The organism is Pseudomonas sp. EMN2 (genome assembly GCF_009650555.1).
Taxonomy (GTDB): domain Bacteria; phylum Pseudomonadota; class Gammaproteobacteria; order Pseudomonadales; family Pseudomonadaceae; genus Aquipseudomonas; species Aquipseudomonas sichuanensis.
Window position 1 is genome coordinate 55417 of record NZ_VZZR01000024.1, and the last position, 54475, is coordinate 109891.

59 protein-coding genes and 1 pseudogene (2 of these 60 running past the window's edge) are annotated in these 54475 nt (G+C 64.0%); 29 read left to right on the forward strand and 31 right to left on the reverse strand.

Going from position 1 to position 54475, the window contains the following annotated elements; translation table 11 throughout:
• The 13 genes and pseudogenes from F6X61_RS08615 to F6X61_RS08675 all read right to left on the reverse strand — a co-directional run.
• Positions 1-433, reverse strand: partial view of a flavohemoglobin expression-modulating QEGLA motif protein gene (locus F6X61_RS08615; RefSeq protein WP_125857653.1) — the start only. 845 nt of this gene lie to the left of the window's left edge; the window shows 433 of its 1278 coding nt (coding positions 1-433); the start codon lies at positions 431-433; the stop codon falls past the left edge of the window.
• Between the two features lie 75 nt (positions 434-508).
• Positions 509-1057 carry a hypothetical protein gene (locus F6X61_RS08620; protein WP_153786250.1) on the reverse strand — a complete coding sequence of 183 codons (549 nt, stop codon included), beginning with the start codon at positions 1055-1057 and terminating at the stop codon, positions 509-511.
• Positions 1058-1086: 29 nt separating this feature from the next.
• A complete protein-coding gene (locus F6X61_RS08625; protein ID WP_153786251.1) occupies positions 1087-1791 on the reverse strand; it encodes a TetR/AcrR family transcriptional regulator in 705 nt (234 codons plus the stop codon).
• A gap of 203 nt (positions 1792-1994) precedes the next feature.
• Positions 1995-3497: a lysine--tRNA ligase gene (gene lysS / locus F6X61_RS08630; RefSeq protein ID WP_153786252.1), complete on the reverse strand. Its 1503-nt coding sequence runs from the start codon at positions 3495-3497 to the stop codon at positions 1995-1997.
• Between the two features lie 93 nt (positions 3498-3590).
• Positions 3591-4686, reverse strand: a protein-coding gene (gene prfB, locus F6X61_RS08635) for a peptide chain release factor 2 (protein ID WP_153786253.1) whose coding sequence is annotated in 2 segments (ribosomal slippage) — positions 3591-4613 and positions 4615-4686 — 1095 coding nt in all. Because the reading frame shifts where the segments join, the coding sequence is not laid out codon by codon here.
• A gap of 254 nt (positions 4687-4940) precedes the next feature.
• The gene (locus F6X61_RS08640; RefSeq protein ID WP_153786254.1) at positions 4941-5945 is read right to left on the reverse strand and encodes a PleD family two-component system response regulator; all 1005 of its coding nucleotides are present in this window, start codon (positions 5943-5945) and stop codon (positions 4941-4943) included.
• 51 nt (positions 5946-5996) lie between these two features.
• Positions 5997-7018: pseudogene (locus F6X61_RS08645) on the reverse strand (chemotaxis response regulator protein-glutamate methylesterase).
• Positions 7015-9309, reverse strand: a complete 2295-nt coding sequence (locus F6X61_RS08650) for a hybrid sensor histidine kinase/response regulator (protein ID WP_153786255.1) — start codon at positions 9307-9309, stop codon at positions 7015-7017. The pseudogene F6X61_RS08645 and the gene F6X61_RS08650 overlap by 4 nt, the downstream one beginning before the upstream one ends.
• Positions 9306-9974 carry a chemotaxis protein CheW gene (locus tag F6X61_RS08655; RefSeq protein WP_153786256.1) on the reverse strand — a complete coding sequence of 223 codons (669 nt, stop codon included), beginning with the start codon at positions 9972-9974 and terminating at the stop codon, positions 9306-9308. Before F6X61_RS08655 ends, F6X61_RS08650 begins: the two co-directional genes overlap by 4 nt.
• The gene (locus tag F6X61_RS08660) at positions 9971-11218 is read right to left on the reverse strand and encodes a protein-glutamate O-methyltransferase CheR (RefSeq protein WP_153786257.1); all 1248 of its coding nucleotides are present in this window, start codon (positions 11216-11218) and stop codon (positions 9971-9973) included. The genes F6X61_RS08655 and F6X61_RS08660 overlap by 4 nt, the downstream gene beginning before the upstream one ends.
• Positions 11215-11736, reverse strand: coding sequence for a chemotaxis protein CheW (locus F6X61_RS08665; protein WP_153786258.1), 522 nt, complete (start codon positions 11734-11736; stop codon positions 11215-11217). The genes F6X61_RS08660 and F6X61_RS08665 overlap by 4 nt, the downstream gene beginning before the upstream one ends.
• Positions 11737-11741: 5 nt before the next feature.
• Positions 11742-13364, reverse strand: coding sequence for a methyl-accepting chemotaxis protein (locus tag F6X61_RS08670; protein ID WP_153786303.1), 1623 nt, complete (start codon positions 13362-13364; stop codon positions 11742-11744).
• Between the two features lie 129 nt (positions 13365-13493).
• Entirely contained in the window at positions 13494-14183 is a 690-nt protein-coding gene (locus tag F6X61_RS08675; RefSeq protein WP_153786259.1) for a tellurite resistance TerB family protein, read from the reverse strand.
• A 214-nt stretch (positions 14184-14397) separates the two neighbouring features.
• Between F6X61_RS08675 and ydcS the strand changes: the two genes are divergently transcribed.
• The 7 genes from ydcS to F6X61_RS08710 all read left to right on the forward strand — a co-directional run bounded on the left by ydcS (position 14398) and on the right by F6X61_RS08710 (position 20555).
• A complete protein-coding gene (gene ydcS / locus F6X61_RS08680) occupies positions 14398-15537 on the forward strand; it encodes a putative ABC transporter substrate-binding protein YdcS (protein WP_153786260.1) in 1140 nt (379 codons plus the stop codon).
• Positions 15538-15626: 89 nt separating this feature from the next.
• A complete protein-coding gene (locus F6X61_RS08685; RefSeq protein ID WP_153786261.1) occupies positions 15627-16652 on the forward strand; it encodes an ABC transporter ATP-binding protein in 1026 nt (341 codons plus the stop codon).
• A gap of 26 nt (positions 16653-16678) precedes the next feature.
• A complete protein-coding gene (locus tag F6X61_RS08690) occupies positions 16679-17590 on the forward strand; it encodes an ABC transporter permease (protein ID WP_153786304.1) in 912 nt (303 codons plus the stop codon).
• Complete coding sequence (locus tag F6X61_RS08695) at positions 17580-18386, forward strand: ABC transporter permease (RefSeq protein ID WP_153786262.1); 807 nt, start codon at positions 17580-17582, stop codon at positions 18384-18386. Before F6X61_RS08690 ends, F6X61_RS08695 begins: the two co-directional genes overlap by 11 nt.
• Before the next feature lie 17 nt (positions 18387-18403).
• Complete coding sequence (locus F6X61_RS08700; protein ID WP_153786263.1) at positions 18404-19828, forward strand: gamma-aminobutyraldehyde dehydrogenase; 1425 nt, start codon at positions 18404-18406, stop codon at positions 19826-19828.
• 143 nt (positions 19829-19971) lie between these two features.
• A complete protein-coding gene (locus F6X61_RS08705) occupies positions 19972-20226 on the forward strand; it encodes a type II toxin-antitoxin system HicA family toxin (RefSeq protein ID WP_153786264.1) in 255 nt (84 codons plus the stop codon).
• A complete protein-coding gene (locus tag F6X61_RS08710) occupies positions 20223-20555 on the forward strand; it encodes a type II toxin-antitoxin system HicB family antitoxin (RefSeq protein ID WP_110995515.1) in 333 nt (110 codons plus the stop codon). The genes F6X61_RS08705 and F6X61_RS08710 overlap by 4 nt, the downstream gene beginning before the upstream one ends.
• Position 20556: 1 nt before the next feature.
• Here F6X61_RS08710 and F6X61_RS08715 read toward each other — a convergent pair whose 3' ends face one another.
• From F6X61_RS08715 to F6X61_RS08735, 5 genes are all read right to left on the reverse strand, one after another.
• Positions 20557-21663, reverse strand: coding sequence for an NADH:flavin oxidoreductase/NADH oxidase (locus F6X61_RS08715; RefSeq protein ID WP_153786265.1), 1107 nt, complete (start codon positions 21661-21663; stop codon positions 20557-20559).
• A gap of 176 nt (positions 21664-21839) precedes the next feature.
• Positions 21840-22598: a collagen-like protein gene (locus F6X61_RS08720; RefSeq protein WP_153786266.1), complete on the reverse strand. Its 759-nt coding sequence runs from the start codon at positions 22596-22598 to the stop codon at positions 21840-21842.
• Between the two features lie 4 nt (positions 22599-22602).
• Positions 22603-22866, reverse strand: a complete 264-nt coding sequence (locus F6X61_RS08725; protein WP_153786267.1) for a DUF1145 domain-containing protein — start codon at positions 22864-22866, stop codon at positions 22603-22605.
• 96 nt (positions 22867-22962) lie between these two features.
• Positions 22963-23682: an OmpA family protein gene (locus tag F6X61_RS08730; RefSeq protein ID WP_153786268.1), complete on the reverse strand. Its 720-nt coding sequence runs from the start codon at positions 23680-23682 to the stop codon at positions 22963-22965.
• Positions 23683-23771: 89 nt separating this feature from the next.
• Positions 23772-24461 (reverse strand): OmpA family protein, encoded by a 690-nt coding sequence (locus F6X61_RS08735; RefSeq protein ID WP_153786269.1) that lies wholly within the window; start codon positions 24459-24461, stop codon positions 23772-23774.
• A gap of 160 nt (positions 24462-24621) precedes the next feature.
• Here F6X61_RS08735 and F6X61_RS08740 point away from each other — a divergent pair, with 160 nt between their 5' ends.
• From F6X61_RS08740 to F6X61_RS08760, 5 genes are all read left to right on the forward strand, one after another.
• Positions 24622-25116: a DUF6231 family protein gene (locus F6X61_RS08740; protein WP_153786270.1), complete on the forward strand. Its 495-nt coding sequence runs from the start codon at positions 24622-24624 to the stop codon at positions 25114-25116.
• 4 nt (positions 25117-25120) lie between these two features.
• Positions 25121-25597, forward strand: a complete 477-nt coding sequence (locus F6X61_RS08745) for a YchJ family protein (RefSeq protein WP_153786271.1) — start codon at positions 25121-25123, stop codon at positions 25595-25597.
• A gap of 2 nt (positions 25598-25599) precedes the next feature.
• Complete coding sequence (locus F6X61_RS08750; RefSeq protein ID WP_153786272.1) at positions 25600-26076, forward strand: LEA type 2 family protein; 477 nt, start codon at positions 25600-25602, stop codon at positions 26074-26076.
• A gap of 7 nt (positions 26077-26083) precedes the next feature.
• Positions 26084-26287 (forward strand): SEC-C metal-binding domain-containing protein, encoded by a 204-nt coding sequence (locus F6X61_RS08755; protein WP_012313055.1) that lies wholly within the window; start codon positions 26084-26086, stop codon positions 26285-26287.
• 188 nt (positions 26288-26475) lie between these two features.
• Entirely contained in the window at positions 26476-28911 is a 2436-nt protein-coding gene (locus F6X61_RS08760; RefSeq protein WP_153786273.1) for a penicillin acylase family protein, read from the forward strand.
• Between the two features lie 54 nt (positions 28912-28965).
• Here F6X61_RS08760 and F6X61_RS08765 read toward each other — a convergent pair whose 3' ends face one another.
• Entirely contained in the window at positions 28966-29391 is a 426-nt protein-coding gene (locus F6X61_RS08765; protein WP_153786274.1) for a type II toxin-antitoxin system HicB family antitoxin, read from the reverse strand.
• 20 nt (positions 29392-29411) lie between these two features.
• On the reverse strand, positions 29412-29594 hold the full coding sequence (locus F6X61_RS08770; RefSeq protein WP_125857637.1) for a type II toxin-antitoxin system HicA family toxin: 183 nt from the start codon (positions 29592-29594) through the stop codon (positions 29412-29414).
• Positions 29595-29826: 232 nt separating this feature from the next.
• Between F6X61_RS08770 and F6X61_RS08775 the strand changes: the two genes are divergently transcribed.
• Positions 29827-30942: a succinylglutamate desuccinylase/aspartoacylase family protein gene (locus F6X61_RS08775; protein ID WP_153786275.1), complete on the forward strand. Its 1116-nt coding sequence runs from the start codon at positions 29827-29829 to the stop codon at positions 30940-30942.
• 31 nt (positions 30943-30973) lie between these two features.
• On the opposite strand, the gene F6X61_RS08780 is transcribed toward F6X61_RS08775, so the two are convergent.
• Both F6X61_RS08780 and dcd read right to left on the reverse strand, forming a co-directional pair.
• A complete protein-coding gene (locus F6X61_RS08780; RefSeq protein ID WP_110995504.1) occupies positions 30974-31204 on the reverse strand; it encodes a hypothetical protein in 231 nt (76 codons plus the stop codon).
• 98 nt (positions 31205-31302) lie between these two features.
• On the reverse strand, positions 31303-31869 hold the full coding sequence (gene dcd / locus F6X61_RS08785) for a dCTP deaminase (RefSeq protein WP_003258001.1): 567 nt from the start codon (positions 31867-31869) through the stop codon (positions 31303-31305).
• Positions 31870-32208: 339 nt separating this feature from the next.
• Here dcd and F6X61_RS08790 point away from each other — a divergent pair, with 339 nt between their 5' ends.
• A complete protein-coding gene (locus tag F6X61_RS08790; RefSeq protein WP_016488765.1) occupies positions 32209-32418 on the forward strand; it encodes a cold-shock protein in 210 nt (69 codons plus the stop codon).
• A 208-nt stretch (positions 32419-32626) separates the two neighbouring features.
• Here F6X61_RS08790 and apbC read toward each other — a convergent pair whose 3' ends face one another.
• Positions 32627-33721 (reverse strand): iron-sulfur cluster carrier protein ApbC, encoded by a 1095-nt coding sequence (gene apbC, locus F6X61_RS08795; RefSeq protein ID WP_153786276.1) that lies wholly within the window; start codon positions 33719-33721, stop codon positions 32627-32629.
• A 158-nt stretch (positions 33722-33879) separates the two neighbouring features.
• Between apbC and metG the strand changes: the two genes are divergently transcribed.
• The 7 genes from metG (at position 33880) to F6X61_RS26960 (ending at position 39592) form a co-directional block, all read left to right on the forward strand.
• Positions 33880-35919: a methionine--tRNA ligase gene (gene metG / locus F6X61_RS08800; protein ID WP_153786277.1), complete on the forward strand. Its 2040-nt coding sequence runs from the start codon at positions 33880-33882 to the stop codon at positions 35917-35919.
• A gap of 88 nt (positions 35920-36007) precedes the next feature.
• A complete protein-coding gene (locus tag F6X61_RS08805) occupies positions 36008-36556 on the forward strand; it encodes an Rnf-Nqr domain containing protein (protein WP_153786278.1) in 549 nt (182 codons plus the stop codon).
• 12 nt (positions 36557-36568) lie between these two features.
• Positions 36569-37540 (forward strand): RnfABCDGE type electron transport complex subunit D, encoded by a 972-nt coding sequence (locus F6X61_RS08810; RefSeq protein ID WP_153786279.1) that lies wholly within the window; start codon positions 36569-36571, stop codon positions 37538-37540.
• Entirely contained in the window at positions 37537-38151 is a 615-nt protein-coding gene (locus F6X61_RS08815; RefSeq protein WP_153786280.1) for an RnfABCDGE type electron transport complex subunit G, read from the forward strand. Before F6X61_RS08810 ends, F6X61_RS08815 begins: the two co-directional genes overlap by 4 nt.
• Complete coding sequence (locus F6X61_RS08820) at positions 38144-38668, forward strand: Rnf-Nqr domain containing protein (RefSeq protein ID WP_153786281.1); 525 nt, start codon at positions 38144-38146, stop codon at positions 38666-38668. The genes F6X61_RS08815 and F6X61_RS08820 overlap by 8 nt, the downstream gene beginning before the upstream one ends.
• A gap of 4 nt (positions 38669-38672) precedes the next feature.
• Positions 38673-39311: an endonuclease III gene (nth, locus tag F6X61_RS08825; RefSeq protein WP_125857630.1), complete on the forward strand. Its 639-nt coding sequence runs from the start codon at positions 38673-38675 to the stop codon at positions 39309-39311.
• 104 nt (positions 39312-39415) lie between these two features.
• Positions 39416-39592: a PA3496 family putative envelope integrity protein gene (locus F6X61_RS26960; protein ID WP_167409855.1), complete on the forward strand. Its 177-nt coding sequence runs from the start codon at positions 39416-39418 to the stop codon at positions 39590-39592.
• A gap of 41 nt (positions 39593-39633) precedes the next feature.
• Here F6X61_RS26960 and F6X61_RS08830 read toward each other — a convergent pair whose 3' ends face one another.
• On the reverse strand, positions 39634-40260 hold the full coding sequence (locus F6X61_RS08830) for a response regulator transcription factor (RefSeq protein WP_153786282.1): 627 nt from the start codon (positions 40258-40260) through the stop codon (positions 39634-39636).
• 375 nt (positions 40261-40635) lie between these two features.
• Between F6X61_RS08830 and F6X61_RS08835 the strand changes: the two genes are divergently transcribed.
• A complete protein-coding gene (locus F6X61_RS08835) occupies positions 40636-41175 on the forward strand; it encodes a hypothetical protein (RefSeq protein ID WP_153786283.1) in 540 nt (179 codons plus the stop codon).
• A gap of 47 nt (positions 41176-41222) precedes the next feature.
• Here the strand turns inward: F6X61_RS08835 and F6X61_RS08840 are convergent, their stop codons facing one another.
• On the reverse strand, positions 41223-42440 hold the full coding sequence (locus F6X61_RS08840; protein ID WP_110995148.1) for an argininosuccinate synthase: 1218 nt from the start codon (positions 42438-42440) through the stop codon (positions 41223-41225).
• A 128-nt stretch (positions 42441-42568) separates the two neighbouring features.
• Positions 42569-43546 (reverse strand): OmpA family protein, encoded by a 978-nt coding sequence (locus tag F6X61_RS08845; RefSeq protein WP_153786284.1) that lies wholly within the window; start codon positions 43544-43546, stop codon positions 42569-42571.
• Positions 43547-43676: 130 nt separating this feature from the next.
• Between F6X61_RS08845 and pyrC the strand changes: the two genes are divergently transcribed.
• Together pyrC and rnt are read left to right on the forward strand one after the other, a co-directional pair.
• Complete coding sequence (pyrC, locus tag F6X61_RS08850; RefSeq protein ID WP_153786285.1) at positions 43677-44723, forward strand: dihydroorotase; 1047 nt, start codon at positions 43677-43679, stop codon at positions 44721-44723.
• On the forward strand, positions 44720-45394 hold the full coding sequence (rnt, locus tag F6X61_RS08855; RefSeq protein WP_153786286.1) for a ribonuclease T: 675 nt from the start codon (positions 44720-44722) through the stop codon (positions 45392-45394). The genes pyrC and rnt overlap by 4 nt, the downstream gene beginning before the upstream one ends.
• A 127-nt stretch (positions 45395-45521) precedes the next feature.
• Here the strand turns inward: rnt and F6X61_RS08860 are convergent, their stop codons facing one another.
• Entirely contained in the window at positions 45522-46124 is a 603-nt protein-coding gene (locus F6X61_RS08860; RefSeq protein WP_153786287.1) for a peroxiredoxin, read from the reverse strand.
• A 214-nt stretch (positions 46125-46338) separates the two neighbouring features.
• Here F6X61_RS08860 and F6X61_RS08865 point away from each other — a divergent pair, with 214 nt between their 5' ends.
• A complete protein-coding gene (locus tag F6X61_RS08865) occupies positions 46339-46560 on the forward strand; it encodes a bacterioferritin-associated ferredoxin (protein WP_110995144.1) in 222 nt (73 codons plus the stop codon).
• A 200-nt stretch (positions 46561-46760) separates the two neighbouring features.
• Positions 46761-47234, forward strand: coding sequence for a bacterioferritin (bfr, locus tag F6X61_RS08870; RefSeq protein WP_110995143.1), 474 nt, complete (start codon positions 46761-46763; stop codon positions 47232-47234).
• 315 nt (positions 47235-47549) lie between these two features.
• Here bfr and grxD read toward each other — a convergent pair whose 3' ends face one another.
• Positions 47550-47885 (reverse strand): Grx4 family monothiol glutaredoxin, encoded by a 336-nt coding sequence (gene grxD / locus F6X61_RS08875; protein WP_110995142.1) that lies wholly within the window; start codon positions 47883-47885, stop codon positions 47550-47552.
• 91 nt (positions 47886-47976) lie between these two features.
• The gene (locus F6X61_RS08880) at positions 47977-50085 is read right to left on the reverse strand and encodes a molybdopterin oxidoreductase family protein (protein ID WP_153786288.1); all 2109 of its coding nucleotides are present in this window, start codon (positions 50083-50085) and stop codon (positions 47977-47979) included.
• A gap of 364 nt (positions 50086-50449) precedes the next feature.
• Here F6X61_RS08880 and argF point away from each other — a divergent pair, with 364 nt between their 5' ends.
• Together argF and F6X61_RS08890 are read left to right on the forward strand one after the other, a co-directional pair.
• Complete coding sequence (gene argF, locus F6X61_RS08885) at positions 50450-51370, forward strand: ornithine carbamoyltransferase (protein ID WP_153786289.1); 921 nt, start codon at positions 50450-50452, stop codon at positions 51368-51370.
• Entirely contained in the window at positions 51367-52476 is a 1110-nt protein-coding gene (locus F6X61_RS08890; RefSeq protein WP_153786290.1) for an ABC transporter ATP-binding protein, read from the forward strand. Before argF ends, F6X61_RS08890 begins: the two co-directional genes overlap by 4 nt.
• 69 nt (positions 52477-52545) lie before the next feature.
• Here F6X61_RS08890 and F6X61_RS08895 read toward each other — a convergent pair whose 3' ends face one another.
• Together F6X61_RS08895 and ybaK are read right to left on the reverse strand one after the other, a co-directional pair.
• Positions 52546-53325, reverse strand: a complete 780-nt coding sequence (locus F6X61_RS08895; RefSeq protein WP_153786291.1) for a PhzF family phenazine biosynthesis protein — start codon at positions 53323-53325, stop codon at positions 52546-52548.
• 99 nt (positions 53326-53424) lie between these two features.
• On the reverse strand, positions 53425-53895 hold the full coding sequence (gene ybaK, locus F6X61_RS08900) for a Cys-tRNA(Pro) deacylase (protein ID WP_110995137.1): 471 nt from the start codon (positions 53893-53895) through the stop codon (positions 53425-53427).
• Positions 53896-54200: 305 nt separating this feature from the next.
• On the opposite strand from ybaK, the gene F6X61_RS08905 reads away from it, so the two are divergent.
• On the forward strand, positions 54201-54475 hold the beginning of the coding sequence (locus F6X61_RS08905) for an MIP/aquaporin family protein (protein ID WP_125462848.1). Its footprint extends 577 nt past the window's final position; 275 of the gene's 852 nt are visible here — the first part of the coding sequence; the start codon lies at positions 54201-54203; the stop codon falls past the right edge of the window.

Genomic DNA, 54475 nt, shown 5'->3' on the forward strand with positions numbered 1-54475 from the left:
AATCCGAGAGCATCAGCCCCAGGTCGGCGAGGGTCGGGTCACCGGCATGGAAAGCGTCGGAGGCCGCGCCGTACAGCTCCTGGGAAATCAGCCCGAAGTCCTCGGTGCCGCGCGCTTCGAGCATGCGCACCACCATGCGGTATTCCTTGCACATGCGTCGCATGATCTGCCCGACCGGGTTGAACTGGCCAAGCTGGCGGGTGATGTCACGCTCGATGTTCTGGAACTCGGCCTTTACCGCGCTGGAATCGAACGACAAGGGCCGGCTCTGGTAGTAGGCACGGTCCACCGCGGGTGGTTCCTTGCCCTTGGCCTTGAGGAAACCCTGGCGGATGCCGTCGTCCCATTTCACCGCATCGAGCACGCGAATGGGGGTTTGCGCGGCCACGATGCGGTCGGACAACGTACGTATGGTCTGCTGGTACTCGTCCACCTGAGGACTCCTTTGTCGAGCCTATCGCGGGGCAAGCCCGCTCCCACGGGTTCGCGACAGGCCGGTACGGTAGCTCTATTTGCCGGAGCGCTGAAAGCGCGCCACCTCGACGAACAGGTCGGAGTTGGCCGGATCGTCCAGGTACGCCAGCACACGCGCCGACGGGCTGTCGATCAACACACCCTCGCCATTCTCTTCGGGGACTTCGATGCTTCGCCCACTCAGTTCCTTCTTGTCGACGGCCTGCTGCACCTGCTCGACATCGAGGTTGTAGACCACCAGTTCCTTGCCTTCGACGATATCGAATCCGCCAATCAGGAAGTTGCCCCCCAGCCGCTTGGGCACACCGGCCGACATGTACCAGCGGTTGCCATGGCGCGACACCGTGAACACGTACTCTTCAGGGGCCTTGCCCTTGGCGGTCGCCACCGCCTTGTAGGCATCGCCGCCGCTGCGGCTGATCGTGAGTTTCAGTGACTCACCCCAGGCGTCCTTGCTGCTCCACTTGCCGAGCAGGGCCTTGGGCGCTGCCTGATTGCTCGGCAGCGGTTCATGGAAGGCCACCAGACAACCGCCCAGCAAGAGGAATGACAAGGTCAACAACACCACACGCCAGGCTTTCATCGGGTTCTCCTTGAGAATTCGTGCGCAGCTCAAGCCGAAGCCAGCACCATCTGCAGGTATCGGACAAGGATAGCGAGCATCTGCTCATCGGCCTGCGCATTCGCGTCCTTGAGCAGGCCCTGATATTCCATCTGCTCGATTATCGCCGTCAACATCTGCGCATCCTGCTCAGGCTGGCGCGAGCCGACCACCTGGAGCATCTGCCGCGCGCCGTGCAGCAGGATCTGCTCATGGGCGCACACCAGTTCGGCCAGGCGCGGGCACAGCAGCGCTTCCTGGCGGAAGGCCTGCTCGGCCATGAGGAAGTCGCGACGGTTGTGCAGTTGGCGGGTCACGTAGTCGGCGGTCATGCGCGCCACCTCGTCGGCCAGGCGCGCCCGCGCCTGCGGGCTGCCATCGCCCTGGGCGAGCAACTGGCGCAGCACGCCTTCGGTGTTGGCCCAGAGCTTGGCCATATAGGCGGCGCTGCGCTCGACGTACTGGGCGAAGGTATCGGCCAGCAGGTCCTGGATGTCCTTGAAGTAGTAAGTGGTGGCCGACAGCGGCACGCCGGCCTCGGCGGCCACGGCACGGTGACGCACACCGCGCACACCGTCGCGCACGACGATGCGCATGGCGGCGTCGAGGATCTGCTGGCGGCGCTGCTCGCTGCCCTGGCGGGCGGTCTTGCGCCCTTGGTACTGCACGCTTTCGGCGACGGCGGTGGCGATGCCGGCGGCGCCTTGTGGGGCCATTGCGGGAGTCACTCTGGTTTACCTCATGAACAATGGGTTGCCTGTACCGGCCTCATCGCGGGGCAAGCTCGCTCCCACGTTACACCACTGGGCCTGAGGGTTGTGGTGGTGGGAGCGGGCTTGCCCCGCGAAGAGGCCGGCACTGACGACATAAAGCTTCAGGCATGAAAAAGCCGCCTCGAAAGGCGGCTTGTTCAGGACACTCAGGCCTGCGGACGCATGTGCGGGAACAGGATCACGTCGCGGATCGACGGCGAGTTGGTCAGCAGCATGACCAGGCGGTCGATACCGATGCCTTCACCAGCGGTCGGCGGCATGCCGTACTCCAGGGCGCGAACGAAGTCTGCATCGTAGTGCATGGCTTCGTCGTCACCGGCGTCTTTCTCGGCCACCTGGGCCAGGAAGCGCTCGGCCTGGTCTTCGGCGTCGTTGAGCTCGGAGTAGGCGTTGGCGATCTCGCGGCCACCGATGAACAGCTCGAAGCGGTCGGTCACGGATGGGTTGTCGTCGTTGCGACGGGCCAGTGGCGACACTTCGAACGGGTACTCGGTGATGAAGTGCGGCTGCTCCAGCTTGTGCTCCACCAGCTCTTCGAAAATCATCACCTGCAGCTTGCCCAGGCCCTCGTGGCCCAGCACCTTGGCACCGGCCTTCTTGGCGATGTCGCGGGCGCGGTCGACATCCTGCAGGTCGGCAGCGGTCAGCTCAGGGTTGTACTTGAGGATCGAGTCGAACACCGACAGGCGCACGAACGGCTCGCCGAAGTGGAACACCTTGTCGCCGTAAGGCACGTCGGTAGTGCCCAGCACCAGCTGCGCCAGCTCGCGGAACAGCTCTTCGGTGAGGTCCATGTTGTCGTTGTAGTCGGCGTAGGCCTGGTAGAACTCGAGCATGGTGAACTCGGGGTTGTGCCGGGTCGAAACGCCTTCGTTACGGAAGTTGCGGTTGATCTCGAAGACTTTCTCGAAACCACCGACCACCAGGCGCTTGAGGTACAGCTCCGGGGCGATACGCAGGAACATGGCCATGTCCAGCGCGTTGTGGTGGGTTTCGAACGGCTTGGCCGCGGCGCCGCCGGGGATGGTCTGCAGCATCGGCGTTTCGACTTCGAGGAAGTCACGCTCGATGAGGAACTTGCGGATGTGCGAGATCACCTGCGAGCGCACACGGAAGGTGTGGCGGGTTTCCTCGTTGACCATCAGGTCGACGTAGCGCTGGCGATAGCGCTGCTCGGTGTCGGTCAGGCCGTGGTGCTTGTCCGGCAGCGGGCGCAGCGACTTGGTCAGCAGGCGCACGTTGGTCATTTCGACGTACAGGTCGCCCTTGCCGGAACGGGCCAAGGTGCCTTCGGCGCTGATGATGTCGCCCAGGTCCCAGGTCTTGACCGCGGCCAGGGTGTCTTCGGACAGGGTCTTGCGGTTGACGTAGACCTGGATGCGACCGGTCATGTCCTGGATAACCATGAACGAGCCACGGTTGAGCATGATGCGGCCAGCCACCTTGACCGGGATCGCGGCTGCTTCCAGCTCTTCCTTGGTCTTGTCCGCGTACTGTTTCTGCAGGTCGTTGCAGTAGCTGTCGCGACGGAAGTCGTTGGGGAAGGCGTTGCCCTTGGCGCGCTCGGCGGCAAGCTTTTCCTTGCGCAGCGCGATCAGGGCGTTTTCTTCCTGTTGCAGGTCTTGCGATTCGGTCTTGAGGTCGCTCATGTCGTCATTCTTTCCATCAGGTATTCGTTGCCTCACGCGGGTGAGGGATCGCGGGGCAAGCCCGCTCCCACGGGTTTGCCGCCGCTTGGATGCTTACAGCCCCTGCTTGAGGCTCGCTTCCAGGTACTCGTCGAGGTCGCCGTCGAGCACCTTCTGGCAGTCGCTGCGCTCTACGCCGGTACGCAGGTCCTTGATACGCGAGTCATCGAGTACATAGGAGCGGATCTGGTGACCCCAGCCGATGTCCGACTTGCTGTCTTCCAGGGCCTGCGAGGCGGCGTTGCGTTTCTGCATTTCCAGCTCGTACAACTTGGCCCGCAGCATTTTCATGGCGGTGTCCTTGTTGGCGTGCTGGGAACGTTCGTTCTGGCAGGCCACCACGGTGTTGGTCGGCACGTGGGTGATACGCACCGCCGAGTCGGTGGTGTTGACGTGCTGGCCACCGGCGCCGGAGGAGCGGTAGGTATCGATGCGCAGGTCGGACGGGTTGATCTCGATCTCGACCTTGTCGTCGATCTCGGGCGAGACGAATACCGCCGAGAACGAGGTGTGGCGACGGGCGCCGGAGTCGAACGGGCTCTTGCGCACCAGGCGGTGCACGCCGATCTCGGTGCGCAGCCAGCCGAAGGCATACTCGCCCTTGATGTGCACGGTGGCGCCCTTGATGCCGGCGACTTCACCTTCGGACAGCTCGATGATGGTGGCATCGAAACCGCGCTTGTCGGCCCAGCGCAGGTACATGCGCAGCAGGATGTTGGCCCAGTCCTGGGCCTCGGTACCGCCGGAACCGGCCTGGATGTCCAGGTAGGCGTTGTTCGGGTCCATCTCACCGCTGAACATGCGACGGAACTCGAGCAGGGCGAGGGATTCCTCCAGCCCTTGCAGCTCGGTCACGACATCGCTGACGGCGCCTTCGTCACCTTCCTCGACGGCCATGTCGAGCAGGTCCTTGCAGTCGCCCAGGCCGTTGGACAGTTTGTCCAGGGTCTCGACGACCTGCGCCAGCATGGCGCGCTCGCGGCCCAGTGCCTGCGCGTACTCGGGCTTGTTCCAGACGGAGGCGTCTTCCAGCTCGCGGTTTACTTCGACCAGACGATCATGCTTGTGATCGTAGTCAAAGATACCCCCGAATAGACTGGGAACGCTCGGTGAGGTCCTTGATGGTGTTCAGGATCGGTTGGATTTCCATGGGCGGGCAGCTCTCGTGCGAATTCGGTGAAAAGCCCGCGAGTATAACCGAGTCCGCGCCATGACGGCAGACCCGCCGGGCAGGCGCCGCAATCGGCCATGCATGGCCCTGTAGGAGCGGCCTTGTGTCGCGAAAGGGCTGCAAAGCAGCCCCGGCGATCTCTGTGTGATCGGCAAAAATCGGGGGCCGCTACGCGGCCCATCGCGACACAAGGCCGCTCCTACAAGGGATGGCGTCAGCGTGAAGTGTCGCGTTCAGGCAATGCCCACCTGGTTACGGCCGTTGTTCTTGGCCTGGTACAGCCCCTTGTCCGCCGCCGATATCAGCTGCCGGCAATGGCTGCCAACGGCCGGCGTCTGGGTGGCCAGGCCGATGCTTACGGTCAAGTGCGAGCCGTGCTCGGGCACCGTGTGGGCAATGTTCAAGCCCATGATGGTCTGTCGCAACTTCTCGGCAATCAACCGCGCCCCGCCTGGAGAGGTATTGGGCAGCACCAGGGCGAACTCTTCGCCACCGTAACGCGCCGGCAGGTCACTGGGCCTCGAGCAGCAACCACGAATGGCTTCCGCCACCTGGCGCAAGGCCTCATCACCGGCCAGGTGGCCGAAACTGTCGTTGAACGCCTTGAAGTAGTCGACATCGATCATCAGCAGCGACAGTTGCTGCTGCTCACGAATGGCCCGGCGCCACTCCAGCTCCAGGTACTCGTCGAAGTGGCGGCGGTTGGACAGCCCGGTCAGGCCGTCGGAATTCATCAGCCGCTGCAGCATCAGGTTGGTGTCAAGCAACTGCTGCTGGCTCACGCGCAGGGCGCGGTAGGCCTCGTCGCGCTGCAGCAACGTCAGGTACGAGCGCGAGTGGTAGCGGATACGTGCCACCAGCTCGATGGTGTCGGGCAGCTTCACCAGGTAGTCGTTGGCCCCGGCAGCGAAGGCCGCGCTCTTGACCAGCGGGTCTTCCTTGGTCGACAGGACGATGATCGGGATGTCCTGGGTGGCCGGGTTGTTGCGGTACTCGCGCACCAGGGTCAGGCCGTCGAGGCCCGGCATGATCAGGTCCTGGAGGATTACCGTGGGCTTGATCCGCATGGCCTGGGCCACCGCCTGGTGCGGGTCGGCGCAGAAATGGAAGTCGATGTTCTCTTCATGGGCCAGGCCACGGCGCACCGCTTCGCCGATCATTGCCTGATCGTCCACCAGCAGGACCATCGCCGCGCCTTCGTTGATGGTCGTGAAACCTTCGATCGGTAGATCATTCATTGCTGGTCACCCGGTCACGGCCCGCCAGGCGGCGCGCCTCAATACTTGTCGTCATTTCGAAAAGAGTTCCGTCAGTCGCCCGGCGATGCGTTCCAGCGGGCGGATTTCCACTGCGGCGTCGATGGCCGCAGCGGCCTTGGGCATGCCGTATACCGCACTGCTCTGCTGGTCTTGGGCAATGGTCAGAAAACCCTGCTGACGCATCAGCTTCAGGCCCTGGGCGCCATCGCGTCCCATGCCGGTGAGCAGCACGCCCACCGCGTCGCCCGACCAGTAGCGCGCCACGCTTTCGAAGAACACGTCGATCGAAGGCCGGTAGATTTCATTGACCGGCTCGGCAGTGTAGGCCAACTGGCCGTTGTGCAGCAGGCGGATATGGTGGTTGGTGCCGGCCAGAAGGACCTGCCCCGGCTGCGGTGGCTCGCCTTCGCGGGCCAGGCGGACCGCCTGGCCGCTCGCCGTGCTGAGCCATTCGGCCATGCCGCCGGCGAATACCTGGTCGACGTGCTGGACCAGCACGATGGCCGCCGGGAAGGCCTTCGGCAGCCCCTTGAGCAACACTTCCAGTGCCGCCGGCCCGCCAGCCGACGAGCCGACGAGCCGATGGCCACCAGGCCACGGCGCTGGGACGCCTCCCGCAAGGGGGTACGCACCGGCTGCGGGGCGCTGGGCCGCTGCTGGCCGATCAGCCAACCGATATTGAGGATCTTGCGCAACAGCGGCGCCGCCGCCTCACGGGCATCGCCCGCGCCCAGTGCCGGCGTGTCGACCACGTCCAGGGCCCCATGGCCCATGGCTTCGAATACCCGGTGCACGTTCTGCTTGCGGTCGACCGTGACGATGACGATGGCGCACGGGGTCTCGGCCATGATCCGCCGGGTCGCCTCGACACCGTCCATCACCGGCATGATCAGGTCCATCAGGATCAGGTCCGGGAGCTGTTCGGTACAGCGTTGCACCGCCTCGGCGCCGTTGCCGGCGACCCACACCACCTCATGCGCCGGCTCGAAGGCCAGCGCCCGGCGCAGGGCCTCCACAGCCATGGGCATGTCATTGACGATGGCGATCTTCATCCCTGGGCACCTCCGATCAGCTCCTCTACGGCGTCCAGCAACGCATCGTCATGGAAGCTGGCCTTGGCCAGATAATAGTCGGCGCCGGCATCAAGTCCACGACGCCGGTCTTCTTCCCGGTCCTTGTACGACACCACCATGACCGGCAGCGATTGCAGGCGCTGGTCGCGACGCACCAGGGTGACCAGCTCGATACCGTCCATGCGCGGCATGTCGATGTCGGTGATCAACAGGTCGAAGTCATCGCTGCGCAGGGCGTTCCACCCATCCATGCCATCCACCGCCACGGCCACTTCGTAGCCACGGTTGCCGAGCAGCTTGCGTTGCAGTTCGCGCACGGTGAGCGAGTCATCGACCACCAGCACACGCCGGCGCGCAATGCCCCGGCCGTGCTGGCCGCCACGTTCGATGCGCTCCAGGCGGCCGGTGCTGAGCAGCTTGTCCACCGAGCGCAGCAGGTCCTCGACATCGATGATCAGCACCACCGAGCCATCGTCCAGCAGGGCGCCGGCCGAAATGTCCTGGACCTTGCCCAGGCGCGGGTCGAGGGGCATCACCACCAGCACCCGCTCGCCGATCAGGCGCTCGACGGCCACGCCGTAAAGCTGGTCGCGCTCGCGAATCACCACCACCCGCAGGTTCTGGCCCGCGTCCTGTGCCGCCGGCCGGTTGAGCAACTGGCTGGCGGCGACCAGGCCGATATGCCGACCCTCGTGCCAGAAATGCTGGCGCCCTTCGATCTGCACGATGCTTTCGGCCGGCACATCGAGGGTGCGCTCGATATGCGCCAGCGGGAAGGCATAGGCCTCGCCGCCCACCTCGACCACCAGGCTGCGCACCACCGACAGGGTCAGCGGCACCTCCAGGTGGAAGCAGCACCCCTGCCCCGCCACCTGGGTCAGCTCGATCGAACCGCGCAGCTCGCGGACCATGTGCTGCACCGCATCCAGGCCAACCCCGCGCCCGGACACTTCGGTGACCGTATCGCGCAGGCTGAAGCCGGGCAGGAAGAGGAAGGTGAGCAGCTCGGCTTCGCTCATCTGCGCCACGGTTTCGGCCGGCGACAGCGCGCGCTCGACGATGCTGCGGCGCAAGCGCTCAAGGTCGATGCCAGCGCCATCATCGGTCAGTTCCAGAATCAGCAGCCCGGCCTGGTGCGAGGCGCGCAGGCGCACCGTGCCTTCGTCGGGCTTGCCGGCCAGCAGGCGCCTTTCGGGCAGCTCGATGCCATGGTCGACGGCGTTGCGCAGCAGATGGGTCAGCGGCGCTTCGAGCTTTTCCAGCACGTCGCGATCGACCTGGGTCTTCTCGCCTTCGACCAGCAGCCGCACCGGTTTACCCAAGGAGCGCCCCAGGTCGCGCACCATGCGGCTCTGACCGGTCAGCACATCGGCGAACGGGCGCATGCGGCAGGCCAGCGCGGTGTCGTACAGCAACTGGGCGCGCTGGCTGGCCTGCCAGCCGAATTCGTCGAGGTCGGCAGCCTGCTGCAGCAGGATCTGCTGGGTTTCGGCCAGCAGTTGCTGGGTCTGGGCCAGGGCGTCGAGCACTTCCGGACCCTGGCCGCTGTCTTCGAGCTGCGCCTTCAGCCCGTCCAGAGCGCGCATGCCCTGGCCGTGCATGCGCTTGAGGCGCTGCAAGGTGGCGAGATAAGGCTTAAGGCGCTGGGTTTCGACCAACGACTTGCTCGACAGGTCGAGCAAACTGTTGAGCCGATCGGCCGTGACCCGCAGCACGCGCTCGCCACCCTCGCCACCACGCTTGCCGGCCCTCGGCCGGACAACCGGCTCGGCTTCGGCCTCGACGATCGGTTCTGGCTCAGGCTCCATGGCCGGCGGCGGCGCGACCATGGCTGGCGGCGTTGCAGCCGGCAACGGCGGCGCCACCTGGGTGGCCAACGGCGGCGAATCCAGCAGCCCGGCCATCTGGGCGAGGAACACCGGCACCAGGCCTTCGCCTGCCGGGTCGCCCGGCGTGGCGATGCGCATCAGCAGGTCAGTACCTTGCAGCAGCGCGTCGATATGCTCCGGGCGCAGCAGCAGGCGGCCCTCCTGGGCGGCCACCAGGCAGTCTTCCATCACGTGGGCGACGCTGACGCCGGCATCGATGCCGACGATCCGCGCCGCGCCCTTGAGCGAGTGGGCCGCACGCATGCAGGCCTCGAGCTGGTCAGGCTGGCCGGGGTTGCGCTCCAGTGCCATCAGGCCGGCACTGAGCACCTGGGTCTGGGCTTCGGCTTCCAGGCTGAACAGCTCCAGCAAGGAAGCGTCGCGCATTTGCTCCGGGGTCATGACAGGCTCCGCTTCACGGCTTGCAGAAGGTGTTGTTCATCCAGGACCCGCACGCTGCGGCCCCGCCACTGCAGCACCGCAGCAGTGAAGTGGGCGGTATCGCTGCCCTCCTGCAGGTGCCCAGGGTCCAGCCGGTGGATGCCATCGATCTCCGCCACCGGCACCACCACCGGGCCGCCTTCGGCCGCCAGGATCAGCATGCGCGGCATGACCCGCCCACTGCGCTCGATGCTGGCCTCGCCCGGCACGTTCAGCAGGTCCGCCAGCGACAGGCACGGCACCAGCGCACCGCGCACGTTGGCCACCCCTTGCAGTACCCGCGAGCGTTGATGCGGCAACGAATGCACCGGCTGCAGCGGGGCGATTTCGGCGAGGCAGGCCGTGGCCAGCGCCAGCCATTCCTCACCCAGCCGGAACAGCAGCATGGAGCGACCGACTGCGCACTCGGCCGGCGGCAGTGTTTCGTCCTGTTCGTCGAGCACCTGCGCGTAGCGATCCAGCAAGCGCGTGGCTGCCGCCGCATGCACCTCGCAATTGCGACAGTGGATGTGCCGCTCCAGCAGCGGGCACTGCTTGTCGCCGTGCACGCCGATGCGGTTCCAGCAATCGTCGATGGCCTGACCATCGTCATGGGCGATCAGTTGCATGTCGTATCCCGCGCTCATCGTTCAGCCTCCCGGCCGGCCCGCGCCGCGCGCTCCTGCAGGCGTCGGGCGCCCGCCTCGTCACCTTGCGAGGCCAGCAGGGCAGCCAGGTGCATCAGCGCCTCCGGGTGCTGGGGCTGCAGGTACAACGCCTTGCGGTAATGGGTGATGGCCTGCGTGGCATCGCCCTCGGTATCGCTGAGCAACCCCAGCCAGTAGTAGACCTGCGCCTTGGGTTCGAACTGGCGCAGGTAGCGCTCGCAGTCGCTGCGGGCTTGTTGGCTGTCGCCGGCGTTGGCGTGCCGGGCGATGGCGGCCAGCAGTTGCGCTTCGTTTTCACGCGGCTCGGCAGCCACTGGGGGGGCCATCAACGGTCTTGCCGGGCGCTGGGGCAGCGTGACCACCTTGGGCAATGGCGGCGCCAACGGGCGCATGGCCGGCAAGGGTTTGTCCGCTGGGGCCGGCACGGGGTCTGTCTGACGCACATAGGCGAACGACTGAGGGATCCCCAGAGGCCGCATGCCCAAGCGCGCCAGCAGGCTGCCCTCGGCCGGGCCGATGAACAGCACGCCCTGGGCGTGGGTAAGCTGCTTGAGCACCTCGAACACCCGTTGCTGGGTGGGCACATCGAAATAGATCAACAGGTTGCGGCAGAACACGAAGTCGTACTGGCCGTCACGGGCCTTGAGCGCCGGATCCAGCACGTTGCCGACTTTCAGGCTGACCTGCCGGCGCACCCGCTCGTTGAGCTGGTGGGCCTCGGCGGTTTCGTCGAAATGCCGCTCGCGGAAGGCCAGTTCGCTGCCACGGAACGAGTTGCGCCCGTACAACGCCTGCTCGGCCTTGGCCACCGAATTGGGGCTGATGTCGATACCATCGACAGCGAAGGCTTGCGCCGCGACCCCGCCATCGAGCAGTGCCATGGTGATGGAATAGGGCTCTTCACCGGTCGAACACGGCAGGCTGAGGATGCGCAACGGCCGGGCACCGGCCAGTTCGGCCACGCGCTTGTGGGCCAGGTCCACCAGCGCGGTAAAGGACTCGGGGTAACGGAAGAACCAGGTTTCGGGGACGATGACCGCCTCGATCAGGGCCTGCTGCTCGGCCGTGGACTGTTGCAGGCGCAGCCAGTAATCGTCCAGGTCGGTGGCCTGCAGGGCAACGCAGCGCTGGCGCAAGGCCCGCTCGATCATCGGCGCCCCGACCGACTCCACGTCCAGGCCGATACGCTCCTGCAGGAAGCGGAAGAACCGTTGCCCGGTCATGTCGGCACCTGCCCGGCTTCGCTGGGGTACAACAACTGGCGGACCGTGGCCGGCAGCAGGTCGTCGACGCAAATACGCTGCACCAACCCTTGCGCGTCCTGGCGCACCGGCCCCAGGTAAGGGGCCTCGGCGTTGTCCAGGCCATAGGGCTGGAACTCCTCGGGCCGGCAACGCAGGGTCTCGGTGGCCTGCTCCAGGATCAGCCCCAGCTGCAGCTCGGGGCGCTGCGGGTCGCCACGGTAGTGCACCAGCACCAGGCGGGTGCTGCCGCGCGAGACGGCCGGAGCGCCGAAGCTCAAGGCAGACACATCGATCACCGGCACCAGCGCGCCACGGTGGGCGAGCACGCCGACCACCCAGGCCGGGGCCTGGGCAATGGGCTTGAGCGGGCGACGCGGCAGTACTTCGATCACTTCGCGCACGTCCAGGGCGAAGCGCTGCGCGGCGATGCGGAACTGCAGGTACAGCGCGCCCTTGGCGGTGGCCGCGCGGTCCTCACGGGGGGACAGGTCGGTCATCGGCGTCAGACTTTGAAACGCGATACACCGCCACGCAGCCCGGCGGCCACCTGGCTCAGCTCGTCGATGGCGAAGCTGGCCTGGCGCAGCGATTCCACGGTCTGGGTGCTGGCGTCGCTGAGCTGGGCCAGGGCCTGGTTGATCTGTTCGGCGCCGGTGGCCTGGGCCTGCATGCCTTCGTTGACCATCAGCACGCGCGGTGCCAGGGCCTGCACCTGGTTGATGATCTGGCTGAGCTGTTCGCCCACCTGCTGCACCTCGAACATGCCGCGGCGCACCTCTTCGGAGAACTTGTCCATGCCCATTACCCCGGCCGACACTGCCGACTGGATCTCGCGCACCATCTGCTCGATGTCGTAGGTGGCCACGGCGGTCTGGTCGGCCAGGCGGCGCACTTCAGTGGCCACCACGGCGAAGCCACGGCCGTACTCGCCGGCCTTTTCCGCTTCGATGGCGGCGTTGAGCGACAGCAGGTTGGTCTGGTCGGCGACCTTGACGATGGTCACCACCATCTGGGTGATGTTGCTGGCTTTCTCGTTGAGGATCGCCAGCTTGGCGTTGACCAGGTCGGCGGCGCCCATCACCTGGTGCATGGTCTCTTCCATGCGCGCCAGGCCCTGCTGGCCGGCGCCGGCCAGGCTCGAGGCCTGGTCGGCCGACGAGGTGACTTCGGTCATGGTGCGCACCAGGTCACGGGAGGTGGCGGCGATCTCGCGCGAGGTAGCGCCGATCTCGGTGGTGGTGGCGGCGGTTTCGGTGGCGGTGGCCTGCTGCTGCTTGGAGGTGGCGGCAATTTCGGTAACCGAGGTGGTCACCTGCACCGACGAGCGCTGGGCCTGCGACACCAGGCCGGCCAGCGATTCGGCCATTTCGTTGAAGCCGCCTTCGATGGCGCCGAATTCGTCCTTGCGATCCAGGCTCAGGCGCATGCTCAGGTCGCCCGAACGCAGGCGGTCGAGGGCATGCACGATGCGTTGCATGGGCGCGGTGATTGCGCGCATCAGCAGCAGGCCGCAAATACCGGCGGCGACGATCGCCAGCAGCAGCGAGACGATCATGCTGCCCTTGGCGGTGTTCACGGCGCTGACGATGTCGTTGGTGGCGGCATCGGCCGATTCACGGTTGCGCTCGATCACCCCGTTCAGGTGCTTGCGTCCATCCACCCAGGCCGGGGTGAGCACTTCGGCGATCAGGCGCTGGGCCTCGACGTAGTTCTTTTGCCGGTAGGCCTCCAGCACCTGGTCGACGAGCTTCACGTAGCCCTCCTCGAGGCGGGTGAAGTCGTCGAAGGCGGCCTGGTCGGCGGGGTCGCGAATGGTGGCCTGGTAGCTGGCCATGTGCTGCTTGAGGCGGTCATCGAAGCTCTTGAACAGCTCCATGTCGGCCGAGGTGATTTCGCGGTGGTTCGACAGCCCCACCAACTGCTGGCTGTTGACGTAGCTGTCGACCCAGGCACTGCGAATCATCGAGCTGTAATAGACGCCGGGAATGCTGTCGGACCCCACCGCTTCCTCGCTGGACTCGATCGCCACCAGCCGCGAATAGGCGGCCACGATCATCAGCAGCATGATGGCGATGATCACGGCGAAACTTGCCAGGATCCGTTGGCGCAAGGTCCAGTTCTTCAACATTCAGCCCTCAGGAATTCGATACGAGCGGGAAAAATCGCCGAAGTATAGCCCAGGCGTCTTACGCATTTGCGGCTGAATGCTGCTGTATTCAGGCCTCCTTGCCTATTGATGTGGCCATTTGCCCGTTCACTGGCCAGCGGCAAGCCTGACCTGACTCTCCAACTCCTGGCGCAAGGCCGGGTCCAGGCGCAACTGACGCGCCAGTTCGTCGAGGTAGGCGCGCTCCATGAAGTTCTCCTGGTCGACCATCATCACGCTGGCCAGGTACATCTCGGCGGCCATTTCCGGGGTTTGCGCGGCGCGGGCCACCTCGGCAGGGTCCAGCGGCTTGTTCAGCTCGGCGTGCAGCCAGTGCTGCAGCTCGCGGTCGCTGTCCAGGCGGGTGAACTCGCCTTCGATCAGTGCCCGCTCGCGCTCGTCGATATGGCCGTCGGACTTGGCCGCCGCCACCAGTGCCCGCAGCACCGCCTGGCTGTGCTGCTCGGCCTGGGCCGGGGGCAGGCGGTCCAGCGTCTGTGGCGGCTGGTCGCCCGCACCCTGGCGCGCCTGCCAGTTGCCATAGGCCTTGTAGGCCAGCACCCCGAGCGCGGCCAGGCCACCGTAGGTGAGTGCCTTGCCGCCATATTTGCGGGCCTTCTTGTTACCCAGCAGCAAACCCATGGCGCCAGCCGCCAAGGCACCACCGCCGGCACCGGATAGCAGGCTGCCCAGCCCGCCACTGCCTGCTGGCTTGTGCCCGGCGCTTTTGCCAGCCTGGTTGTTGAGCAGGTCCTGGCCGGACTTGAGCAGTTGGTCGAGCAGACCTCGGGTATTCATCTGGTGCGCCTCCACGGGTACGAAAAAGTGGCCACCAGAGTAGGACGGCCCACGGGTTTCTCCACCTGTGCAAATGCTTCCGGATGTTGCATCAGTGATCGATAAAAGCGATCTAGACTCGACTCAGTCGCTAAAAATCATAAGCAGTCAGCCATCTGACCGCCGCTTCGCTTGACGTCTGCCCCGATCACAATTGCCAACAAGAGGGAACAACATGTCAGTGCACAAGACCGTTTTGCTCGGCGCCCTGCTCACCAGTGCCGGCGCCCAGGCCGCCGGGCTGCCCCAGAAGCTCGGTGCCGGCGAGGGGCAGCTGGACATCATCGCCTGGCCCGGCTACATCGAGCGCGGTGAAAGCGACAAGGCCTACGACTGGGTCACCGGTTTCGAGAAAGAAACCGGCTGCAAGGTCAGCGTGAAGACCGCCGCCACCTCCGACGAGATGGTCAGCCTGATGACCAAGGGCGGCTATGACCTGGTTACCGCCTCGGGCGATGCCTCGCTGCGCCTGATTGCCGGCAAGCGGGTGCAGCCGATCAACACCGCGCTGATTCCCAACTGGAAGAACCTCGACCCGCGTCTGCACAACGGCGCCTGGTACGTGGTCAAGGACCAGGTGTACGGCACGCCCTACCAGTGGGGCCCGAACGTGCTGCTGTACAACACCAACGTGTTCAAGCAGCCACCCACCAGCTGGAGCGTGGTGTTCGAACCGCAGAACCTGCCCGACGGCAAACCCAACAAGGGCCGCGTGCAGGCTTATGACGGGCCGATCTACATCGCCGACGCGGCGCTCTATCTCAAGTCCGCCAAGCCTGAGCTGGGCATCCAGAACCCCTACGAACTCACCGAAGCGCAGTACAAGGCCGTGCTCGACCTGCTGCGCCAGCAACAGCCGTTGATCCACCGCTACTGGCACGACGCGACCGTGCAGATGAGCGACGTGAAGAACGAGGGCGTGGCCGCCACCAGTTCGTGGGGCTACATGGTCAACGGGCTGCAGGCCGACAAGCAGCCGGTGGCCTCGGTGGTGCCGAAGGAAGGTGCCACCGGCTGGGCCGACACCACCATGCTGCACAGCGAGGCCAAGCACCCCAATTGCGCCTACAAATGGATGGACTGGTCGCTGCAGCCCAAGGTGCAGGGCGACGTGGCGGCCTGGTTCGGCTCGTTGCCGGCGGTGCCGGCGGCCTGTACCGGCAGCGAATTGCTGGGGGCCGAGGGCTGCAAGACCAATGGCTTCGACAACTTCGACAAGATCGCCTTCTGGAAAACCCCGCAGGCCGAGGGCGGCAAGTTCGTGCCCTATAGCCGCTGGACCCAGGACTACATCGCGATCATGGGCGGGCGGTAAGGGCCATCGCGGGGCAAGCCCGCTCCCACACTGATTGCCGTGGGAGCGGGCTTGCCCCGCGATCAGCATTAACCTAGTGGAGCCCCAGCATGCCCCTAGCCGTACAGTTCACCCAGGTTTCCCGCACCTTCGGCGAGGTCAAGGCCGTCGACCAGGTCAGCATCGACATCGAGGACGGCGAGTTCTTCTCCATGCTCGGCCCCTCGGGCTCGGGCAAGACCACCTGCCTGCGCCTGATCGCCGGCTTCGAGCAACCCAGCAGCGGCTCGATCCGCATCCATGGCAGCGAAGCCGCCGGGCTGCCGCCTTATAAGCGTGACGTCAACACCGTGTTCCAGGACTACGCACTGTTCCCGCACATGAACGTGCGCGACAACGTCGCTTATGGCCTTAAGGTCAAAGGCGTGGCCAAGGCCGAACGCCATGCCCGTGCCGACGAGGCGCTGGCCATGGTCGCCCTGGACGGCTACGGCACACGCAAGCCGGCGCAGTTGTCCGGCGGCCAGCGCCAGCGCGTCGCCCTGGCCCGCGCCCTGGTCAACCGGCCACGGGTGCTGCTGCTCGATGAACCGCTCGGCGCCCTCGACCTCAAGTTGCGCGAGCAGATGCAGGGCGAGCTGAAAAAGCTGCAGCGCCAGCTGGGCATAACCTTCATCTTCGTCACCCACGACCAGACCGAGGCCTTGTCGATGTCCGACCGGGTGGCCGTGTTCAACCGCGGGCGCATCGAACAGGTCGACACGCCCCGCAACCTGTACATGCAGCCGGCGACCACCTTCGTCGCCGAGTTCGTCGGCACCTCCAACGTGCTGCGCGGGGAACTGGCGCAACAGCTCAATGGCAGCGCATCGCCCTTCTCCATCCGCCCCGAGCACATCCGCCTCGACGGCCAGCCTGCCAGCGGCGACGTACAGGTCGGCGGTGTGCTGCACGATATCCAGTACCAGGGCAGCGCCACCCGTTTCGAGGTGAAGCTGGACGGCGGCCAACTGCTCGCCGTCAGCCAGGCCAACGACCGCTGGCAGGCCCAGGCGCACCAGTGGCAGGCCGGCCAGCGCGTGCAGGCCTGCTGGCCCCGTGAGGCGATGACCGCGTTGCGGGAAACCCAGCCATGAGCCTGGCCGCTGGAAAAGCAGCGGGCATCACGCCGCTACGGCGCCTGAGCGACCTGCTGTACCGGCGCCCCAACCTGTACCTGCTGATGCTGCTGATCCCGCCGTTGCTGTGGTTCGGCGCGATCTACCTGGGCTCGTTGCTGAACCTGTTGTGGCAGGGTTTCTACACCTTCGACGACTTCACCATGGCGGTGACGCCGGACCTGACCCTGGCCAACTTCGCCGCGCTGTTCAACCCGGCCAACTTCGACATCATCCTGCGCACCCTGAGCATGGCCGTGGCGGTGTCGCTGGCCAGCGCCGTGCTGGCCTTCCCCATCGCTTACTACATGGCGCGCTATACCACCGGCCGCACCAAGGCGTTCTTCTATATCGCGGTGATGATGCCGATGTGGGCCAGCTACATCGTCAAGACCTACGCCTGGACCCTGCTGCTGGCCAAGGGCGGCGTGGCCCAGTGGTTCATCCAGCAACTGCACCTGCAGCCGCTGTTGCAGCTGGTACTGGATATCCCGGGCGTCGGCGGCAGCACCCTGTCGACCTCGCACCTGGGGCGCTTTCTGGTGTTCGTCTACATCTGGCTGCCCTTCATGATCCTGCCGATCCAGGCCGCACTGGAGCGCCTGCCGCCGTCCCTGCTGCAAGCCTCGGCCGACCTCGGCGCCAAACCCCGGCAGACGTTCATTCAGGTGATCCTGCCGCTGTCGGTGCCGGGCATCGCCGCCGGTTCGATCTTCACCTTCTCGCTGACCCTGGGCGACTTCATCGTGCCGCAACTGGTCGGCCCGCCCGGCTATTTCATCGGCAGCATGGTGTATGCCCAGCAAGGCGCGATCGGCAACATGCCCATGGCGGCGGCCTTTACCCTGGTGCCGATCGTGCTGATCGCGGTGTACCTGTCCATCGTCAAACGCCTGGGGGCCTTCGATGCACTCTGAACAAGCCTCGACGGGCCTGCGCCTGGCGGCCTGGGGCGGGCTGGTGTTCCTGCACTTCCCGATCCTGATCATCCTGCTCTATGCCTTCAACACCGAAGACGCGGCGTTCAGCTTCCCGCCCAGGGGCTTCACGTTGAAGTGGTTCGCCGTGGCCCTCGCCCGCCCCGACGTGCTCGAAGCGATCAAGCTGTCATTGCAGGTGGCCTGCCTGGCCACGCTGATCGCCCTGGTCCTTGGCACCCTGGCTTCGGCGGCGTTGTACCGGCGCAGTTTTTTCGGCAAGGAAAGCATTTCGCTGATGCTGATCCTGCCGATCGCCCTGCCCGGCATCATCACCGGTATCGCCCTGCTTTCGGCGTTCAAGCGCCTAGGGATAGAACCTGGGCTGTTCACCATCGTCGTCGGCCACGCCACGTTCTGCGTGGTGATCGTCTACAACAACGTCATCGCCCGCCTGCGCCGTACTTCGCAGAGCCTGATCGAAGCCTCGATGGACCTGGGCGCCGACGGCTGGCAGACCTTCCGCTACATCATCCTGCCCAACCTGTGCTCGGCGTTGCTGGCCGGCGGCATGCTGGCCTTCGCCCTGTCGTTCGACGAGATCATCGTCACCACCTTCACCGCCGGCAACGAGCGCACATTGCCGATCTGGCTGCTCAACCAGCTCAGCCGCCCGCGCGACGTGCCGGTGACCAACGTGGTCGCCATGCTGGTGATGCTGGTGACCATGCTGCCGATCCTCGGCGCCTATTACCTGACCCGTGGCGGTGAAAGCGTCGCGGGCAGCGGCAAATGACCCTGGAGGAGTCCCCGATGCAAACCCGAATGCTGATCAACGGCCAGCTTGTCGCTGGCGAAGGCCCGGCCTGGACCGTGCTCGACCCGGCCAAGGGCACGGCCCTGGCACAGATCACCGAAGCCACCGAGGCCCAGGTCGACAGCGCTGTGCGCGCGGCCGACAAGGCGTTCGACGGCTGGTCGCAGACCACGCCGAAAGAGCGCTCGACCGCGCTGTTGGCCATTGCCGACGTCATCGAACAGCACGGCGAGGCACTGGCCAGGCTGGAGTCGGACAACTGCGGCAAGCCTTACGCTGCCGCGCTCAACGACGAGATCCCGGCCATCGCCGACGTGTTCCGCTACTTCGCCGGCGCGGCGCGTTGCCTGGGCGGCTCGGCGGCGGGGGAATACCTGCCCGGGCACACCTCGATGATCCGCCGTGACCCGCTGGGCGTGGTGGCGTCCATCGCGCCGTGGAACTACCCGCTGATGATGCTGGCATGGAAAATCGCCCCGGCGTTGGCCGCCGGCAACACCGTCGTGATCAAACCTTCGGAGCTGACCCCACTGACCGCCCTGCACCTGGGTGAGCTGATTCAGGGCCTGCTGCCGCCCGGCGTACTCAATATCCTGTTCGGCCGCGGCCAGACCGTCGGCAACCCGCTGGTCACTCACCCCAAGGTGCGCATGGTGTCGCTGACCGGCTCCATCCCCACCGGCGCGCACATCATCGGCGCCACCGCCGACAGCGTGAAGCGCATGCACATGGAGCTGGGCGGCAAGGCCCCGGTGATCGTGTTCGACGATGCCGACCTCGATGCCGCTATCGAAGGCATCCGCACCTTCGGCTTCTACAACGCCGGGCAGGACTGCACCGCCGCCTGCCGCCTGTACGTGCAGGACGGCATCTACGAGCGCTTCGTCGAACGCCTGGGCGAGGCGGTCGCCAGCCTCAAGCACGGCCTGCAGAACGATCCGGCCACCGAACTCGGCCCGTTGATCAGCGCCCAGCACCGCGACAAGGTCGCCGGGCTGGTACAGCGTGCGATTGCCCAGCCGCATATCCGCCTGGTTACCGGCGGCAAGGTCGTGCCCGGTGACGGGTTCTTCTTCGAACCCACCGTGCTGGCCGACACGCTGCAGGATGACGAGATCGTCCGGCATGAAGTGTTCGGGCCGGTGGTGTCGGTGACCCGCTTCAGCGACGAGGCCCAGGCGCTGGAATGGGCCAACGACTCCGAGTACGGCCTGGCATCGTCGGTATGGACCCGCGACAGCGGCCGCGCCCACCGCCTGGCTGCACGCTTGCATTACGGCTGCACCTGGGTGAACACCCACTTCATGCTGGTCAGCGAAATGCCCCATGGCGGGCAGAAGCATTCGGGGTACGGGAAGGATATGTCGATGTACGGGCTGGAGGACTACACCTGTGTGCGACATGTGATGTTCAAGCATTGATGCACGGATGACAGAAGCCGACTGGCAGTGATGTCCAGTCGGCTTTTTGCTGCCTGCCATACCGATATTTCCCGCAATCTGCCGCTGCAGCGCCCTACTGCCAGACCGTTGAGCAAATTAGACTGGTATCACAGACTGATACCATGAATAATCACCAACGTGCTTTACTCGAACTCGTTTTCAAGAAGCCTGTGCCCAAAACCCTGGACTGGATACGCCTGGAATCGCTGCTGGTATCGCTTGGCGCCAGAACGGTCGAAGGTAGGGGTTCACGCGTACGGTTCGAACTCCACGGGGCAGTGGCCACCTTCCACCGCCCTCACCCGGACCGCCACGCCAAAACCTATCAAGTGCGGGATGCCCGCCAGTTCCTGGAGCAGGCAGGAGTGACACCATGAATGTGATGAATTACCGCGGCTATGCCGCCCGCATCGAATACAGCGACGAAGACCAACTGCTGGTCGGCCACGTCGCCGGCATCCACGACGTGATCGGCTTCCATGGCGAATCGATCAGCGAACTGCGCCAGGCCTTCGAGGAGGCCGTCGACGACTACCTCGAAACCTGCCAGCGCCTGGGGCGTGAGCCGCAAAAGACCTACTCCGGCAAGCTCAGCCTGCGCCTGGAGCCCACGCTTCATGCCAGCGTGGCGGCCCAGGCGGAGCTTGCGCAGAAAAGCATCAACCAATGGGTGAGCGACATCCTCAGCAAGGCCGCCTACGGCTGAGTCAATCGCGCAGGTCCGACTCGTGGATCGGGTTGGCCCGGCTGGTCGCCCGCTGGTACTGAGCCGGCCACGTGGCCTTGTTGCCGCCCAGGTCATCGTCGGCGTGCAGTGGCCAGTACGGGTCACGCAGCAGTTCGCGGGCCAGGAAGATCACATCGGCCTGGCCGGTGCGCAGGATGTGTTCGGCCTGGGCGGGTTCGGTGATCATGCCAACGGTGCCGGTGGCGATTTCCGACTCTTTGCGCACCCGTTCGGCGAAGCGGGTCTGGTAACCCGGGCCGGTGGGGATCTCGGCGTTGACCGAGGTGCCGCCAGACGAAACGTCGATCAGGTCGACACCCAGCACGCGCAGGCGGCGCGCCAGCTCTACGGTTTCATCCGGGTTCCAGCCATCCTCCACCCAGTCGGTGGCCGAGACGCGGACGAACAGCGGCAGCTCCTGCGGCCACACCTTGCGCACTGCTTCGGTGACCTGCAGGGTCAGGCGAATGCGGTTTTCGAAGCAACTGCCATAGTCGTCGCGCCTCTGATTGCTCAGCGGCGACAGGAACTGGTGCAGCAGGTAGCCATGGGCGGCGTGGATTTCCACTACCTTGAAACCCGCCTTCAATGCGCGCTCGGTCGCCGCCACAAACGCGGTCACCACGTCCTGGATCTCGTCCTTGCTCAACTCGCGCGGCGCGGTGTGCTGCGGGTCGAAGGCGATTTTCGATGGGCCGACCGGCTGCCACCCGCCCTCCTCGAGCTTGACGCTGCCTTGCTTGCCCAACCAGGGGCGATAGGTGCTGGCCTTGCGTCCGGCGTGGGCCAGCTGGATGCCGGGCACGGCGCCCTGGGCGGTGATGAAGCGGGTGATGCGCTGCAGCGGGGCGATCTGTTCGTCGTTCCACAGACCAAGGTCTTCGGCAGTAATGCGGCCATCGGCAGTGACCGCGACGGCCTCGCTGATCACCAGGCCCGCGCCACCCACGGCACGGCTGCCCAGGTGCACCAGGTGCCAGTCGTTGGCCAGGCCGTCGACGGCGGAGTACTGGCACATGGGGGAAACGGCAATACGGTTGGGCAGGGTCAGCTGACGCAGGGTATACGGCTCAAGCAGCAGGCTCATGAGAGCACCTCCCGGGGGACTCCAATGGTTGTCCGGTCCGGGCACTTGTAGTGGGAACTTGGCCGGTACCGGTCTTTTTCAGACTAGACCATGGGTGTCGGAGGTGTCTGGCCGTTAGGTACGGAGTCGCTGACAAGCCTGCCTGATAATGCCTCAGGCAGGCTCAGCCCCGGCGTTTACAAGCGCTGCAGAATCAACTCACCGGCTGCGCCGGCGGCACCTGGCTCCCCGGGTTGCCCTGGCAGGCCATTGGCACCGGCCGCCGTGCTGTACACCAGGCAGCCCTTGCTCGCACCGCCCTTGCCAGCCTTGCCGGCTGCGCCCGGCTTGCCCGGCGCGCCGCCCTCAAGCCGAACCATGATCCGTTCCTGGGCGAAGCCGTCCGGCAGCGCCAGGCGGATCCGCCCGCCAGCGGCACCATCGTGGCCATTGCCACCGTTGTCACCATTGGCCCCTCGGCTGGCCTGCCCCCAGGTGCAGCCACCCGGCTTGCCATTACCGCCGTCGAGGCCGACATAGCCTGGCGCGCCAGCGCCGCCACGGGCATCGATGACCAGTTGCTCGGCCTCAAGCGCCTGCAGACGCAAGTCGAGATTGCGCCCGGGACGGGCTGCCCGCTCATAAGTACCCGGTGCACCAGGCGCACTGATTTCACTGCCAGCGCCCAGCTGGGCGCTGGCTGCGCTGATACTCAGGTCGCGTTCGGCGGGGGCGATGGCGATGCGCGCATCGCGCCCCAACTCCAGGCGGTCGATCTTCAACTCAGTGAGGGTGGCTGGCAGCAGCAGGGTCGCCGAGTCGGCCACACGCAACTGTTCAAGATGCACGCTGGCCGACTTGTTCGGCAGGCGCAGCATGGAGTGAGCGGCGACTTCAAGGCTTTCCGCCTGAGCCAGGGGCGCGGCCAAAGCGGCCAGCAACATCAATTTATGCATGGCTCTAGGCCTTACCAGGTTTGGGGATGGACATGACGTGGAAGATGCCGGTCAGCAGGATCTGCAATCGATCGAACCAACGGTGGCTGCGCCCGCGCAGGCTAGCGTTGAAAAACAACACCTCGAGCACGTGCAGTGACAGCAGGAAGATGCCGGCGGTATTGATCAGCAGATTGAGCGGCAATGGCTGCGGCATGAACAGGTTGAACAGCACCACCCACCAGAACAGCACCGTCAGGACCTTGCCCAGGCCCAGGATGAACTTCATACCCCGCCCCCACTGTTTATTGTTATGCCAGCGCGGCCCGTTCGAGCGGACCGCGCTGGCAACAGTAACCTTACTGCCGCAGGCGCGCCAGAGTGGTCAGTTCAGGTGCAGTTCCACCCGTCGGTTGCGCGCCCGGCCTTCATCGCTGTCGTTGTCGGCAACCGGATCAGCCTCGCCACGGCCCTGGCTGGTCACCTTGTTCGGCGCCAGCCCTTGGCTGATCAGGTACTCGGCGACGCTGCTGGCACGCTGCTCGGACAGGCGTTGGTTGTAGCTGTCGGAGCCTACGCTGTCGGTGAAGCCAATCACCTTGACGCGGGTCACGCCCGGCTCGTTCAGCCTGGTCAGCAGGCTTTGCAGACGCTGCCGAGCGGCCGCCGTGAGCTCGGCGGAGTCAAAGGCAAACAGCACCTGGCCCTGGTCGTCGAGGGTAATCACCTCAGAGGTAGCGGCGGGTTCGGGTTGCGCTTGCGCGGGAGGGTATTGGGGCAGCGGGCAGCCCATGTGGTTGACCTGGGTGCCGGCGGGGGTGCCTGGGCAACGGTCACGGCGGTCGAAGACACCATCGCCATCCTCATCGCCATCCTGGGCGTAGCAGATCAGGCCACCGGCGATGGCTCCCAGGGCACCGCCACCGGCCGCCCAACTGGAGCTCTCGATAGCCCCCAGGCCACCGCCGACCAGCCCACCAAGCAGGCTGCAGAGGGGCCAGGTCCTTTGATTGAGGGGCGCGCTGCCATCGCTGTGGGTCGCGCAGCCGGCCAGCAGGCTGGTGGCCAGCAACAGCGGCAGCGCCGCCTTGGACAAAACACGCATGGTGAATGCTCCTGTGTCACCGGCCGCTACCGGTCACCCAGGAGTAAAGACGCGCCCGCGCCACTTCTCAAGGCGCGGGCGCAGGGCTGTCAACGCTGGATCTTGATCTCGGTACGGCGGTTCATGGCGCGCCCGTCGGCCGTGGCGTTGTCAGCCACCGGTTGGGTCTCGCCGGCCCCCACGACCGAGACGAAGCTGCTGCGCGGTACGCCTTGCTCGACCAGATAATCGGTCACCGAATGGGCTCGGCGCTCGGAAAGCTTCTGGTTGTAGCTGTCGGAACCGACGCTGTCGGTATGGCCGGTGACGCTCAGGCGGGCGCTCGGGGCCTCCTGTTTAAGGCGCGTGGCAATGGTATTGAGGCGCTCCTTGTCGGCGGCGGTGAGGCGTGCCGAGTCGAACTCGAAGCGCACATCGCGAATGACGATGACTTCTTCCTTCTGTACCACGACCTCCTCGACCACAGGTGGTGGTGGCGGGCAGCCGTTGGCATCGACCTGGACCCCGCGCGGCGTGCCTGGGCACTTGTCGCGACTATCCGGCACACCATCGCCGTCTTCGTCGCCATCGCCGTGGGCCCAGCAGTAACCGGCCGCCAGGCCGCCACCGAGCAACGCACCCCAGCCAGCCCAGCTGGAACTCTCGATGGCGCCCAGGGCGGCGCCGCCTACACCCCCGACGGCAGCACACTTCGGCCAGTCGGTTTTTTGCAAACCTGCACAACCAGTCAACACACTGGTGAGCAGGACCAGGGGTATCGCTGTGCGTACTATGCTCATCTTGTTGCTTCTCCTAGGGGGAATCGGTGCAAAACCGATGCTCTGGAAGTAAAGACCGCTGTTTCTCGCTCTGCCAGCAATAAGCCACGACGTGGCGCCGTGCCTCTATGCCAGGCAGGCCGGGGCCGTTAGTCTTGAGCGACCTGAACGAGGAATGGCAATGACTGACGCTTTCTCCCAACGCACACCACAGCAGGCCCTGGCCGCCCTGCTCGAGCGTTTCACGCCACACAAGCTGCTGCTGGTGGGCACACGCTTCCCGGCATTGGACGCCTTCGCCGCAGAGCACCCGGACACCCATATAGAAGTCGCCTCACCCGGCCCATTGCCAGCCAGGCTGGCCGCCCAGCGCTTCGACCTGGCGTTACTGGTGGACTGCCTTGAGCACCTGCCCAAACGCAGCGGCCTGGAGCTGCTTGGTGGCATACGCAACCTCAATGCCAGCAAGGTCGCGGTGCTCGCCGACCTGGGCGCCTGCGGCTGGCACGACACCGACTTTTTCTCGCTGGCGCTGTCGGCCAGCGAGAAATTCCAGCGAGACGAACAGGTGCTCAGCCTGTTCACCTATGATCTGCATGACTACAAACAGGTACCGGACTGGCTTAATGCGAAGTTCTGGGCCAATCCACAAAATTTCGGCAAGTACTGGTGGTGACTCGATGAGTGTCTCGGTCTGCCCTTGCGGCAGCGGCAACCTGCTCGACGCCTGCTGCGGGCATTATCACGCCGGCACCCCGGCACCGGATGCGCAGACGCTGATGCGCTCGCGCTACAGCGCCTACGTGCTGGGGCTGATGGATTACCTGGTCGGCACCACGCTGCCGGCCCAACAGGCCGGCCTGGACCGCGCCGGCATGGCGGCCTGGAGCGCGCAAAGCACCTGGCTGGGGCTCGAGGTGGAAAACGCCGAAGTGCTCGGCGGGCAACCCGAACATGCCTTCGTCACCTTCACCGCACGCTGGCACGACGGGCAAGGCGATCACCAGCACCGCGAACGCTCGGCCTTCGTCCAGCACGCCGGGCGCTGGTACTTCATCGACCCGACCGTGGAGCTGAAAGTCGGGCGCAATGATCCCTGCCCCTGCGCCAGCGGGCAGAAATTCAAGAAATGCTGCGCCAGCTATTTCGGTAACTGAACATGCGCGCCCTCGCCCGCCTGATGCTGCTGGCCTTACTGCTGAGCGGGCTGGCGGGCTGCGCCAGCTGGGGCGACGACAGCTGGCGCCAGCCAGAGGTGCACCTGCTGAAGGTGGAAAAGGTCAGCATGCGCCTGCACCAGCAAGAGTTCGTGCTGCACCTGCAGGTCATCAACCCCAACGACAGCCGGCTGTTCATCCGCAACCTGCACTACGCGGTCCACCTGGGCGACATCCTGCTGGCCGAAGAGGATGTCAGCCTCTGGCGCAGCGTCGGCGCCCATGCCCGGCGCACCTTCAAGATCACCGCGCGGACCAACCTCTGGCAGCACCTCAAGCCCCTGGCGAAACTGCTCAAAAGCCATCAACCCTTGCACTACCGGCTGCAAGGCGACCTGGCCACCGGGCTGATCATCCCCCGGGACCTGCACTTGTCGCGCAGTGGTGAGATAATGCCCGGCGATTTTCTACCGGAGTAATCCCGCAATGACCCAGCAACCCCATGTTCATGGCCCCGACTGCAACCACGGTCACGACCATCACCACGATCACGACCACGGCCATGTGCATGGCCCGCACTGCAACCACGGCCACCAGGAGCCGGTGCGCAATGCCCTGAAGGACGTCGGTCGCAACGACCCGTGCCCATGCGGCAGCGAGAAGAAATTCAAGAAGTGCCACGGCGCTTGAAGCAGCCCTGAGCGCCAAGCTGCAAGGCGCAAGATGAAACGGGCCGGTGCAATGCCGGCTTTTTCTTGCGGCTTGCAGCTGGCGGCAAGCCGTTCGTAAATAAAGCGCCCCCGCACCTTGCACGGCGACTGCGCGCTCACTACCTTAGCGCCTTTCCAAACCCCGCCACGCCCTGCAGGAGCCCAGTCATGGCCGCGCCCGTCCTTCCTCCCTTCCGCCCCCGCTTCGGCAGCGCCGCCGCGATGCTCGGCATGCTTGCGCTGACTGGCTGCCAGATGGGCGGCATGCAGGACAGCGTACCGCCGACCACCGGCGTCCAGCCGCTCAAGGGCCTGGCGCAGAATGTTTCGGTGCGGCGCAACGCCATGGGTGCGCCGCTGATCGAAAGCAGCAACTTCCACGATGCGCTGTTCAGCCTGGGCTATGTCCATGCCGGTGACCGCATCGAACAAATGGTCACCCTGCGCCTGCTGGCCCAAGGCCGCCTGGCCGAGCTGGCCGGCCCGGATGCGCTGGAAATCGACCGCCTGATGCGCGCCGCCAACCTCAAGCAGGGCGCCGGCCAGCTCTACGCCGACGCCTCGCCGCGGCTCAAGCGCTTCTTCGAGGTGTATGCCCGAGGGGTCAACGCCTACCTGTTCCGCTACCGCGACAAGCTGCCGGCCGAACTGGCCCGTAGCGGCTATCGCCCCGAGTACTGGAAGCCAGAGGACTCGGCGCTGATCTTCAGTCTGTATGCCTTCAGCCAGTCGGTGAACCTGCAGGAGGAGCTCTCGGCCCTGACCCTGGCGCAGAAGGTTGGCGCAGATAAACTGGCCTGGCTGCTGCCCGGCGCCCCCGACGAAGCCCTGGCCGAAAGCGAAGTCGACAAACTCAAGGGCCTGAACCTGGCCAGCCAGCTGCCGGGCCTGGCCTCGCTCGCCGCCGCCGGCCAGCAACTGGCCGATCTCGGCTTGCTCGGCAACCCCGGCTCGTCCAACCTCGCCCTCGGGCCGCAGCGCAGCCGCAGCGGCAAGAGTCTGCTGGCCAGCGACAGCCGGGCGCCCTGGGCGCTGAGCCCGGTGCAGATCCATACCGGTAAATACCAGGTCGCCGGCCTTTCACTGCCGGGCCTGCCGATCGTGCTGGCCGGCTACAACGGTAAAGTGGCGTGGAGCGCCAGCGCGGTGATGGCCGACAACCAGGACCTGTTCCTCGAACAGGTACGCCGCCAGGGCAGCCAACTGACGTACCTGGCCGACGGCAAATGGCAACAAGCCCGCGCACGCAGCGAGACCTTCTTCGTCCGTGGCCAGCGCCCGCAACGCGAAGTGCTGTATGACACCCGCCATGGCACCCTGCTGCCGGGCCACGGCAGCCTGGCCCTGGCCTTGCACCTGCCGCAGCTCAAGGATGATCGCAGCCTCGACGCGTTGTTCGACCTGACCCGCGCCAGCAACATCGAGCGGGCCTTCGACAGCACCCGTGAAATCGGCGCCGCAGCCCTCAACTTCGTATTCGCCGAACCCGAACACATCGGCTGGCAAGTCAGTGGGCGCTACCCCAACCGCCGCGACGGCCAGGGCCTGCTGCCCTCGCCGGGCTGGGACGGGCGCTATGACTGGGATGGCTACGCCGACGCCATGCTCCACCCTTACGACCAGGACCCGGCCGCCGGCTTCATCGGCCACGCCAACCAGCGTAGCCAGCCCAAGGGCTACGGCATGCAGCTGTCGAGCAGCTGGTACTACCCTGAACGCGCCGAGCGCCTGGCTCAGCTGGCGGGCAACGGTCGCCATGACAACCGCAGCCTGATGGCCCTGCAGAACGACCAGATAACGCTGCTGGCCGACAAGCTCAAGCAGATGTTCGATGCGCCCGGCATGGCCCTGCCACTCAAACAGGCCATCGACGCCTTGCCCGCCGCCCAGCGCGACAAGGCCCGTGACGCCCTGGCCCGGCTCAAGGCCTTCGATGGCCGGCTGAGCCCGGTGTCGGCCGATGCCGCGCTGTATGAGCTGTTCCTCCAGGAAGTCACCCGGCAGACCTTCCTTGACGACCTCGGCCCCGAGTCTAGCCCGGCCTGGCAAGCGTTCGTCGGCAATGCCCAGCTGTCTTATTCGGCCCAGGCCGACCACCTGCTGGGCCGCGAAGACAGCCCGTTCTGGGATGACCGTGGCACGCCGCAGAAGGAAGACAAGCCCGCCATCCTCGCCCGCAGCCTGGCGGCGGCGATCGATACCGGCACCGCCCAGCTCGGCGCCGACCGCCGTGCCTGGCAGTGGGGCAAGCTGCACCAGTATCGCTGGCCGGGGCCGAACTACCGCGGCTTGGGCGACAGCCTCAGCCGCTCGCCCATGGCTGCCGGCGGTGATTTCAGCACGCTGGCACTCACGCCCTACGCCTGGGGCAGCAACTTCGACACCCGCCTGCCGGCCTCGGCGCGGATGATCGTAGACTTCGGCCAGGCCGAACCGCTGCAACTGCTGACCAGCAGCGGCCAGTCAGGCAACCCGGCGAGCCGCCATTACAGCGACGGCCTGGATGCCTGGTTCAAGGGGCGCTTCATGAGCATGCCGTTGCAGCCGCAGAACTTCGGGCGGGCCTATGGCAGCCAACGACTGACGCTGGTGCCGGGGAAGTAAGCCGACAGCAATGAAAAAGCCGCCTGAACAGGCGGCTTTTTCATCGGTGCTCGGTCAAGCAGCGACCACTGCCAACTCGATGCGCTGGCCCAACACATGCAAAGCGTGCTCTACCTGCTCGATCTTCGAGCGGTGCAACAGGTTGACCAGACGATCCACTTGCGGGCGATTGACGCCAAGTCGCCGAGCCAGTTCGGTCTTGGTCACTTTCTGCGCAATCATGGTGTTCCACAGCGCAGCCTTGGCGGCGGTCAACGCAGGCAACCTGACCACCGCCTGATCGCATGCGTGTAGCGAAGGCAGTGGAATGGCGACACGTTGATCCACGTATAACGAAAGCGCCGATTCCAAGGCATCAACAGCATCGAACAGCGCTTCATCCACTGTGTCGCCGGCACTGGCCATTTCTGGAATATCCGGACAGCTGACCCAGAAGCTACCGGCTTCACAATGCACGATCACCGGATAATCAAAATTCATGTCGTTGCCTCGTTTGAGGGTCAATCGCCTAGCCCAAGGTCTTTGAGGATCTTTTTCCTGAGCCCTTCGCCGATTTCCTTGGCGCCATGGTCGGGAAAGATCGTCTGTCGCTTGCCGAGGTAAACCTTGAAATGGCTGCCTTTGGCAGGAACGAACGTGGCGCCTTGAGCACGCAGCCACCGACGGAATTCGCTGTATTTCATGCAAGTCCCGCAAGAGCAAGTTGCTACAGAATGATCAGCTACGCAACATTTTTGATGCGCAGCCAAGGTGAACCTCAAGTAAACAGGTAATGCACCTTCACCATTTCCGAGCCTTGCGCCAGTTGCACCAGCAAGCGTTGTGTGAAACCGGGCAATGATGCACCGCGCGCCAAGTTGTGCTTCTATCCATCATTCCGGCCCCTAATCGCAGACCGCCCTCTTCAGGACCCCCATGCACCATTCGACCCACGACCTGCTGTCCCCCGCGCCCGGCATCGCCCGCCAGTTGCACAGTTTCCACTTCGGCCCGCGCGGCGGTGGCAAGGTGTATATCCAGGCCTCGCTGCATGCCGACGAACTGCCGGGCATGCTGGTGGCCTGGCACCTCAAGCAACGCCTGTTGGAGCTGGAGCAGCACGGCCGGCTACGCCGCGAGATCATCCTGGTACCGGTGGCCAACCCGGTGGGCCTCGAGCAGGTGCTGCTGGACGCCCCGTTGGGGCGCTTCGAGCTGCAGAGCGGCGAAAACTTCAACCGCAACTTCGTTGACTTGTCGGACAGCATCGGCGACCAGATCGAAGGTCATCTGAACGACGACCCAGCGCATAACCTGGCGCTGATCCGCGAGTACCTGCGTCGCGGCCTGGACGCGCACCCGGCACACACCCCATTGCAGTCCCAGCGCCTGACCCTTCAGCGCCTGGCCTGCGATGCCGACATGGTGCTCGACCTGCACTGCGACTTCGAAGCCGTCGAGCATCTGTACACCACCCCGGAAGCCTGGCCTCAGGTCGAACCGCTGGCGCGCTACCTGGGCGTGCAGGCCAGTTTGCTGGCCACCGACTCGGGCGGGCAGTCGTTCGACGAGTGCTTCAGCCTGGTGTGGTGGCAATTGCAACAGCGCTTCGGCAAGCGCTTCCCGATCCCCATGGGCAGCTTCTCGGTGACCATCGAGCTGCGCGGCCAGGCAGATGTCAGCCATGCCCTGGCAACCCAGGACTGCCAGGCGATCCTGGATTTTCTCACCCACAGTGGCGTGATCGACGGCCAGCCCGCAGCCCTGCCGGCCCTGCGCCAGCCAGCGACGCCGCTGGCAGCGGTGGAGCCCGTCACTACGCCGCTGGGCGGCCTGCTGGTATTCCACGCCAAACCTGGGCAGTACCTGGAAGCGGGGCAACTCATCGCCGAGGTCATCGACCCGCTGAGCGACCGCGTCACCCCGCTGCGCAATACCCAGGCAGGGCTGCTGTATGCGCGTAGTGTGCGGCGCATGGCCACGGCCGGCATGGTCATCGCCCATGTCGCTGGCGAGCAGGTATGCCGCAGCGGCTACCTGCTGGGCAACTGATCCGTTACAACCAGGCGGCGCGGCCCGCGGGTCAGGCCACGGGGGCTGGCGGCGGTTCGTCGGGCAGGGTCGGCTCGCCCGGCTCCATCGGCGGATGCTCGCCGGGCTCCGGCGGTTGCGGGGTATCGGGGTCAGGCTGGTGCGGTACGCCACCGGCCTGCAGGTGCATTGGCGGATGCGCCAGCAGCGTCCAGGCCAGCAATCCGACCTGATTCGGCTGCAGGACCGCCAGCTTGGCGCTGATTGCGGGGTCGAGTTTCATGGAGCGGCTCCTGACGAGAGCCGGCACGCGTCGTGCGCGCCGGGACTGCTATCTCGTTGGAGTGCCGGGCGGGCAAACAATTCCCGCGCTTGGTCGCCTCAGGTACGTGGCAGGGTGACGCCGCGCTGGCCCTGGTACTTGCCGCCACGGTCCTTGTACGAGACTTCGCATTCTTCGTCGGACTGCAGGAACAGCATCTGCGCCACGCCTTCGTTGGCGTAGATCTTCGCCGGCAGCGTAGTGGTGTTGGAGAACTCCAGGGTGACATGGCCTTCCCACTCAGGCTCGAGCGGGGTGACGTTGACGATGATGCCGCAACGGGCATAGGTGCTCTTGCCCAGGCAGATGGTCAGCACGTCGCGCGGAATGCGGAAGTACTCGACCGTGCGGGCCAGGGCGAAGGAGTTCGGCGGGATGATGCAGACGTCGCTCTTGATGTCGACGAAGCTGCCGGCGTCGAAGTTCTTCGGGTCGACCGTGGCCGAGTTGATGTTGGTGAACACCTTGAATTCGTCGGCGCAGCGCACGTCGTAGCCGTAGCTGGAAACACCGAAGGAGATGACCCGGCTGTCCTGCTCGCCGCGCACCTGGCGCTCGACGAACGGTTCGATCATGCCGTGTTCCTGCGCCATGCGGCGAATCCACTTGTCCGATTTGATGCTCATGGCGGGTGTGTCCTGAGAGTGCAAGGTGAAAAAAATCGTGATGCGCATCTTACCGGTCCCGGCGCCCGCGGCAAAGTCGCATCCACAGTCTTACTGCAATGCCCGCCGGACGGGGCCTGCAGCCGCCGCCGATCCGAATTACGACAAACCTCTCACCAGTTATTGGCAGGTCAGGGAAAGTGGGTTATGGTGTCGCCACTGTGCTGCACGCGACACCGAAGATCTGTTTGATGCACGATTTACGATCGGCCCATCTCCATGACACCTTCTGCTCCTTTGCACTCAGTCTCGGTCGGGGTTTTCCTGGCCGCCATCAACTTTGTCCAAGGAGACAGAAAAATGTCCAATCGCCAATCCGGTACCGTCAAGTGGTTCAACGATGAGAAGGGCTACGGCTTCATCACCCCTCAGTCGGGCGACGACCTGTTCGTGCACTTCAAAGCCATCCAAGCTGACGGCTTCAAAACCCTGAAAGAAGGCCAGGCTGTTACTTTCGTCGCTACCCGCGGCCAGAAAGGCATGCAGGCTGAAGAAGTTCAGATCGCCTAAGTCGATCTCGCTTCCTAGCTTTCAGAAAAAACCCGCCATTGGCGGGTTTTTTTGTGCCTGCCCGAAAATCTCACGGGAAGGGCTGCTCTGTCGCTAGAAAACTCCGTGGGAGCGGGCTTGCCCCGCGATGGGAGGCACCGGCTGCGCCGGTATCGCGGGGCAAGCCCGCTCCCACGAAGTTGCTGTAGATCGCTTGGTCAGCGCTGCATCAATCCTCGCTGATGGTGATGCTCGGCATTGCCGGTGCGGCTGCTTCCTGCAATACGATCCGTGCCCCCACCTGACGCGCCAGCTCCTGATAGACCATGGCGATCTGGCTTTCCGGCTCGGCAATGGCGGTTGGCTTGCCGCTGTCGGCCTGCTCGCGAATCAGCATCGACAGCGGCAGCGAAGCCAGCAGTTCGACACCATATTGGGCCGCCAGCTTCTCACCACCGCCTTCACCGAACAGATGCTCGGCATGGCCGCAGTTGGAGCAGATGTGCACGGCCATGTTCTCCACCACGCCCAGCACCGGGATGTTGACCTTGCGGAACATCTCCACGCCCTTTTTCGCATCCAGCAGCGCCAGGTCCTGTGGCGTGGTGACGATCACCGAGCCGGCCACCGGCACTTTCTGGGCCAGGGTCAGCTGGATGTCGCCAGTGCCCGGCGGCATGTCGATCACCAGGTAATCGAGATCATCCCAGGCGGTCTGGGTCACCAGTTGCAACAACGCACCGGAAACCATTGGCCCGCGCCATACCATCGGCGTGTTGTCGTCAGTGAGGAAAGCCATGGACATGACCTCGACGCCATGGGCCTTGATCGGCACGAACCATTTTTGATCGCGCACCTGCGGGCGAGTGCCTTCGGCGATACCGAACATCACGCCCTGGCTAGGGCCGTAGATGTCAGCGTCGAGGATGCCGACTCGCGCGCCCTCCCGCGCCAGCGCCAAGGCCAGGTTGGCTGCGGTGGTCGACTTGCCGACCCCGCCCTTGCCGGAGGCAACGGCCACGATATTCTTCACATTGGCCATGGCCGGCACCTGGGCCTGAGCCTTGTGGGTGGCGATCACACAATCGATGGTCACATTCGCCGAAGAAACGCCTTCGAGGTTCTCGATCGCGGTCTGCAGCACCTGGGCCCAACCGCCCTTGAACAGGCCGGCGGCATAACCCAGCTGCAGCTGCACGCTGACCTGCGCGCCCTGGATGTCGATGGCGCGCACGCAGCCGGCGCTGACCGGATCCTGGTTCAGGTAGGGGTCGGTGTACTGGCGAAGCACGCCTTCGACGGCGGCACGGGTAACGGCACTCATGGAGGCTCCCATTGGCAAACTGAATACGAAACAGGCGCCTATGCTAACCCGTCAATCGTCAGCAGATGCGTTCGCAAGGTGAAATATCTTCGCCAGCCCTTTATAGTGGCCGATCACCCTCATTTTTACCCCGTAGCCAGATAAGTAGCCGAGCCACCATGTCCGAGCCACGTCAGATTCTCGTCACCAGCGCCCTGCCCTATGCCAATGGTTCCATTCACCTTGGCCATATGCTCGAGTACATCCAGACAGACATGTGGGTTCGCTTCCAGAAGCTGCGCGGCAACCAGTGCATCTATGTCTGCGCCGACGACGCCCACGGCTCGGCGATCATGCTGCGCGCCGAGAAGGAAGGCATCACCCCGGAGCAACTGATCGCCAACGTCCAGGCCGAGCACAACGGCGACTTCGCCGATTTCCTGGTCGATTTCGACAACTTCCACTCCACCCACAGCGAAGAGAACCGCGAGCTGTCGGGCATGATCTACTCCCGTCTGCGTGACGCCGGCCACATCGCCACCCGTTCGGTCACCCAGTATTTCGACCCGGAAAAGGGCATGTTCCTCGCCGACCGCTTCATCAAGGGCACCTGCCCCAAGTGCGCGGCCGAGGATCAGTACGGCGACAACTGTGAAAAATGCGGCGCCACCTACGCCCCGACCGAACTGAAGAACCCCAAGTCGGCGATTTCCGGCGCCACCCCGGTGCTGCGCGACTCGCAGCACTTCTTCTTCAAGCTGCCCGATTTCCAGGCCATGCTGCAGCAGTGGACCCGCAGCGGCACGCTGCAGGATGCCGTGGCCAACAAATTGGCCGAGTGGCTGGACTCCGGGCTGCAGGAATGGGATATCTCCCGCGATGCACCGTACTTCGGTTTCGAAATTCCGGGCGAGCCTGGCAAGTACTTCTACGTCTGGCTGGATGCGCCGATCGGCTACATGGCCAGTTTCAAGAACCTGTGCGCGCGCCGCCCGGAGCTGGACTTCGACGCGTTCTGGAACGAAGGCTCCAAGGCCGAGCTGTACCACTTCATCGGCAAGGACATCGTCAACTTCCACGCCCTGTTCTGGCCAGCCATGCTCGAAGGCTCGGGCTTCCGCAAGCCGACCGCAGTCAACGTGCACGGCTACCTGACCGTCAACGGCGCCAAGATGTCCAAGTCGCGCGGCACCTTCATCAAGGCGCGCACCTACCTCGACCACCTGCAGCCGGAATACCTGCGCTACTACTATGCCGCCAAGCTGGGCCGCGGCGTCGACGACCTCGACCTCAACCTCGAGGACTTCGTGCAGAAGGTCAACTCCGACCTGGTCGGCAAGGTGGTCAACATCGCCAGCCGTTGCGCCGGCTTCATTCACAAAGGCAATGACGGTGTGATGGTTGCCGGCGATGCCGCCCCCGAGCTGACCGAGGCCTTCCTCGCCGCCGCCCCGTCGATCGCCGAAGCCTACGAAGGCCGCGATTTCGCCCGCGCCATGCGCGAAATCATGGCCCTGGCCGACCGTGCCAACGCCTGGATCGCCGACAAGGCGCCGTGGTCGCTGGCCAAGCAGGAAGGCAAGCAGGATGAAGTCCAGGCCATCTGCGCCCAGGGCATCAACCTGTTCCGTCAGCTGGTGATCTTCCTCAAGCCGGTTCTGCCGCTGCTGGCCGCCGATGCCGAGGCGTTCCTCAACGTCGCCCCGCTGACCTGGAACGACCACCTGTCGCGCCTGGAAAACCACAAGCTCAACCCGTTCAAGGCGTTGATGAGCCGTATCGAGCCGGCCAAGGTCGAAGCCATGGTCGCCGCCAGCAAGGAAGACCTGCTGGCCTCGCAAACCCAGGCCCCGGCTGGCAACGGCGAACTGACCAAAGACCCGCTGTCGGCCGAAATCGAGTTCGACACCTTCGCCGCCGTCGACCTGCGCGTGGCGCTGATCGTCAAGGCCGAGTCCGTCGAAGGTGCCGACAAGCTGCTGCGCCTGACCCTGGACATCGGTGACGAGCAGCGCAACGTGTTCTCCGGCATCAAGTCGGCCTACCCCGACCCAAGCAAGCTGGAAGGGCGTCTGACCATGATGGTGGCCAACCTCAAGCCACGGAAGATGCGTTTTGGCATCTCCGAGGGCATGGTCATGGCGGCCGGCCCTGGTGGCGAAGAGATCTACCTGCTGAGCCCGGACAGCGGCGCCAAGCCCGGCCAGCGCATCAAGTAACCCCCCCTGCCCCGGCCAACTGGCCGGGGCATTTCCATCCAGCGGCCGCTGCCGGATAATCACGGCATCCTCAGGCGGCAGGCATTTCATGAGCGACTACATCCTGGTCCTGGTCAGCGCTGCGCTGGTCAACAACCTGATGTTGCAACCCGACCCGATCGAGCGCGATCGCTTGCAAGTGCTCGGCCTATGCAGCGCGCTGTTGATCCTGATCGGACTGCCCGCCGGGCTGCTGCTCCAGCAGTACCTTCTGGCCCCACTGCAATTGCAACCCTTGCGCCTGTTCCTGCTGTTGCCGTTGTTGGCGATGCTGGCCTGGGGACTGCCGCAACTGCTGCGCCGTATGCGACCCGGCTGGCCTGTGGAGGGCCTGCAAGGGCTGCTGCTGGGCAATGTCGCGGTGCTAGGCTTGCTGTTGCAGCTCGGCAGCGATGGCAGCAGCGTTTGGCAAGCGTTGACCTGGGGCGTGGCAGGCGGGTTGGGGTTCTGGCTGGCCCTGCTACTGTTCGCCGACCTGCGCGAACGCAGCAGCCATGCGGATATTCCGGCGGCCCTGCGTGGCCTGCCCATCGAGCTGATCGGCGCCGGCGTGATGGCCATGGCGCTCTCCAGCCTTAGCGGACTATTCACACAATGAGCCTGCAAACCCATGCCACTGCCTGACCCGCGCCTGCGCAACGCCATGGGCCTGGTCCTTCTGGCCTGCGTGCCCGGGTTGCTGGTGCTGTTCTGGCTGCATGGCTGGGGGGTGTTGATCAACCTGCTGCTGTGCACCGGTGCCGCGCTGGCTACAGAGGCACTGCTGCTGACCTGGCGCGGGCAAGCGATACGGCCGGCGCTGGACGATGGCAGCGCATTGGTCAGCGCGGTACTGCTGGCGGTGGCATTGCCCGGCCAGGCCCCCTGGTGGCTGCCGGTGGCCGCGGCCAGCGTTGCCATAGGCCTGGGCAAACAGGCCTTCGGTGGCGTCGGCCGCAACCTGTTCAACCCGGCGATGGTTGGCTATGCCTTCGCCCTGCTGAGTTTCCCGCTGCAGATGAATCACTGGCCCAGCCAAGCGCCTGGCCTGCTCGACAGCCTGCACCTGAGCTTTATTGCCAGCGAGCAGATCGACGCCTGGGCCAGCCCGACGGTACTGGATGCCCTGCGGCACAATCGCAGCCTGACCATCGATGAGCTGTTTGCAACGCATCCGGCCTTCGGCAAGCTGGGCGGGCGGGGCAGCGAATGGGTGAACCTGGCATTCCTGCTGGGCGGGCTGTTCCTGCTGCAGCGCAAGGTGTTCAGCTGGCACGCCCCGGCGGGCTTGCTCGGCGGGCTCCTGCTGTTCAGCCTGCTGGCCTGGAACGGGTCGGGCTCGGACTCCAATGGTTCACCTTTGCTGCACCTGTTCTCTGGCTCCACCATGCTGGCGGCATTCTTCATCTGCACCGAGCCTATCTCCGGCTGTAAACGTCCGCTGGCGCGCCTGCTGTTCGGTATCGGTGCAGGTTGGCTGATCTATCTGCTGCGCACCTGGGGAAGCGTGCCGGACGGGACAGCCTTTGCGGTCCTGCTGATGAACCTCTGCGCGCCGGCGCTGGACCGCTGGGCACAGCGACGCCAACCGGTGACCACATGAGCAGGCGCGCGCGCAGCATACTGCTGCTGACATCGGTGACTGCCTTGGCACTGGCCGGCAGCCTTGTCTGGCAACACTGGACCGCCGGCCCCATCCAGCAAGCCCAACGCCAAATGCAAGAGCGTGAGTGGCTGGCGGCGCTGCCAACAGGCAGCTACGACAACCAGCCGCTCCAGGCCCCCTTGGCGCTGGCCGACAATCAGTTGCCACACAGTCGGCTGCTGGCGGGTTATCGCGCCAGCCTGGCCAACACCCCCGTAGCCATCATGCTGCGCAGCGAGGTGCCGGGGTATGCCGGGCCGATCGAACTGGCCATCGCGATCGACAATCATGGTCGCCTGACCGGGCTGCGTGTACTTCGCCAACAGGAAAGCCCGGGGCTGGGCGACCAACTGGTCGATCCCGCACGGCATTGGCTGGACCAGTTTATCGGCAAGGCTCATGACGACCCGCCCGAACAGGCCTGGGCGCTCAAGCGGGATCGGGGCTCGTTCGACCAACTGGCTGGCGCGACAGTCACCTCGCGGGCAGTTATCGATGCAGTGCAGGATGCGCTGCGCTACTACGATCAACACCGCACCGCGTTGCTCGGGGAGGACAAACATGAATAGGTACTGGTTGCTGAGCGTATGCCTGGCGCCCTTGATCGGCACAACCGGGTCGGTCATCGAGGCCTCGACGATGCTGGCCTGCATGACCGTCGTGATACTGGCGCACCAACTGCTCATGGCTGGGTTACGCAGCCATCTGCTACCTGCCATGCACCTGTGGATGTCCATGGTGCTGGCCGCTGCGCTCGCCAGTTGCCTGCAGCTGGGGCTGCAGGCCTGGGCGTTGCCGATGGCGCTTGTGCTTGGTCACTATCCCGCGCTGCTGGCTCTGCAATGCCTGGCCGTCGAGCGCCTGTTACCGCAAACAGGCCGCTGGCACTCACTGCTCACTGGCCTTGCGGGCATGGCAGCGGCGGGCCTGGTTTTGGCTATCGGCCGTCAGGCCCTGACCGATATCCCAGGGCTGCACATCACTCACCTGGCACCCGGCGCGCTGATACTGCTCGGCCTGCTCCTGGGCTTGTACAATCAGCTACGCCCCGAGCCCACCACTGCACATCGTCAAGGAACGCGTTGACCCCATGAATGCCGCTAAACGCCTGGAGATTTTTCGCAGGCTGCATGAAGACAACCCCGAGCCCAAGACCGAACTGGCCTACACCACTCCCTTCGAACTGCTGATTGCCGTGATTCTCTCGGCGCAAGCAACCGATGTCGGCGTCAACAAGGCAACTGCACGCCTGTTCCCCATCGCCAACACGCCAGAAGCCATTCACGCACTGGGGGTCGATGGGCTGAGCGAATACATCAAGACCATCGGGCTGTACAACAGCAAGGCCAAGAACGTCATCGAGACCTGCCGCCTGCTGGTCGAACAGCATGGCGGAGAGGTACCGGAAACCCGTGAGGCGCTCGAAGCCTTGCCCGGGGTTGGCCGCAAAACCGCCAACGTCGTGCTCAACACGGCATTCGGGCAACTGGCGATGGCCGTTGACACCCATATCTTCCGGGTGAGCAACCGCACCGGCATTGCACCGGGCAAAACCGTGCTGGAGGTGGAGAAGAAGCTGCTCAAGTTCGTACCCAAGGATTACCTGCTCGACGCCCATCATTGGCTGATCCTGCATGGTCGGTACGTTTGCCAGGCGCGCAAGCCTCGCTGCGGTAGCTGCCGAATCGAAGACCTGTGCGAATACAGGCATAAGACATCAGACGATTGAGGCAATTGCAAAAACACCTGCACTACGATTGAAAAAATCTTTTTTACCCGCTCGGTGAATCCCGCTATAAGGACGGCCAATGGCCCTTTGGCTTGGAGTGACGCATGAGCACCGATAAAGAAGACCTGGCTATCGACGACGAGTTTCAAAACGCAGAAGAAGACGCTGAGCCGCAGCCCGAAGTGGCCAAGACCAACCTCAGCAAGCGCCGGACCATCGACAATATGCTGGAAGAGCGGCGCCTGCAGAAGCAGCTGGCCGATTTCGATTACGACCTGTAACCCAGGCATCAAAAAGCCTCCTGATGGAGGCTTTTGATGATTCAGGCCAGACCGTGCCGCTGGGCCAGTTCGATGAGATCAACCAGTGAACGCGCATTGAGTTTGAGCAGCAGCCGGGTTTTGTAAGTACTTACGGTCTTGTTGCTAAGGAACATGCTATCGGCAATTTCCTTATTGGTCTTTCCTCGTGCAAGTTGCTGCAGCACCATCATCTCCCTGCCGGAAAGACGCTCGACCATTTCTACTTCGCTTGCGCCACCAACGCCAGTGCGCCCTTTGTGCAGTGCCTGATTGGGGAAGTAGCTGTAGCCTGACAGCACGGCCTTGATCGCACTTAGCAACTCGGTCAGCTCCTGTTGCTTGCAGACATACCCCGCAGCCCCCGCCTGCATGCAGCGCATCGAAAAATGGCCCGGTGCCTGCGAGGTCAACACCAGCACCTTGCTTGCCGGGCTTGCCAAGGTCATTCGGGCAATGACCTCGAGCCCGTCCAGTTTGGGAATTCCAATATCCAGAATGACAATGTCTGGCAGATGCTCCCGCGTTAGCTGCAAGGCATCCACCCCGTTGTCGGTTTCCGCCATCACCTCGTATCCATGCCGTTCCATCAGCATGCGTACCGCCAGGCGAATGACCGGGTGATCATCCACGATCAGCACTTTGTTCATGCGATATCCATTATTGCGTTATTTTAGTTTTGATACCCGAGCACAACCGAGCATAACGATTATTCGTGCCATGGTTTCCTTGGCAGATGCATCGAAGGAAGGTGCCTACTCTTCTTAAGGAATATTCCTACGTACAATTCTTTCGCAGAACTTTATTCGTCCCAGATCGATGTAGCCGTGTACAAGTTAGCACCCTACTAATCGGGCTCCAAGCGCAGAGGCATTACACTTAACGCAGGAAATTTCCACTATTGAGACAAGACATCGGAACGCCGTTAAGTAAATGGCTAAGGATTTTCAGAAGAGGAAATACTCACACTTACTCTGTGTTAAAAATCAGGCTACTGATGAGCAAAGCATGCCTAGGCGCCCATCATGAACAATCCATCATTCAGCCCATTGACGCTTATCGCCGTCTTCGCCGGCGTCATCGAAGCCTCCGCCCTGGCTTCGCTGCCATTCCTGAACGCGGAAAGCCAGACCATCTACACCTGGTTCCTCGTAGGTTTCCCCTTCTTCCTGACGGTGTTGTTCTTCCTCACACTCAACTTCAATACCGGGTCGTTATTCGTGCCTGAGCACCATGACTCAACGCTCAACAGCCCGTCCCCCGCTCAACCACCAACAACGCCAAACCAAGCTGTCACGTCGACGGCCGAAGAGACGCAAGCGCCGCTCAACACGCCCCCGGCGCACATCAGCGAAAGCGAAACTGCCATGATCATTGCCATCTCCGGCCCAGACAGCCGCAAGATGTTCGAGCGCCATGTATTGCGCATGATCGATCGCCCACACACCTCTACACGCCGCTGGATCCTGTACAACCTCGACACCCGGGCCTGTTTTCATCTATCGGCCGGCCCCATGCACGAGGGCACCGAACCGCCGTTCGAACAGGCCGAAGCCCCTGAATGACGGCCAAAAAAAACCCGGCCTGGGCCGGGTTCTTTTTAGCAGGATGCTCAGAGCATGGAACGGCCTTTATTGGCCGCAATGCGCATGCGCAGAGCATTGAGCTTGATGAAGCCGGCCGCGTCGGCCTGGTTGTAGGCGCCGCCATCTTCTTCGAAGGTGGCAATGTTGGCGTCGAACAGCGAATCATCCGACTTGCGACCGACAACCACGACATTGCCCTTGTACAGCTTCAGGCGAACCACACCATTCACGTTCACCTGCGAGGCGTCGATCATCTTCTGCAACATCAGACGCTCCGGGCTCCACCAGTAGCCGGTGTAGATCAGGCTGGCATACTTGGGCATCAGCTCATCTTTCAGGTGAGCGACTTCGCGGTCCAGAGTGATCGACTCGATGGCACGGTGAGCCTTGAGCATGATGGTGCCACCAGGAGTCTCGTAGCAGCCGCGGGACTTCATGCCGACGTAGCGGTTCTCGACGATGTCGAGGCGGCCGATGCCATTGGCACCGCCAATGCGGTTGAGGTCGGCCAGCACGGTGGCCGGGGACTTCTCGACGCCGTCGATGGCAACGATGTCACCGTTGCGGTAGGTCAGCTCGATGTAGGTAGCCTGGTCCGGGGCGTTCTCTGGGGAGACGCTCCATTTCCACATGTCTTCTTCGTGCTCGGTCCAGGTATCTTCCAGGACACCGCCTTCGTAGGAGATGTGCAGCAGGTTGGCGTCCATCGAGTACGGCGACTTCTTCTTGCCGTGGCGCTCGATCGGGATGCCGTGCTTCTCGGCATAGTCCATCAGCTTCTCGCGGGACAGCAGGTCCCATTCGCGCCATGGGGCGATGACCTTGACGCCCGGCTTGAGCGCGTAGGCACCCAGCTCGAAACGCACCTGGTCGTTACCCTTGCCGGTAGCACCGTGGGAAATGGCGTCGGCGCCGGTTTCGTTGGCGATTTCGATCAGGCGCTTGGCGATCAGCGGACGAGCGATGGACGTACCCAGCAGGTACTCGCCTTCGTAGACGGTGTTGGCGCGGAACATCGGGAACACGAAGTCACGCACGAATTCTTCGCGCAGGTCATCGATGTAGATTTCTTTAACGCCCATTGCCTGGGCTTTGGCGCGGGCCGGCTCGACCTCTTCGCCCTGACCCAGGTCAGCGGTGAAGGTCACCACTTCGCAGTTGTAAGTGTCCTGCAGCCACTTGAGAATCACCGAAGTATCAAGGCCGCCGGAATACGCCAGTACGACCTTTTTTACGTCCGCCATGCCATCACTCCACGGGGTTGTACGGAAAGCCTTCGATTCTAACGGCCTTGCCGCAAAAATTACAGTGGGGCGACAGCTTGTGACGACAAAGCGACAGGAACTGTCGACAGCGCGACCAGTGGTCGCACTCAGCCCTGCTTCGCGGGTGCCTGCTGGGCCGGTACGGCTGCCGGAGCGGTCGTGGCCGCTGGCGCAGGGGCAGGCGCCGCAGCGGGAACGGCCGGCGCTGCAGCCGGAACCGGCTTCTCGACCGGGGTCACCCGATCGAGCTGGATGTTGACTCGACGGTTGCGCGCGCGGTTGGCGGCGCTGTTGTTCTTGGCCAGGGGATAGCGCTCGCCGTGGAAGCGCACGGTGATCTGTTCTTCGGCGACGCCATGGGCCTTGAAGTACTCGGCCACGGCCAGGGCACGACGGCGCGATGCGTCACGGTTGGTCAGGCGGTTGCCGCTGTTGTCGGAATGGCCGTCGAGCTCGATGTGATTGACCGTCGGGTCGGCCTTCATGTAGTCCAGAATCAGGTCCAGACGTGCACGCGCCGAGCTATCCAGCTCGAAGCCATTGCCGGGGAAGCCGACCTGGGTTTGGCGAATCTGATCGTAATTCATCGGCAGCAGCGTGCTCGCACAGCGCTGATAGTCACTATAGGCCTTGGCGAAACTGACCGGCAGCACCCGCACTTCCATGGCTCGCCCGCCTTCACCTGCATAATTGCGCACCACCGTGCTGCGCCCATCCAGCAAGCCATTGATCAAGCGGCTGGCCTGGCCTTGCGAGGACGTGAACAGCACACCGGTGCGGCCCATGCGCACAGCCCCCAGATTGATGTCGCCACGGCCTGGCTGCCACGGTGCAGCTGCCGCCAACAGTGTGGCGGACCCAGCACCGAGCACGTTGCTCGTGGAGCGCAGCTGGAAGGTCGGCAGCTCGCCGGCACGGCGCACGAACTCACCACTGCCGAAACCATCGATCGGCTGAACCAGACGGCATTCGAACTGGTCACCCTCTACTTTCCAGGCGACATTCTCCATGCGGGTCTGGAAGGTGAGTGCCCCCGCCGGCAGGCTGGCGACAAGGGTGAACAGGGCTAGGTAACGCTGGCGCACGGGCGGCTCCACAGATTCTGACGGCTTACATCAACGCTATCGGACGCTGGCTGGAAAACTTGATAGCCGTGCTCGCCCAAGGGTTTTCCGGTAGCATTGGCTTCTGAGTTCGACCCGCCTGGAATCCCCAATGTCCGATCGCCTGACCCTCCTGCGCCCCGACGACTGGCACATCCATCTGCGCGATGGTGCCGTCTTGCCACATACCGTTGGCGACGTGGCGCGCACCTTCGCCCGTGCCATCATCATGCCCAACCTCGTGCCCCCGGTGCGCAACGCCGCCGAAGCCGGCGCCTACCGTGAGCGCATCCTCGCGGCGCGTCCGGCCGGCAGCCGCTTCGAGCCGCTGATGGTGCTCTACCTCACCGACCGCACCAGCGCCGAAGATGTCCACGCGGCCAAGGCCAGCGGTATCGTGTACGCCGCCAAACTGTACCCGGCCGGCGCCACCACCAACTCCGATTCCGGCGTGACCAGCATCGACAACATCTTCCCGGCGATCGAGGCCCTGGCCGAGACCGGCCTGCCCCTGCTGGTGCATGGTGAAGTGACGCGCAGCGAGATCGACGTGTTCGACCGTGAGAAGCGTTTCATCGACGAGCACATGCGCCGCCTGGTCGAGCGTTTCCCCACGCTGAAAGTGGTCTTCGAACACATCACCACCAGTGACGCCGCGCAGTTCGTCACCGAAGCCCCGGCCAACGTCGGCGCGACCATCACCGCCCAGCACCTGCTGTACAACCGCAACCACATGCTGGTCGGCGGTATCCGCCCGCACTTCTATTGCCTGCCGATCCTCAAGCGCAACACCCACCAGGTGGCGCTGCTGGACGCGGCCACCAGTGGCAACCCGAAGTTCTTCCTCGGCACCGACTCCGCCCCTCATGCCCAGCACGCCAAGGAAGCCGCCTGTGGCTGCGCTGGCTGCTACACCGCCTACGCCGCCATCGAGATGTATGCCGAAGCGTTCGAGCAGCGTAACGCGCTGGACAAGCTCGAAGGCTTTGCCAGCAAGCATGGCCCGGACTTCTACGGCCTGGCGCGCAACACCGACACCATCACCCTGGTGCGCGAAGAGTGGACGGCACCCGCCAGTCTGCCGTTCGGCGACAACACCGTGATCCCGCTGCGTGCCGGTGAAAAACTGCGCTGGCGCCTGCTGGAGGACAACGCGTGAGCGAAGACCTCTACGACGACGATCAGGACAGCCAGGGCAGCAGCGGTTCACGCCATCCGATGGCCGAACGTTTCCGTGGTTATCTGCCGGTAGTGGTGGATGTCGAGACAGGCGGCTTCAACAGCGCCACCGACGCCCTGCTGGAAATCGCCGCAGTGACCATCGGCATGGACGAGAAGGGCTTCCTGTTCCCCGAGCACACCTACTTCTTCCGGGTCGAACCCTTTGAAGGTGCCAACATCGAGCAGGCCGCGCTGGAGTTCACCGGGATCAAGCTGGACCACCCACTGCGCATGGCCGTGAGCGAGGAAAGCGCGCTCACCGACATCTTCCGTGGCGTGCGCAAGGCACTCAAGGCCAACGGCTGCAAACGCGCGATCCTGGTCGGGCACAACAGCAGCTTCGACCTGGGCTTCCTCAATGCCGCGGTGGCGCGCAACGACCTCAAGCGCAACCCCTTCCACCCGTTCTCCAGCTTCGACACCGCAACACTTGCCGGCCTGGCGTACGGCCAGACCGTGCTGGCACGGGCCTGCCAGAGCGCCGACATCGACTTCGATGGCCGCGAGGCGCACTCGGCACGCTACGACACCGAGAAGACCGCCGAGCTGTTCTGCGGCATCGTCAACCGCTGGAAAGAAATGGGCGGCTGGCGCGATTTCAACGACTAAGCTGCAAGCTTCAAGCGACAAGAAAGAGCAGCCTACATGCGCCAGGCTTTTCACTTGTGGCTTGTAGCTTGAAACTTGAGACAAAAAAACCGGCCACCAGGGCCGGTTTTTTTATGCGCTTGGCAAATTACAGCTTGCCAGCGTTCTCGCTCAGGTAAGCGGCAACGCCTTCCGGCGAAGCGTTCATGCCCTTGTCGCCTTTTTTCCAGTTGGCCGGGCAGACTTCGCCGTGCTCTTCGTGGAACTGCAGGGCGTCAACCAGGCGCAGCAGCTCGTCCATGTTGCGGCCCAGTGGCAGGTCGTTGACGATCTGCGAACGAACAACACCGTTGGTGTCGATCAGGAAGGCGCCACGGAAGGCCACGCCGCCTTCGGACTCGACGTCGTAGGCCTTGCAGATTTCGTGGGTCATGTCGGCTGCCAGGGTGTACTTGACCTGGCCGATGCCGCCGTTGTTGACCGGGGTGTTACGCCAGGCGTTGTGGGTGAAGTGCGAGTCGATCGACACGCCGATCACTTCCACGTTGCGAGCCTGGAAGTCAGGGATGCGGTTGTCCAGGGCGATCAGCTCGGACGGGCAGACGAAGGTGAAGTCCAGCGGGTAGAAGAACACCAGGCCGTACTTGCCTTTGATGGCCGAGGACAGGGTGAAGCTGTCGACGATTTCGCCATTGCCCAGTACGGCAGGGACGGTGAAGTCTGGGGCTTTTTTGCCAACGAGTACGCTCATTCGATTTCTCCTGATGAGGGGTGAAAAACCTTGCCCGGGCAGAATGAGTTCCCCCGGATCCGGCAAAGGCCGACCATCATACACGGCTTCTGATGACAGGCCGAATCTCTACCACCGGTCGCTCAAGGGCGGCCCTTTCAGGAAGTGCTTTGACAAGCATTCTCATTACCATTACTCTCCAACCCATCGAATCCAACCGTAATGGTCAGCCTTTATGTATGTGTGTCTCTGTGTCGGTGTCACCGATGGACAGATCCGCGATGCGATCTACGAAGGATGCTGCAGCTACAAGGACGTTCGAGCCGCCACCAACGTCGCCAGCCAGTGCGGTAAATGCGCCTGCCTCGCCAAGCAGGTGGTGCGTGAGACGCTGACCGAGCTGCAACTCAGCCAACAGGCTGCACTCCCCTACCCCGTTGAATTCAACGCGGCGTAAAAAAGAATTTCGAAGAACCGGGCCCAGTGCCCGGTTTTTTTATGCCTGAAATTCAATAAGTTAGCGCCCGAACGCGGTTCACAAACATTCTTATTCCGATTAATTTTCACTTATTATTCAATAACTTAGGTTTGACATAGGTAGTTGTCGGGCTCAAACTTGTTTTCATTGGCTCAACTTCTACAGGGCAGGACCCCATCATGAAAGGCGACGTAAGCGTCATCCAGCATCTCAACAAGATCCTCGGAAACGAGCTGGTCGCAATCAACCAGTACTTCCTGCACGCACGCATGTACGAAGATTGGGGCCTGAACAAGATCGGCAAATTCGAATACAAAGAATCCATCCAGGCGATGAAGGACGCTGACAAGCTGATCAAGCGCATCCTCTTCCTCGAAGGCATCCCCAATGTCCAGGACCTGGGCAAGCTGATGATCGGCGAGCACACCAAAGAGATGCTCGAGTGCGATCTGAAGCTTGAGAAAAAGGCCCACGCCGACCTGAAAGCCGCCATCGCCCATTGTGAAACTGCAGGCGACTTCGGCTCGCGCGATGTGCTCGAAGACATCCTCGAAGACCAGGAAGAGCACATCGACTGGCTGGAAACCCAGCTGGGCCTGATCGACAAGATCACCATCGAGAACTACCTGCAGTCGCAGATGGGCGAAGAGTAATCATCGCCAGATACGCCAAAGCCCCGCCAAGTGCGGGGCTTTTTATTGGGGTGTAGGTTAATGCCAGTCGGTTAGCGCTTCATTGCCACTAATGGGGCTGCCTTGCAGCCCTTCGCGGGTAAACCCGCTCCCACAGGATTGCGCAAAAATCTCAAGCTAGCGCTGGACCTGTGGGAGCGGGTTTACCCGCGAAGGGCCGCAGTGCGGCCCCAATTGGCTTAACTGACTGGCATTGAGGTGTTGGAACTCTTTATCCAAGCAACAAAAAGCCCCGCATATGCGGGGCTTTTGCATTCCGGCGCGATAACGCTGGAATCAGGCCTCGGAAGCCTTGGCCTTGGCAGCCGCGTCCTTGATCAGGGCCTGCAGCTCACCCTTTTCGAACATTTCCAGCATGATGTCGCTACCGCCGACCAGCTCACCGGCCACCCACAGTTGCGGGAAGGTTGGCCAGTTGGCGTACTTGGGCAGGTTGGCGCGGATTTCCGGGTTCTGCAGGATGTCGACGTAGGCGAACTTCTCGCCGCAACCCATCACCGCTTGCGATGCCTTGGCCGAGAAGCCGCACTGCGGGGCATTCGGCGAGCCTTTCATGTAAAGCAGAATGGTGTTGTTGGCGATCTGCTCTTTGATTGTTTCGATGATATCCATGAAGCACCTCGGCTGAACTTTCCGACATGGTTGTCGGCACGGTGACGCATTGTATCGGAAACCCGAGCGGCATGCTCGGCCTTGCCGACCGTTATGCGGCCTCCACCTGCACCGGTACACCATTGAGTGCCGCATTGCCGGAAACACCATCACGCAGGCGCTCGTCGGTGAGGTCATTGGCACTCACCCCGGGTTGCGCGCTGGCCACCTGCAACTGGGCGCCCTTGCGCCCATGCCCGTAGCCATGGGGCAGGCTGACCACCCCCGGCATCATCTCCTCGCTGGCCTGGACCTGCACTTCGAGCACGCCGGTGCGTGAACGCACACGTACCGTCTGGCCGTCCTGCAGTTGGCGCTGATGCAAGTCGAGCGGGTGCATCAGCAACTGATGACGCGGCTTGCCTTTTACCAGCCGATGGAAGTTGTGCATCCACGAGTTGTTGCTGCGCACATGACGGCGGCCGATCAGCAACAACTGGCCAGGTTCCGGCGGCAATTGCCGGGCCAGCCGTTGCAGGTCTTCAAGCAGGGCCGCTGGGGCTGCTTCGACCGCCTGGCTGGCGGTACGCAAGCGATCAGCGAGGTTCGGCGTCAGCGGCCCCAGGTCGAGGCCATGGGGATGCTGGTCGAGGGTTTGCAGCGACAGCTTCCAGGTTGACGCATCACCATAAGGCCCCTTGCGCAGCGCGTAGTCGATCATCTGCGCCGGCGGCATGGTCGCCCTCAGTTCGGCCTGGGTGCGAGCCGCAAAAGCCTTGGCCAGGCCGACGAAAATCTCCCAGTCGTGCAATGCCCCCTCGGGCTTGGCCAGGATCGCCCGGTTGAAACGGCTCACGTTGCGTACCGCCAGCAGATTGAAGGTGGAGTCGTAGTGATCATTCTCCAGCGCCGAAGTCGAGGGCAGGATCAGGTCGGCATGGCGGGTGGTCTCGTTGATGTACAGGTCGATGCTGAGCATGAAGTCGAGCCCGTCCAACGCCTCATCCAGGCGTCGCCCGTTGGGCGTGGACAATACCGGGTTGCCTGCGACGGTCACCAGCGCCCGGATCTGCCCTTCGCCCGGCTCGAGGATCTCTTCGGCCAGGGCTGACACCGGCAGTTCGCCGCCATATTCCGGCAGGCCCGAGACCCTGCTCTGCCATTGGTTGAAATGCCCGCCCGAGGTGCTGGCCACCAGGTCCACCGCCGGTTCGGTACACAGGGCACCGCCTTCGCGGTCGAGATTGCCGGTGACCAGGTTGATCAGTTGCACCAGCCAGTGGCACAGCGAACCGAAGGCCTGGGTGGAAACCCCCATCCGGCCATAGCAAACGGCGTTGCCTGCGGCCGCGAAGTCCCGGGCCAGTTGGCGGATATCCTGCGCCGGGATGCCGCAGAGCCCGCTCATCGCCTCGGCATCGAAGGGTGCAATGGCCTGGCGCACCTGATCCAGCCCGTTGACCGGCAAGTGCGATCCGCGGGCCAGGCCCTCCGCGAACAGGGTATGCAGCAGCGCAGCCAGCAGCGCCGCATCGCCACCGGGGCGGATGAACAGATGCTGATCGGCCATCGCCGCCGTCTCGCTGCGCCGCGGGTCGACCACCACCAGGCGCCCGCCCCTGGCCTTCAGCGCCTTCAGCCGCTTCTCCACATCCGGCACCGTCATGATGCTGCCGTTCGAAGCCAGCGGGTTGCCACCGAGTATCAACATGAAGCGGGTGTGATCGATGTCAGGGATCGGCAACAGCAAGCCATGGCCGTACATCAGATGGCTGGTCAGATGCTGGGGCAACTGGTCGACCGAGGTGGCAGAGAAGCGGTTGCGGGTCTTGAGCAGGCCGAGGAAATAGTTGCTGTGGGTCATCAGCCCATAGTTGTGCACGCTGGGGTTGCCCTGATAAACCGCGACGGCGTTGCGCCCATGGGCCTGCTGCACCGCCCATAGGCGTTCGGCGGCGAGCGTGAACGCCTCGTCCCAGCCAATCGGCTGCCACTGGTCGCCGATACGCCGATGGGGCTGGCGCAGGCGGTCGGGGTCTTCCTGGATATCCTGCAGGGCGACTGCCTTGGGGCAGATATGCCCACGGCTGAACGGGTCCTGCGGGTCGCCCTTGATCGAGCTGATCCGCGCCCGGCCGTCGGCTTCGTGGGTCACTTCGATGTTCAGGCCGCAGATGGCCTCGCACAGGTGACAGGCTCGGTGATGCAGGGTCTTGGTCATGGCCGCCTCTGCCGTGTTGTTCTGGACGTTCGACTATGCGCCGCCCCGGCAAGCCTCACTAGCGCGCTTCGCGGCGTGAATCTACCGACATCAGGCCCACGATTCGCGACAGCAGGTTTGCCAAACGCGCGCCAGGCCGTGTACAACCCCTGTAGCAAATAAAAAACAGCGCGCCTGCAGTGGGTTACGACACCCGCTGATACAGAGACAGTGTTTCCCCTCTTGGTTTGAGGCGACATTTAATTATAGTATTGCGCCTTTCCCTATTCCGTCCGCCCCGTGCGGCTTACGCCGCAGGTCACTCCCGTTGTCAACAAAACCCATACGGTCGACCTGCACACCGTTGCAGATAAGGTAGTCAATCATGAGCGCTAGGCACTTTCTCTCCCTGCTGGATTTCACCACCGACGAATTGCTCGGTGTGATCCGCCGAGGCATCGAGCTGAAGGACCTGCGCAAGCGTGGCGTGCTGTTCGAGCCCCTGAAGAACCGCGTGCTGGGGATGATCTTCGAAAAGTCCTCGACCCGTACCCGGGTGTCGTTCGAGGCGGGCATGATCCAGCTCGGCGGCCAGGCCATCTTCCTGTCGCCGCGTGACACCCAGCTGGGCCGCGGCGAGCCGATTGCCGACAGCGCCATCGTGTTGTCGAGCATGGTCGATGCGGTGATGATCCGCACCCACGCCCACAGCACCCTCACCGAATTCGCCGCCCATTCGCGGGTGCCGCTGATCAACGGCCTGTCCGACGAGTCGCACCCCTGCCAGCTGCTGGCCGACATGCAGACCTTCCTTGAACACCGCGGCTCGATCCAGGGCAAGACCGTGGCCTGGATCGGCGATGGCTTCAACATGTGCAACTCGTACATCGAAGCCGCTCGCCAGTTCGACTTCCAGCTGCGCATCGCCTGCCCCGAGGGCTATGACCCCGATCCACGCTTCCTGCAATTGGGCGGTGACCGCGTGCAGATCGTCCGTGATCCGAAGGAAGCCGTACGCGGCGCCCACCTGGTGACCACGGATGTCTGGACTTCCATGGGCCAGGAAGAGGAAACTGCACGGCGCCTGGCGCACTTCGCGCCTTACCAGGTCACCCGCGCACTGCTCGACCTGGCGGCACCCGATGCCCTGTTCATGCACTGCCTGCCCGCCCACCGTGGCGAGGAAATCAGCCAGGACCTGCTCGACGACCCCCGTTCGGTCGCCTGGGACCAGGCTGAGAACCGCCTGCATGCGCAGAAGGCCCTTCTCGAATTCCTTGTAGAACCGGCTTACCACCACGCATGAGTCAACCCCTACTGCTCAACCTGCGCGACCTCGCCTGCGGCTACGGCGAGCAGCGCATCGTCCAGAACCTCAATCTGCACCTGAACGCAGGCGACATCGGTTGCCTGCTGGGCCCCTCCGGGTGCGGCAAGACCACCACGCTGCGCGCCATCGCCGGTTTCGAGCCGGTGCATGAAGGCGAGATCCAGCTGGCCGGCGAAGTCATCTCCCGTGCAGGTTTCACCCTGGCTCCGGAGAAACGCCGGATCGGCATGGTGTTCCAGGACTACGCGCTGTTCCCCCACCTGACCGTGGCGCAGAACATCGCCTTCGGCATCGGCAAGCACCCGCAACAGGCGGCCGTGGTCGAGGAGATGCTCGAGCTGGTCAAGCTGGGCGGCCTCGGTGGGCGCTACCCACACGAGTTGTCCGGCGGCCAGCAACAACGGGTCGCACTGGCCCGCGCATTGGCGCCGGAGCCACAACTGCTGCTGCTCGACGAGCCGTTCTCCAACCTCGACGTCGAGTTGCGCAGGCGCCTCAGCCACGAGGTGCGTGACATCCTCAAGAGCCGTGGCACCAGCGCCATCCTGGTCACCCACGACCAGGAAGAAGCCTTCGCCGTCAGTGACCACGTTGGCGTGTTCAAGGAAGGCCGCCTGGAGCAGTGGGATACCCCCTACAACCTCTACCACGAGCCGCAGACCCCCTTCGTTGCCAGCTTCATCGGCCAGGGTTACTTCATTCGCGGCCAGATGAGCAGCCACGAGGCGGTGACCACCGAGCTCGGCGAACTGCGGGGCAATCGCGCCTACACCATGGCCCCGGGCAGTTCGGTGGACGTGTTGCTGCGCCCGGATGACATCATCCATGCGCCCGACGGCAAATTGCGTGCGCAAATCGTCGGCAAGAGCTTCCTCGGCGCCTCGACCCTGTATCGCCTGCAGTTGCCCACCGGCAGCCAGCTCGAAGCGATCTTCCCCAGCCACATCGACCATCAGGTAGGCCAGGACATCGGCATCGCCGTGGCGGCCGACCACCTGGTGCTGTTCCCGGTGCCCGGCAGCGTAGCCGCGCAGTTGCCACGTCAGGAGAACGGCGTGCGCCGCGTCAGCTCGGCGCTCTGAGGCGTCCAGAACATCGCGGGGCAAGCCCGCTCCCACGACCAACGTGGGAGCGGGCTTGCCCCGCGACTATCAAAGCATCAAGGTGCCACTCGCCACCCGGCGAGCCTGCCCACCGATCTTCACCCGCTCACCTTCCAGCCTGCATGACAGCTCACCGCCCCTGGCCGAGCACTGGAAAGCACTCAACTCGGTTTTGCCAAGGCGTTCAGCCCAGTACGGGATGAGCAGGCAATGGGTGGAGCCGGTTACCGGGTCTTCGGGGATGCCGATTGCCGGGGCGAAGTAGCGCGATACGAAGTCATGCCTGGCCCCGGGCGCCGTCACAATTACGCCAAGCCCGGGCAGACGCGCCACCGCAGCCATGTCCGGCGTGCAATCACGCACCGCCTGCTCCGACGGCAACACCACGAACAGCTCCTTGCTCTGGCGCACTTCCAGTACCTCGCAGCCCAACGCCTCGGCAACCGGCAAAGGCTCGGCAACCGGCTGCGAATCGATGCGCGGGAAGTCCAGCCACAAGCGGTCCCCTTCACGGCTGACGCTCAACAGCCCTGACTGGCTCTGGAAATCCAGTCGCGCCTTCTGCTCGCCATACACCTCGAACAGCACATAGGCGCTGGCCAGGGTGGCATGGCCGCATAGCGGCACTTCGGTACTTGGGGTGAACCAGCGGATCCGATATCCGTCCCCGTCCGCCACCACGAACGCGGTCTCGGCAAGGTTGTGCTCGGCGGCGATCTGCTGCATCAGCGCCTCGTCGAGCCACTGCTCCAGGTGATAAACCATGGCGGGGTTGCCGGCGAAGGGTCGATCGCTGAACGCGTCGACCTGATGGAAGTGCAACTGCATGACACGCTCCCTCTGTCTTTTTGGAAAGGGCCCGAGCATGGCGCACGGGGCCCGGACCGAACAGTGACAGAGTCGAGAAAATTACCACCATACAGATGCTCAGCCGCGACCAATCCCGGCAAATTGCCCCTGGGTATGGGTTGCCAGCACCGCCGCTGCCAGCTCCACCTCCAGGCCACGTCGGCCAGCGCTGACGTGAATGGTTTCATGTTGTTGCGCGGACTCGTCGATGAAGGTACGCAGACGCTTCTTCTGCCCCAACGGGCTGATGCCGCCCACAAGGTAACCCGTGGCACGTTGGGCAGCCTGCGGGTCGGCCATTTCGCACTTCTTCACCCCCGCCGCATGGGCCAGCGCCTTGAGATCGAGGGTACCGACCACCGGCACCACCGCCACCAGCAACTCGCCCTTCTCGCTGCTGGCCAGCAGCGTCTTGAACACCCGCAGCGGGTCAAGGCCAAGCTTCTCGGCCGCTTCCAGGCCATAGGAAGCAGTCTTCGGGTCATGTTCGTAACTGTGCACGCGGTACTCGGCGCGCGCCTTTTTCAGCAGGTCCAGGGCGGGGGTCATCGAGGGCTCCAGTCGATCGCAGGTCGCCGGCTACTGTAGGGCAAATCCCCCAGGCCAGCCAGCACAGCCGCAGCCTAGAGCGGCGGCCAAGGGTTCGCAGGCAGGCCTCTCGGTCAGATTGTGGCCAATCGTTCACTTTCGACCTTTGACATCAGCGTTTCTTGTCTATATTTTTTCGTTTCTGAATACATGGTGCACCTATAAGGTGCACTTCCTGCACCCGCCCGGCGTCAATGGGGATCGACTCCGGGCTTTTTTGCTGTCGAGCGCACCGCGCCTCACAACAACAAGAACCGAGGTCATACATGACGACTGCTCTACGCCAACCGACGCTTTCCGCCCAATGCATGGCCGAGTTCCTCGGCACCGCGCTACTCATCTTCTTCGGCACAGGCTGTGTCGCCGCCCTCAAGGTTGCCGGCGCCAGCTTCGGCCTGTGGGAAATCAGCATCATCTGGGGGGTCGGCGTGAGCATGGCGATCTACCTCACCGCCGGCGTTTCCGGCGCGCACCTGAACCCGGCCGTGAGCATCGCCCTCACCCTGTTCGCCGGCTTCGACAAACGCAAACTGCCGTTCTA

Excerpts from the sequence above, each read along its gene's own strand:
- F6X61_RS08620 (WP_153786250.1), bottom strand. The coding sequence starts at position 1,057 with ATGAAAGCCTGGCGTGTGGTGTTGTTGACCTTGTCATTCCTCTTGCTG.
- F6X61_RS08625 (WP_153786251.1), bottom strand. The coding sequence starts at position 1,791 with ATGGCCCCACAAGGCGCCGCCGGCATCGCCACCGCCGTCGCCGAAAGC.
- lysS (WP_153786252.1), bottom strand. The coding sequence starts at position 3,497 with ATGAGCGACCTCAAGACCGAATCGCAAGACCTGCAACAGGAAGAAAAC.
- F6X61_RS08640 (WP_153786254.1), bottom strand. The coding sequence starts at position 5,945 with ATGAATGATCTACCGATCGAAGGTTTCACGACCATCAACGAAGGCGCG.
- F6X61_RS08650 (WP_153786255.1), bottom strand. The coding sequence starts at position 9,309 with ATGACCCCGGAGCAAATGCGCGACGCTTCCTTGCTGGAGCTGTTCAGC.
- F6X61_RS08655 (WP_153786256.1), bottom strand. The coding sequence starts at position 9,974 with ATGAGCGCGGGATACGACATGCAACTGATCGCCCATGACGATGGTCAG.
- F6X61_RS08660 (WP_153786257.1), bottom strand. The coding sequence starts at position 11,218 with ATGACCGGGCAACGGTTCTTCCGCTTCCTGCAGGAGCGTATCGGCCTG.
- F6X61_RS08665 (WP_153786258.1), bottom strand. The coding sequence starts at position 11,736 with ATGACCGACCTGTCCCCCCGTGAGGACCGCGCGGCCACCGCCAAGGGC.
- F6X61_RS08675 (WP_153786259.1), bottom strand. The coding sequence starts at position 14,183 with ATGAATACCCGAGGTCTGCTCGACCAACTGCTCAAGTCCGGCCAGGAC.
- ydcS (WP_153786260.1), top strand. The coding sequence starts at position 14,398 with ATGTCAGTGCACAAGACCGTTTTGCTCGGCGCCCTGCTCACCAGTGCC.
- F6X61_RS08685 (WP_153786261.1), top strand. The coding sequence starts at position 15,627 with ATGCCCCTAGCCGTACAGTTCACCCAGGTTTCCCGCACCTTCGGCGAG.
- F6X61_RS08695 (WP_153786262.1), top strand. The coding sequence starts at position 17,580 with ATGCACTCTGAACAAGCCTCGACGGGCCTGCGCCTGGCGGCCTGGGGC.
- F6X61_RS08700 (WP_153786263.1), top strand. The coding sequence starts at position 18,404 with ATGCAAACCCGAATGCTGATCAACGGCCAGCTTGTCGCTGGCGAAGGC.
- F6X61_RS08705 (WP_153786264.1), top strand. The coding sequence starts at position 19,972 with ATGAATAATCACCAACGTGCTTTACTCGAACTCGTTTTCAAGAAGCCT.
- F6X61_RS08710 (WP_110995515.1), top strand. The coding sequence starts at position 20,223 with ATGAATGTGATGAATTACCGCGGCTATGCCGCCCGCATCGAATACAGC.
- F6X61_RS08715 (WP_153786265.1), bottom strand. The coding sequence starts at position 21,663 with ATGAGCCTGCTGCTTGAGCCGTATACCCTGCGTCAGCTGACCCTGCCC.
- F6X61_RS08720 (WP_153786266.1), bottom strand. The coding sequence starts at position 22,598 with ATGCATAAATTGATGTTGCTGGCCGCTTTGGCCGCGCCCCTGGCTCAG.
- F6X61_RS08725 (WP_153786267.1), bottom strand. The coding sequence starts at position 22,866 with ATGAAGTTCATCCTGGGCCTGGGCAAGGTCCTGACGGTGCTGTTCTGG.
- F6X61_RS08730 (WP_153786268.1), bottom strand. The coding sequence starts at position 23,682 with ATGCGTGTTTTGTCCAAGGCGGCGCTGCCGCTGTTGCTGGCCACCAGC.
- F6X61_RS08735 (WP_153786269.1), bottom strand. The coding sequence starts at position 24,461 with ATGAGCATAGTACGCACAGCGATACCCCTGGTCCTGCTCACCAGTGTG.
- F6X61_RS08740 (WP_153786270.1), top strand. The coding sequence starts at position 24,622 with ATGACTGACGCTTTCTCCCAACGCACACCACAGCAGGCCCTGGCCGCC.
- F6X61_RS08745 (WP_153786271.1), top strand. The coding sequence starts at position 25,121 with ATGAGTGTCTCGGTCTGCCCTTGCGGCAGCGGCAACCTGCTCGACGCC.
- F6X61_RS08750 (WP_153786272.1), top strand. The coding sequence starts at position 25,600 with ATGCGCGCCCTCGCCCGCCTGATGCTGCTGGCCTTACTGCTGAGCGGG.
- F6X61_RS08755 (WP_012313055.1), top strand. The coding sequence starts at position 26,084 with ATGACCCAGCAACCCCATGTTCATGGCCCCGACTGCAACCACGGTCAC.
- F6X61_RS08760 (WP_153786273.1), top strand. The coding sequence starts at position 26,476 with ATGGCCGCGCCCGTCCTTCCTCCCTTCCGCCCCCGCTTCGGCAGCGCC.
- F6X61_RS08765 (WP_153786274.1), bottom strand. The coding sequence starts at position 29,391 with ATGAATTTTGATTATCCGGTGATCGTGCATTGTGAAGCCGGTAGCTTC.
- F6X61_RS08770 (WP_125857637.1), bottom strand. The coding sequence starts at position 29,594 with ATGAAATACAGCGAATTCCGTCGGTGGCTGCGTGCTCAAGGCGCCACG.
- F6X61_RS08775 (WP_153786275.1), top strand. The coding sequence starts at position 29,827 with ATGCACCATTCGACCCACGACCTGCTGTCCCCCGCGCCCGGCATCGCC.
- F6X61_RS08780 (WP_110995504.1), bottom strand. The coding sequence starts at position 31,204 with ATGAAACTCGACCCCGCAATCAGCGCCAAGCTGGCGGTCCTGCAGCCG.
- dcd (WP_003258001.1), bottom strand. The coding sequence starts at position 31,869 with ATGAGCATCAAATCGGACAAGTGGATTCGCCGCATGGCGCAGGAACAC.
- F6X61_RS08790 (WP_016488765.1), top strand. The coding sequence starts at position 32,209 with ATGTCCAATCGCCAATCCGGTACCGTCAAGTGGTTCAACGATGAGAAG.
- apbC (WP_153786276.1), bottom strand. The coding sequence starts at position 33,721 with ATGAGTGCCGTTACCCGTGCCGCCGTCGAAGGCGTGCTTCGCCAGTAC.
- metG (WP_153786277.1), top strand. The coding sequence starts at position 33,880 with ATGTCCGAGCCACGTCAGATTCTCGTCACCAGCGCCCTGCCCTATGCC.
- F6X61_RS08805 (WP_153786278.1), top strand. The coding sequence starts at position 36,008 with ATGAGCGACTACATCCTGGTCCTGGTCAGCGCTGCGCTGGTCAACAAC.
- F6X61_RS08810 (WP_153786279.1), top strand. The coding sequence starts at position 36,569 with ATGCCACTGCCTGACCCGCGCCTGCGCAACGCCATGGGCCTGGTCCTT.
- F6X61_RS08815 (WP_153786280.1), top strand. The coding sequence starts at position 37,537 with ATGAGCAGGCGCGCGCGCAGCATACTGCTGCTGACATCGGTGACTGCC.
- F6X61_RS08820 (WP_153786281.1), top strand. The coding sequence starts at position 38,144 with ATGAATAGGTACTGGTTGCTGAGCGTATGCCTGGCGCCCTTGATCGGC.
- nth (WP_125857630.1), top strand. The coding sequence starts at position 38,673 with ATGAATGCCGCTAAACGCCTGGAGATTTTTCGCAGGCTGCATGAAGAC.
- F6X61_RS26960 (WP_167409855.1), top strand. The coding sequence starts at position 39,416 with ATGAGCACCGATAAAGAAGACCTGGCTATCGACGACGAGTTTCAAAAC.
- F6X61_RS08830 (WP_153786282.1), bottom strand. The coding sequence starts at position 40,260 with ATGAACAAAGTGCTGATCGTGGATGATCACCCGGTCATTCGCCTGGCG.
- F6X61_RS08835 (WP_153786283.1), top strand. The coding sequence starts at position 40,636 with ATGAACAATCCATCATTCAGCCCATTGACGCTTATCGCCGTCTTCGCC.
- F6X61_RS08840 (WP_110995148.1), bottom strand. The coding sequence starts at position 42,440 with ATGGCGGACGTAAAAAAGGTCGTACTGGCGTATTCCGGCGGCCTTGAT.
- pyrC (WP_153786285.1), top strand. The coding sequence starts at position 43,677 with ATGTCCGATCGCCTGACCCTCCTGCGCCCCGACGACTGGCACATCCAT.
- F6X61_RS08860 (WP_153786287.1), bottom strand. The coding sequence starts at position 46,124 with ATGAGCGTACTCGTTGGCAAAAAAGCCCCAGACTTCACCGTCCCTGCC.
- F6X61_RS08865 (WP_110995144.1), top strand. The coding sequence starts at position 46,339 with ATGTATGTGTGTCTCTGTGTCGGTGTCACCGATGGACAGATCCGCGAT.
- bfr (WP_110995143.1), top strand. The coding sequence starts at position 46,761 with ATGAAAGGCGACGTAAGCGTCATCCAGCATCTCAACAAGATCCTCGGA.
- grxD (WP_110995142.1), bottom strand. The coding sequence starts at position 47,885 with ATGGATATCATCGAAACAATCAAAGAGCAGATCGCCAACAACACCATT.
- F6X61_RS08880 (WP_153786288.1), bottom strand. The coding sequence starts at position 50,085 with ATGACCAAGACCCTGCATCACCGAGCCTGTCACCTGTGCGAGGCCATC.
- argF (WP_153786289.1), top strand. The coding sequence starts at position 50,450 with ATGAGCGCTAGGCACTTTCTCTCCCTGCTGGATTTCACCACCGACGAA.
- F6X61_RS08890 (WP_153786290.1), top strand. The coding sequence starts at position 51,367 with ATGAGTCAACCCCTACTGCTCAACCTGCGCGACCTCGCCTGCGGCTAC.
- F6X61_RS08895 (WP_153786291.1), bottom strand. The coding sequence starts at position 53,325 with ATGCAGTTGCACTTCCATCAGGTCGACGCGTTCAGCGATCGACCCTTC.
- ybaK (WP_110995137.1), bottom strand. The coding sequence starts at position 53,895 with ATGACCCCCGCCCTGGACCTGCTGAAAAAGGCGCGCGCCGAGTACCGC.